This is a genomic window from Coprothermobacter proteolyticus DSM 5265 (genome assembly GCF_000020945.1).
GTDB classification, from domain to species: Bacteria; Coprothermobacterota; Coprothermobacteria; order Coprothermobacterales; family Coprothermobacteraceae; genus Coprothermobacter; species Coprothermobacter proteolyticus.
On record NC_011295.1, the window covers coordinates 852960 to 908758 of the forward strand.

Consider the following 55799-nt stretch of genomic DNA (forward strand, 5'->3'; position numbering starts at 1 on the left):
GTCAATAAAATAAAAACCTTTTGACACAACAATTTTGGAAATCCGCTCTTCAAGATCGGCTCTATCCTTTGGCGACAGCATTCAATAATCACTCCTTACGGTCCTTATAAAGAAGAAGTGGGACTCAAGGCCCCACCTCTCCTTTATACATTATATACTCTTAAACGAAGCTTTTCAAAACTTACTGCAATTCGATTACCGCTCCGGCTTCCTCGAGCTTTTTCTTCAATTCTTCTGCCTCTTCCTTGGTAACTCCTTCTTTAATTGGCTTCGGTGCACTTTCCACTAAATCCTTTGCTTCCTTCAGACCAAGGCCCGTAATCTCGCGAACGACCTTTATAACCTCAAGCTTCTTGGCACCAGCTTCCTTTAGAATAACGTCAAAGGATGTCTTTTCCTCTTCAGCTGGAGCAGCAGCTGCCGGTCCAGCTACTGGTGCTGCTACTGCCACGGGCATGGACGCGGACACACCAAACTTCTCCTCAAGTGCCTTAACCAATTCTGCCAGCTGGGAAACTGACATGTTCTCAATTTCGCTAATGATTTCCTCAATTGTCATCTGTAAGTAACCTCCTTTATGCAGCTTTTTCTTTCTTCTCTTTTATTGCTTGCAATACATAAACCAAGTTTCTGTAGGGACCGGACAACACTGTTACCAATCCCCTCATTGGTGAAGAAACTACTCCTACCAACTGTGCATAGAGCTCTTGTCTGCCCGGAAGCTTCGCAATAGCATCCACTTCTTTAGCAGAGATCCAACGCCCTTCTAATATGCCCCCTTTGGCTTGCAGCACTCCATATTTCTTCACCTGCTCAACAAAGAGCTTGAAGGGGGCTAATTCATCCTCATTGGAAAACAAAAGGGCAGTGGTTCCTCTAAACAAAGACTCATCGACGTTCAAACCAACTTCCTTTACTGCAAGTTCCAGCAGTGTGTTTTTTACCACCTTTACTGTGAGGCCGTTTCTCTTCATGTCGGCTCTCATGGCTTGCATGTCCTTGCTGGTCAATCCCTCGAAAGAGAAAAAGACCATTCCTTTGCTTTGGTCAATCCATTCACGTAACTGCTCAACAACAGCTTGCTTTTCGGGTCGAACCCTGGTCACATATGCCAATGTATCACCTCCTTACGCAAAAGGCCACCGACGGTAGGTCGGTGGCCTCAACCCAATATCCACCCAAATAACCTCCGCCGGTTGCCCAATTTAGGCATTAGTACCGACTTCTTCGGTCTAATTTTCATTCCAATTATACTGGAATTTTAACACACCTTAGTAAATGTTACTTAAAACTGCTTCTTAAGTGATTCTTCGATAGCCAAACGTGTGTCCACCTTAACTGCTGGACCCATGGTACTGCACAGTGATATGGTCTTCACATAAGTACCCTTAGCAGTTGCGGGTTTAGCATGAATTATGGCAGCTGTAACAGCATAGAAGTTATCAAGTAGTTTTTCGTTATCAAAGCTGGCTTTCCCGATGGGCACATGCAGATTTCCAGTCTTGTCGTTGCGAACTTCAACTTTACCCGCCTTGAACTCTTTCACTGTCTTTTCAATATCCATGGTCACAGTGCCAGCTTTGGGGTTGGGCATTAGGCCTCTGGGGCCAAGAATCTTACCTAAACGTCCCACGGCTCCCATCATGTCAGGAGTAGCAATGACCACGTCAAAGTCCAACCACCCCTGTTGTATTTTCTCAACAAGATCGTCAGCACCTACATAGTCAGCACCAGCATTGGCAGCTTCAGTAGCTTTCTCACCTTTCGCCAGTACCAAAACTCTGACAGGCTTACCAGTGCCGTGAGGCAGAATTACAGTGAACCTGACGTTCTGATCAGGATACTTTGGGTTAATGCCCAAGCGGTAGTGTGCCTCCACTGTTTCGTCAAACTTTGCAGAAGCCATCTTCTTAACGAGTTCGATGGCCTCTGAAGGCGTATATACCTTCGTTAAATCAAATTGCTGAGTTAGCTGCGCATATCTCTTACTCATAGCATTCACCTCCTGTGGTTAACGAGCTAATTTGCTCTCCCACGACTTATGGTCTGAAACCTAAAACTAATCCACTACCTGAATACCCATGCTTCTCGCTGTGCCTTCGATAATCCGAACCGCCGCTTCTAAGTCTTCTGTATTCAAGTCCTTCATCTTTTGCTTGGCAATCTCTTCCACTTGAGCACGGGTAACCTTACCAACAGTAACCTTATTAGGCTCACCAGAGCCCTTCTCCACCTTCGCAGCCTTTTTTAGCAAGAATGAAGCAGGCGGAGTCCTCACCTCAAAGGTAAAGCTCTTGTCAGCGAAAACGGTAACATCCACAGGCACTAAAACATCGCCCATACTAGCCGTAGCCGCGTTAAACCTCTTTATGAATTCCATTATATTTACGCCACGCTGTCCCAATGCTGGTCCAACTGGTGGCGCAGGAGTAGCTTTACCTGCAGGTAACAACAACCTGAACTGAGCTGCAATCTTTTTAGCCAATGCCTATCACCTCTTAATTCAACTTTCTAACTTTTCTTTCTCACTTGTACGGCATCCAAATCTGAGATAACTTCTCGACCAAACATGCTTATCTTAACAAATACTTTCTGTTTTTCATGATCCACGTCAACGACCACACCCGTAAGACCTTTAAGAGCACCATCCCTTACTTCCACTTCATCACCAGTCTGGAGGTCAACCTTTACAGCTTCTTGCTCTCTGCTCTTTTGAAGCACCTTTTCCATTTCGTTGTCCTGCACGGGAATGGGTGTATGATCTGGCGTTGAAATGAACCCCCGTACACCAGGGGTATAGCGTATTAAAGACCACGTTTCTGGGTCAATAACACCTTTTTCAGGATCCACTTCAACTTCTACAAAAACATAACCGGGGTAAATGACCCTTTGAACCCTTTCAGGTCTGGGTTTTTTACCTCTGTATTCAAGACGCCATTCTTTGGGAACTAAGACATCACTTATAGCTGTGTTACCCGCGTTCTCAGCACGAAGCTTAATTGCTTCAGCCACTGCAGATTCCTTGCCATGAACTGTTGTAACTATGTACCACTTTTTCATATTCGTCTTCTTCCTTATACTACTTCACTAATAGTGGCAATAATCTTGCAAAACCTAGGTCCAACAAGGTTACTAGCACAGCCCATATACCTGAAAACACAAGTATGGCCAACACTGCATTTACAGTTTGCTCCCTTGATGGCCAGCTCACCCTGCCGAGTTCCACTTTAGCGCTTCTGAAGAAATTCTTTATCCTGTTTCCTAATGTCTGCTTTTCCGCCATTTGGCATCACCATTCGCTAAGAATATTGGCAGGGGCGGAGGGAGTTGAACCCCCAGCCTGCGGATTTGGAGTCCGCTGCTCTGCCAATTGAGCTACGCCCCTTCAACCCTACCTTGTCTCCTTATGTAGCGTGTGCTTCTTGCAGTTAGGGCAGTACTTCTTAAACTGTAACCTGTCAGTGGTCTTCGTCTTATTCTTTTCCGTGTGGTAGTTACGATGACCACATTCAGTACACTCTAATGTAACTAATACTCTCATCTGAAATCACCCATTATTCCAAGAGCTTGGTGATAACACCAGCTCCTACTGTCCTTCCGCCTTCTCTGATTGCAAATCTCATGCCCTCTTCTAATGCTACGGGGTAGATCAGTTCTACTTCGAACTCTGCATTGTCTCCTGGCATTACCATCTCTACTCCTGGGTCTAGCTTTATTGTCCCAGTTACGTCTGTTGTCCTTATGTAGAATTGTGGCCTGTATCCATTGAAGAATGGTGTGTGCCTTCCACCTTCCTCTTTCTTCAATACATACACTTGCGCCCTGAACTTCTTGTATGGCCTTATTGACCCTACCTTCGCTACTACTTCCCCTCGCTCTACTTCGTCTTTCCCTATGCCCCTTAACAATAGACCTACGTTGTCTCCTGCCATCGCTTCGTCTAACGTCTTACGGAACATCTCTATGCCTGTTACTACTGTCTTCCTTATACCTTCTCGTAATCCTACTATCTCTACTTCTTCCCCTACTTTTAACTTTCCTCGCTCTACCCTTCCTGTCACTACTGTCCCTCGCCCAGTTATGCTAAATACGTCCTCTATCGGCATAAGGAATGGCTTGTCTACTTCCCTTACTGGGTCCGGTATGTAGCTATCCATGGCGTCTATGAGCTCCCATATCCGGTCTACCCATTCGTTCTCCCCACGCTTCGTCTGCGGGTTCTTGCTTAGTACCTCTAGTGCCTCTAGCGCTGATCCCTTTATCACTGGTACTTCGTCTCCTGGAAATCCATATCGGTTCAGTAAGTCCCTTACTTCCATCTCTACTAGCTCCACTAGCTCAGGATCGTCTACCATGTCTGTCTTGTTAATGAATACCACCATCGCAGGTACGTTCACTTGCCTTGCTAGTAGTACGTGCTCCCTCGTCTGTGGCATTACTCCGTCTGTAGCCGCTACTACCAGAATTGCTCCGTCCATCTGCGCTGCCCCTGTGATCATGTTCTTGATGTAGTCTGCGTGCCCTGGACAGTCTATGTGCGCATAGTGCCTCTTCGGTGTCTCGTATTCTACGTGCGTTATGTTTATCGTTATGCCTCTCGCTTTCTCTTCCGGTGCTTTGTCTATGTCAAAGTATCCCTGCGGCTTCGCTAAACCTTCTGCTGCCAATGTCTGCGTTATCGCTGCCGTCAATGTCGTCTTACCATGGTCTATGTGCCCTATGGTCCCTACATTTACGTGCGGCTTCGTCCTCTCAAACTTCTCTTTCGCCATTACTCTTCACTCCTCCTTGACACTTGTTAGAACCAGTACTGGAGCCCAGGACCGGACTTGAACCGGTGGCCTTTTCCTTACCAAGGAAACGCTCTGCCGACTGAGCTACCTGGGCTCACTTGGAGCGGGAGACGGGACTCGAACCCGCGACCCTCAGCTTGGAAGGCTGATGCTCTACCAACTGAGCTACTCCCGCTCTTTTGGTGGGGAGGGGTGGATTCGAACCACCGAAGGCTTCCGCCGAGGGATTTACAGTCCCTTGCCTTTGGCCGCTCGGCAACCTCCCCAAACTTAGCACAGACCATATTATAACATATGGTCTTTAGTGCACTCTGCTGCCTTGCAAAGAAAAAACAAAGCAAACACAGTGTCACGTAAATAATATATCATTAGATGCACTTAACTTCAAGTGCATAGAAAATAATATGGGAAATCTCCTCAAAGCCATGAGCTTGTTAAAAGCTTGTTATGAACAAGCTTTCCCTTTCGACCAAGAACTACAAGCATATTGCAGAACTGCTTCAGACAACGCTTGGGGATTCGTTGACAAACCCCGTATATGCCGCTAAGCCTAATCTAACCACTTAGTTACATGAATCCATCCCCCGATTTACATCAAGGAAACTCTGGGTAACCTAAGCAGGGTAAGTGGTCATCTTATCACACGAGGGGAACAAAATGGAGCCGGCGTTGGGACTCGAACCCAAAACCTGCTGATTACAAATCAGCTGCTCTGCCGATTGAGCTACGCCGGCTGCTGCTGTTCTATTATAAAACATGGATTCCGTATTTGCAAGTACTCTACACAGCTTCGTCACCCCGCAAAATGCATACTTTTATGATCACCACATCAACACTATTGGGCAGCAAATTCTGATAACATATAAACACAACCAGGAGGTGCGAATGAATTATGCCAAAAATCCTTTTGAACTGGGTACCGACTCAAAGCGATTTTGAGCTTATGCGTAAGACTCTTCCCGATGCAGAATTCGAGGTTCCGCCATGGCAAAACTTGGAAGAAGCAGAAATACTCCTCTATTCTCCAAAAACTCCCGACCTTGACGCGCTCATACCAAACATGAAGAATCTAAGGTTTATCCAATCACTTATGGCAGGTGTTGATCATTTGCCATGGAGTCTGATACCGAATAACGTAATAGTTGCTAGCGGATCTGGTGCAAACTCAGAAGCAGTAGCGGATATGGCTTTAGCTTTAGCGCTCTCGGCTCTTAAGTTTATACCTTTCTACCAGAACGAAATGAAAATGGATCTATGGAAAAGACGCGTTAGCAAAGACCTGGATTCTCTCACAGCAGTCATATTGGGTACAGGGAGCATCGGCAAAGCTATCGCTAAAAGACTAAAAGCTTTTGGCATGCAGGTTGTTGGAGTTTCAAGAAGTGGCAACCAGGTGGAAGGCTTTGATAATGTAGCATCGTCTGCTGACTGGTCTAGCGAGCCCTATGGCGACCTAATTGTCATTGCACTGCCTTTGAACCGAGATTCGTATCACATGATCGATAAAGACGTTTTGTCTCGGTTAGGTGGTACGCGTGTCATCGTTAACATTGCAAGGGCAGCCATCGTAGAACCGCAAGCATTAAAGGTTTGGCTTCAGGAAAACCCTACTTCCGTGTACGCTTCCGATGTTTGGTGGAATGAAAAGTTGAGTCTGCAGCCAGTTGTTGTGGAACAGCCCATCTCCATTTCGTACCTGCCAAATGTAATTATGTCGCCGCACACTGCTGGACTTACAGAATACGCACAGGAAAGAATGCTCACTACATCTTGCGAGAACATTCGGCGTTTCCTAGAGGGTGGGCAGCCTTTAGGCATTGTGCGTAAAGAAGATTATTCCCAAACGCCATGGAATGAAAATTGATAGTTTTTATTTATCATACTTAGCGCGAGATCTCGAGAGCTCCTTTCGCGGTGCTCGTATAAATGCAGTTCTTTGTGAAGCTTACTTTTATCAACTAGATACTACTAAGGGACCGCTACTCATCTCTTTGCTGCAATCTTCACCCCTAATAGGCAAGACCTTTCTACCTACGGACAAGAAGGAAAGAAAGCTTAGCCAAATGATTGGAAATCTGTCCATTGATGCCATAAGAAGTGTGGAGGGAGACCGGATCATAGTTTTTCAACTGAGCGATCGGCTTAAGATCATAAACAGGCAGCTAGTCGTGGAACTCATTCCAAACTATGCAACCCTCCTCATCCTTGAAAATGACAATATCATCTTTTCCACAAGGTTAATTGGAGCAGGAAAGCGCTCATTTGTTTTGGGAAAAAGATATCTTTTCCCGCCTAAACCAGAAGGCGCAAAAAACCTCTACCACCCATTAAGAAAAGAAATCATTGAAAAAGTACCAGAGCATGCACGACATCTTTTAGAGAAGCACTTAAGTAGAAGAGACCTACCCCATATGGTGGTGGGGCGGGAACTCGCTTGGCCAACACCTTCTGCTACTACAACAGCTTTAGACCTGGCTTCTACAGAGGTAAGCAGACAAATCGAATCGTACTACGAAAACATTGAAAGGAAGAATGCACGTAAAGAGACCCAGTGGGAACAGCGTGGACCCGTTGATAAACAGGAAATCGAAGAACGGGTGGATAAACTTAAGCGTTGGGGACAAGTACTGCTTTCACTGCCACTGGATACAAAAGGCGAAGTGCTTATAAAAGACTGGGTCACGGGAGAAGAAACCAGTGTCAATCTTTCTCAGTTTCATACCCCAGTGGAAGCTGCTAAAAGTTTCTTTGAAAAAGCAAAGAAAACTGAAAAACAGCTTCTGAACGGTGAAACAAAAAAAGCGCGATTTGCTAGAAAGGAGACCTCGGCGAAGGCTCAGCGCTATCCCTATAGGAGAATATTGTATGACGATGTGCCCATTTACATTGGGCTATCTGCGTCTGGAAATGATTTTGTAACGTTTTCCTCAGCTCCTGAACACTGGTGGTTCCATGTGAAGGAGGGAACAGGGTCTCACGTGGTTGTAAGAACGAATTTTCTTACGGATGACATTGCTCAGGTAGCAGCCAAGCTCGCCGCTTTTCACAGTTCTAAGTCTGCTGAAAACAAGGTGGAAGTGGTTTACACACAAATAAAGAATGTTTGGCGTCATCCAAAAAACAAGAAAGGGCTTGTCCTGTACAAGAATTTTCAGACTATGGTAGTGGAACCAGCTTCTGAGGAAACCGTTTTAGGTACTACTTAAAGACTTCCAGCGATGCTTCCAAAAGCTTCGCGTCATCAGTAGCAGTAACTTGCACGTCGGGAGCCAACCCAACCTTGTTAAGAGCAGTCTTGTTAGGCGTCAAGTATTCGGCAACTGTCACCTTCACAGCACCTTCACTAAGTGGTTCAATGGTCTGAATTTCTCCCTTTCCGAAGGTTTTTTCACCCACCAACTTAGCACCAATGAGATCTCGTAAAGCTCCCGCTACAATCTCAGAAGCAGAAGCAGAACCACCATTCACCCAAACTACAACATTGCCCTCAAACAATTTCGCCCCACCGGGTGCCTTCAACGGTTTTGTTTCCTGCTTATCTTTCTCATATACCACAACCTGTGCAGGGGCGAAGTAACCTACAATTTTGCGAGCTTCCTCGAGCATACCTCCTGGATTATCTCTTAAGTCAATTATTAAAGAGGTCATACCTTCCTTTTTTAATTGAACAAGAGCACTTTTTAACTCAGAAGAAGCTTTGTTGTCATAGAACTGCATTAGCCTTATATAACCCACTGTTGGGGTAACCATCTTGCTCTCTGTAACAGCAGGTATGGATACCTCTTCTCGCTTCAAATCAAATGAAAGTGTCTGCCCATCACGCAGAATTTCCAGTGTGACAGAAGTACCCGCACTCCCTCTAACCATGGAAGAAACAACGTCCACTGAAACTTGCTCCACACTTTTTCCATCCACGGCCATGATAATATCCCCTGCCTTCAAACCAGCCTTAGCAGCAGGCGTATTAGGAAAAACTGTTTGAATGACAATCTGGTCGCCTGTCTTGCTAATTACTACTCCAATGCCCGTGTAAGTGCCTTCCAAATCGCTTTGCAGCACTGAAATCTCTTCCGGTGTTAAATACTCCGTCCAGGGATCACCCAAAGCCGCAGTCAAGCCCTTAGCAGAACCATAGAGTAGCTCTTTATCTGAGGGTAAATCAGTGTAGTACCGCTCTTGAAGTACCGCTTTCAGCTCATCAAGAAGACGATAATCACCTGCCTGCAGAACAATGGGGCGACCGCTGGTAAGAAAACCAAGGACATAACCAGCTGTAATGCCCAGCACGAGAATTAGTACAACTACTCCAGCGCCTACACTTCTTTTATTCATGGATCACCTCAGAATTGCACAAATTTAGCAGGATTGGTTGGCTCACCCTGTATTCTTATCTCAAAATGCAGATGCGGGCCTGTTGCCCAACCTGTAGAACCTTCGTATCCAACTACAGTGCCAGCAGAGACCTTTTGTCCCGACTTTACAGCTATGCGAGACATATGAGCGTAAACAGTACCATAGCCATCTTGATGGTCGATAATAACACACAGCCCGTAACCCGTTTTCCAACCTGCCCAAATGACCACACCAGTCCTACTGGCCTTTATTGGTGTTCCATATTGGTTGGCAACGTCGATACCTGTATGAAAATCTTTACCTCTACCTGTTAGTGGATTTATACGCCACCCGAACGGACTTGTCACCATTCCAGACATTGGCTTAATAAAACCACTAGAATTCGCATTACTACTGAGCTTTGTTGATGAGAGCATTCGTTGTATCTCAGCACTCACTTCTCGCTGCTGCTGCTCTATCATGGCTAACTGTGAAGCATATTTGTTTTGTTCCTTCTTAAGTTGAGCATACAAAGATTCTCTTTCATCGTACTTACTCTGCAAGGTTGCTAGCTGTGTTTGGAGCGATTCGATTGTCTGCGCAACTTCATTCTTTGCTTCTGCAATTTCCTTTCGCTTGGCATGAAGTTTGGCCACATTGTCTTCATATGATTCCAACTTATCATTCTGGTTTGTGAGCACTTTCTCCAAGGCATAGGTTGCCAGTTCCGGATTTACTGAAGAAGTAACCACTAAAACCAGTGCAGAAGGGGCCACTTTTTGCCACTTATACATGGTCACTAGTGTCTGCTCCAGGTTTGCTCTTTCTTCTTCAATTGTCTTCTCCAGATCTTTTATCTGACTATCCAATGTGGCAATTTGCTCCTCAAGTAACTGGCGTCTTTGAACTAATGAAGAAGACTGCTGCTCCAGCTTCTCTATTTGGCTTTGCAGCTCAACTAGTGCCTGGAAAGCGTCCTGAGTCTTACTTTTGACTTCGCTCAGCTGCTGCTGAGTTGCTTTTTTCTGTTGTTCTAGCTGTTCATTTTTCTTCTGCAGATCAGAGTATGTTGCCGCCTCACCCGGCAAAGGAATAGCCAAAGCGGCAATTATAACAAAAACAATTATCACAGAAACCCACTTTGAAAACACCCTACATCTCCAACTCACTACTAGCCACCTCCCTAATGCTTCTGTGTATGGCCAAGTATGTCCCTCCGAACACAAATACAACTGACAAAACTGCACTCAAAAGTACATAGGGCTCCCAACTCGATAGCGGTACAGTTAATCCAAACAAGAGGCTGTTAACAACATTTACCAAATCAATCACAAGCGGCGCTGCATATATGCCTAATATCACCGATACAATGACCCCTATGGCAGCAAAACTTACAATGTACAACAAGAACGGCATAAGTAAGAACCTTGGGCTAGCTCCCAGTAAGGAGTACAGTGCCAACGATTCGCGTTGTTTTAACACCTCAGATTCCACGAGTAGCATGGCTAGAATAGCCAATACAGCTACCATAACTATAAGTATAGCGAATATTGCTTTGTACATGCCAGATATAAATGTTGAAACACTCTGAGCCTGTTCATATGGCGCCAGCAAGTCAGTTATATAGGTAGCAGTCCTCATCTCATCAATGAACTGTTTCATGCTTTCCAGACTGGTAAACCTGATTTCAAAGGAAGGCGGTATGGGATTTTCGGAAATATTTTCGAACAGCCAACTGTACTGGGAAAGGGAAAGCCTTAGCTCTGCTAACGCTTGTTCCGAACTTACGAAGGTTACTTCAGCCACACCTGGCCTACGGACGAAATCAGCTCTTATGGATTGTATTTCCTCTTGTGGTAAAGATTTATCTATGAACACCACTGTTTGAAGCTGACTCAGAGCTGTACTCTGGATTTTTTGAAACCACACGCTGGTACTAAAGGCGAAACCTCCCAGCAACGTCGCAATAATGATAAGTCCAGCCAATACAGCTCCCTGAGCTATATTAGATCGAATTAGCCTCCACGCCCACACTAATTCACGGAGCAACCGATTAAGCCAAAGATTTGAGTTTTTTTGCATCGAAAACAATTCTTCCCCTTTCCAACCTGATTACCCTAGTTCCCATTTCTGCAACCAATTCCACGTTATGCGTAGCCAACAAAACGGTGGTATTCATATTCGCAGTAAGGTTCTGTATGGTTTTGATAAGGTCTCTTGCCGTATTCATGTCCAAGTTCGCTGTGGGTTCATCAGCAATAAGTAGTTCTGGTTCATGTAAAATAGCTCTGGCAAAAGCGACTAGTTGCTTCTGCCCACCAGATAATTCCTCAGGCATGAAGCTCTTCTTATCCAAGAGGCCAAGTTTGTACAGCAACGCTTCTGCACGTCGTTTCACTTCTGGCACGGGGTAATCTCTGACCTCTAAACTCATGATGACATTCTCGTAAACTGTCCTATCATTAAGGAGATAAGAACCCTGAAAGATGATACCTGTCCGAAGCCTCAAGTCACGTAGGTCCCTTTCACCACCAGCAGGATCAATTCGGTGCCCAAGAATATCAGCGTAACCCGACGTAGGCTTTCTAAGCCCCATTAGGATATGGAGAAGTGTTGTTTTACCTGCACCAGTTGGACCAATAAGGTAAACAAACTCACCTCGATGCAAATCAAAACTAACGTTGTCCAAAGCCGGTTCATAACCCTTCCCATATACTTTTGTTAAACCGTGTACACTGATTACTGTGTCTTGAAGATCCATGTTATTCATCTGATGACTCCACTTTTACACCCTGCAAGAACTTTACCATAAAATCCGTTATATCGCCGTCCATAACGTTATCTATGTCACCTCTGGAATATCCGGTGCGATGATCTTTAACCATGTTGTATGGATGAAAGACATAAGAGCGTATCTGGTTTCCCCATGAAGCAGATTTTACATCTCCCCTGATTTCTTCTAAAGACTTCTTTCGTTCCTCTTCATGATATTGGTGAACACGTGCCCTCAAAATGCGCATTGCTCTTTCCCTGTTTTGAAGCTGCGAACGTTCCTCAGTGACTGTAACAGTGATACCAGTTGGCTTATGTATTAATCTGACGCCAGATTCGGTTTTGTTCTGGTGTTGTCCGCCCGCACCACCACTTCTAAACGTTTCAACTTCAATATCATCAGGATTTATCTCCACTTCAACATCTTCTACATCGGGCACTACATCAACCAAAGCAAAAGAGGTATGTCTTCTGTGATCGGCGTCAAAAGGCGACAACCTAACCAAGCGGTGAACACCTTTCTCTGCACGTAGGTAGCCATATGCGTAGGAACCGCGCACGAAAACTGTACACGACTTCACACCGGCTTCTTCTCCTCTGGAGATGTCCACAATTTCTGTTTCGAAACCCATCCGCTCAGCCCAACGTAAGTACATTCGCATGAGCATTTGTGTCCAATCCATAGCATCCACACCGCCAGCTCCAGCATGTAGCATCAATATGGCGTCGTTCGTATCATAGGGTTCTGTAAAGAGCGTCACCAGCCTAAAAAGCTCAATACGTTGCTGAAGTTCCTTCAACGTAGCGAGTGCATGCTCAAACAGCTCTTCATCATACCCTTCCTGGAGAAGCTCCAAAGCAGCATCAAGGTCTTTTAACAGGTTTTCAATCTGCTCAACGCGTTCAATTTCTTCTTCCAGCCGCTGTACTTTTCTTGCTACAGCCACGGCTTTATCTGGATCAGACCAAATGTCAGGCTTCTCGTACACTTTACGTACGTCGCTAAGCTCAGCCTTCTTATCGTCCAGCTTTATGTTCTCAACTATTTCTTGAAATTCCGATGCAGTATTGTCTCGTGCTTGTATGATTTCTTCCAGTGTCAACGATTCCGTCCCTTCCTTTGAGTGTCTCTTTGGACTAATCTAATGTTCAAGAAGTACGTGAAGAAATCTTTTCTGACGTTGCTAAGCATTTCTGCAAACATCATGGCAGCTTGGTACTGATATTCAACTAGAGGATCCTTTTGTCCTAAAGCTTGCCATCCTATGCCTTGTTGCAAGTACTCCATGTTCTGTAAATGATTGATAAAATTCCAGTCCATTACTCGAAGCAAAACTTTCTTGTCCAGCTCCGGATCAACATTACTAAGTTCATTTTTCTTTGCTTCATAGTTGGACATTATCACAGAGAATACAACATCCTTTACCTCATCTTGGCTAGCATTTTCTAGGCCTTCAACTGTTATGCCCACAGCCAATAGCTGATCTGAAACACTTTCAGGATTGCGCGCTAAGTCTTCAGCGTAATGCTCCGCTAAACGTTCCGCCAAGGGAGTAACATCTTCCATCTCCAAGATTTGTCTTCTTTCCTTGTAGATGTACTCCCTTTGTTGACCCAAAACATTATCGTAATCCAAAAGCCTTTTTCTTATTTCATAATGGTAGTTTTCAACTCTTTTTTGAGCTGTTTCAATGGCACGAGTCAAAAGTGGGTGTTCGATGCGGTCGTCCTCTTCCACATGCAGTTTATCAAAAATGCCTTTGAGCGTATCACCGCCATAAAGTTTCAAGAGCTCATCTTCTAAAGACAAGTAAAACTGCGAGCTACCAGGATCGCCTTGCCTTCCGCTTCGTCCTCGAAGCTGGTCATCTATTCTTCGAGCCTCATGCCGTTCACTACCAATGACATGCAGTCCGCCCAGCTCTGCAACACCTTCACCAAGAACAATGTCAACGCCTCGTCCTGCCATGTTTGTGGCCACTGTGACAGCACCACGTTGGCCAGCTTTTGCAATGATTTCTGCTTCTTTTTCGTGGTACTTAGCATTTAAAACTTCGTGCGGAATGCCTTCTTTCTTCAACATTCTTGAAAGTTTTTCAGATTTCTCCACAGACCTGGTGCCTATAAGTACAGGTTGTCCCTTAGCATGCCTTTCTTTAATATCTGCCACAATGGCACGAAACTTTCCTTCTTCACTACTGTAAATCACGTCAGGCAGGTCCACTCTGATCATGGGTTTGTTAGTAGGAACCACTACAACGTCCATATTGTAAATACCACTAAATTCATTCGCTGCTGACGCTGCAGTTCCTGTCATGCCAGCAATCTTGTTGTACAGCTTAAAGAAGTTCTGATATGAAATCAGAGCCAACACCTGTGATTCGCCTTTAACTTGGACGCCTTCTTTGGCTTCAATTGCTTGATGAAGTCCATCACTGTATCTACGCCCATACATGAGCCGACCAGTGAACTCGTCTATGATAATTACTTCACCATCTTTTACTATGTAATCCACTTCTGACTTATAAAGATATTCAGCGCGCAATGCTTGAAGAACTTTTCTAAGAAGGTCAGCGTTTTCAGGTGCATACAGATTATCAGTTTTTACGAACCGTTCTACCTTATGTGCTCCAGACTCATGCAAAATGACATTTCGTTCCTTTTCTTCAATGTCAAAGTCCACACCTGGAACCATTCTTCGAGCCAGTTTGGCCAGCTCGTAGTAGATGCGAGTGTCTTCCTGACCGGGTCCGCTAATGATAAGAGGCGTTCTGGCTTCATCGATAAGTACAGAATCTGCTTCGTCTACTATTGCATAATCCAGTCCCTGCTGAACAATGTCCTCTAGGCTTAAAGCCATGTTATCCCGTAAGTAATCAAAACCAAATTCATAGTTTGTCCCGTAAACTACATCAGCCGCATAAGCCGCCTTTTTTTCTTCGGTAGTTTGGTTGCTGTGAATGTAGGCAACTGTCAAACCAAGTGCTTCATAAACAGGCTTCATCCAATTAGCGTCACGTTTTGCCAAATATTCGTTAACAGTCACAACATGCACTTTGTGACCAGAGACAGCCATGGCGTAAACGGGCAACGTGGCAACCAGTGTCTTGCCTTCCCCGGTCTTCATTTCCGCTACTTTACCTTCAAACAGCACCTTACCACCTATAAGCTGTACATCAAAATGTCGCATGTTGAGCTGCCGTCGAGCTACTTCTCTGACCACTGCAAACATCTCAGGGAGTAGTTCATCCACCGACTGACCTTTATCAAGTTGATTCTGAAAATACGTTTTTTTGTTGTGAAGGTCCTCATCGGATAACTGCATCATTGCAGGCTCAAAAGCATTTACTTTATATGCGAAATCAAAATACTTTTTCAAATGTCGATCCGATGAGGATCGCCCGAACCACTTGAACATTACTCAGTCAATACCTCTATAACACCGTAACCACGTTTCTTTCTCTTATACACGATTTTAGGGTTGCCTGTATCAGGATCCATGAACACGAAGAATGTATGACCCAATGACTCCATTTGCAGTACGGCCTCTTCCTCGCTCATGGGTAGCACAACAAATCTCTTGCGCCGCTCAATAAGTGGTTCCTCAACCTTCTCTTCTCCGAGGAGAGAACCTACGTTCAAAGTCGTTGTTTTCTCTACCTTTCCACCCTGACGTGAATCAAATAGCTTTTCTTTGAAACGCTTTATGTTGGATTCCAACTTATCAGCAGCTTTATCAATGGCAGCATAAAGATCGGGGTCTTCCACTTCTGCACGAATAAGCCTTCCGTTAGCGTCAAGCGTCACTTCAACATCAAAAACAGGTTCACGAGCTTGACGTTCTTTTTCAACCACTACTTTTACGCCGAGAATGGGATCAAAATAGCGGTAAACACGCCCGATTTTTTCTTCGATGTACTGTTTTATGGCTGCAGTCAGTTCTATGTTCTTTCCAACCATGTCAATTTTCACGTTTTCGTCTTTCACCATTCATCCCCTCCTTAATATGCTTATACCCAAGATGGTGACCTAAAACCCTCTCCTACTACTCTTACACCTTCAACAACGATGTAAAAACTCTTTGGATCAACACGCCTAATGATCCTCTCCATTTCATCTGTTTCTGATTGCGAAACACAAACTACGAGAGCCTTCCTTTCAGTCCCGGCATAGGAGCCCCAACTTTGAAGCAGCGTTGCACCTCTACCTAGATTCTCATCTACTTCCTTCAACATTTGCTCGTAATTGTCGCTTATTATGAAGAACACACGCTCTCTGATGAATCCCTTCTGCATCATGTCCACTGCAGCGCTACCAATAAATATGCTCACGATTGCCAGCAACGCCACATCAGTACTCCTAAAGACCAGCGCCATGAGAGTCACTACCGTTGCATCAGCAATGAAAATAGATTGTCCCACTGAGATACCAGTGTATTTGTTGATTATAAAACCTACTATATCCGTTCCCCCCGTGGTTGCTCTGCCCTTGAAAACGAGTCCCAACCCAATACCAGATAAAGCTCCTCCATAGAGAACGCTCAAAATGAGGTCATTGGTAAGTGGTTGAGCATAGTACTTGCTTAGCAGATCCACAAAAAAACTAAGGAAAAATGTCCCAATGAGTGTTCCCGTACCAATATGAGAACCCAAGAGCCAAAAAGCCAGTGCGAACAATACCAGGTTCAATATGAGCATCCATGTTCCAATACTTAGAAAGGGAACAAAGTGGTTAATAGTGAGAGCTAATCCTCCTACACCACCAGGCGCCAAATTATGGGGAAACAAGAAGGCTACTAAACCAAAAGCAGTTACTAAACACCCCAACACAATTAATAGAACATCTTTAAAACGGGGAATAGATTTTCTAAAAGAGTCAATCATGTGACTAGCACCCTACTTCCTACTCTGCAAAAGCTGTCATGTACTTATCTTTGAGTTTGATGTAGTCCAATGCATTTTCTTTTATGCCCTGAATTTCTTCCTCACTCAGCGTCCTCACAATCTTGTAAGGATTCCCCACGACCAGAGAACCTGATGGAATACGCTTGCGAGGAGGAATAAGCGTCCCAGCTGCTACCAGTACATTGTCTTCTATTTGTGCTCCATCAAGTACAATAGCACCCATACCAATGAGCACATTGTTTCCCACACTGCAGCCATGAAGAATAGCCCCATGTCCCACGGTAACATAATCACCGATTTTCGTTGGCAAAGTATCAGTCACATGGACCACAGCATTATCCTGTATATTGCTGCCTTCTCCTATGTAAATGGCATTCATGTCACCTCTTATGGAGGCGAAAGGCAGAATAAACACATCTTTCCCTATGTAAACCTCGCCAGAAACAAAAGCCATATCATGAATAAACGCTGTCTCGTCTACGGTAGGGATTTTTCCATCATATTCTAATACCATTGTTATCCCTCCTAACAAAGGTGGTGGAGACGACGGGATTCGAACCCGTGGCCTCTGCCATGCCAAGGCAGCGCGCTCCCACTGCGCCACGTCCCCACTGCGGTATTTATCTTACCACAGCTTTACTCCAAGTGTCAAGCGAAGCCCCCTTTTACGCCTTTTCTACAGACGTAGACAAGCACAGCGCTCATATTGTCAGTAGCACCAGCCTTCATATACTTTTCAAAGAGGCAACCTAGCCTGCTTTCTTTACTGTGAAATAAGCAAGCACTTATCTCCTCATCATTAAGAGCATCAGTAAGACCATCACTGCAAATGAGAAAGGCATCATATTCATCTAAAGAAAACTGTTTTATGACGGTTTGAACAGTTCCTCCCTCAAGACCACCCCCAAGGCATTGTAGAAGCACTCCTCTTAAAGGATGTTGGCGCGCCTGCTCCATAGTTATTGTCCCTTCATCAATCAAAGCCTGCACTAAGGACTGGTCCTTACTAATTTGCTTCAGCTCATCTTCATGAACACCATACACACGACTGTCGCCGACGTTGAAAACCCAAACTGTGGACCCACGAATGAGTACTCCAGCAAGCGTGGTTCCCATGTTTGACATGCTAGGATCCTTCAGTGCTTCTTTAACGATTTGAAGATTCATCTCCTGGATGCAGCGGTCGATCGAGTCAGCGGTTTCTATGCTCAACCAGTTCAAGGCTAGGTAATCCAGAGCCAATCGACTAGCTACTTCTCCAGCTTTATGGCCACCCATGCCATCTGCGACGGCGAATACAAAAGAGTTTCCTTCAAAGACTATCCTTTGAGGATCAGCCATTTCTTCTTTTTGAATGACATCACTCATTATGAGTAGAGCATCTTCATTATTTGACCTAACTTTTCCTCGATGGGTCATGTATTCGACTTCCACATGCAAGCTCATGGTATATACGGCACCCCCCCCATTAGGTCTTATTCTCTATTTTCTATTGGCACTTGCTCTATACAGTTCCATTTTACTTAACTTTGCACAGCACTTGTGTTTCACATAAAGAGTTATTGCATGGAACAGGAACAAACATGTTATAATTTGTTAACCTTCTTATCCAGAGCGGTGGAGGGAAAGGCCCGAAGAAGCCCGGCAACCAGCGAGGGAGAAAACCGAGCATGGTGCCAACTCCTTCTGCACCAAGTCTGGTGCAGGAAGATAAGAAGGTTTGTACACGAATCCCTCCATCGGAGGGATTTTTTTTGTCAAAAATTTGCATTTTGGAGGTGCTAAATTGATGAAAATGAGGTCCTACAGATTCACTTCTGAATCTGTTACTGAAGGCCACCCTGATAAAGTGGCAGACCAAATATCTGACGCCATATTGGATGCTCATCTGAGAACTGATCCACGGGCAAGGGTGGCAGTAGAAACAACTGTGAAAACCAACCTTGTGGTTTTGGTAGGTGAAGTTACATCGACCAGTTACGTTGATTACGTCGGTGTGGCCAAACAAGTTCTTGAACGTATAGGATACACTGACCCCGCTTTAGGTTTTAGTGTGCAGGAAAACATGTATGTGGTAAACATACAGCGCCAGTCACCTGACATTGCCTTAGGTGTAGACGAATCACTGGAAAGCAAGGCAGGTGAAATGGAACACGAACTCGGAGCTGGCGACCAGGGTATGATGTTCGGTTACGCTGTGGATGAAACGGAAAACTTCATGCCCCTGTCCATCGAATTGGCGCATGCGCTTACAAAAAGACTTGCCGATGTACGCAAACAGAACATAGTTGATTTCCTGCGCCCTGACGGGAAAGCACAAGTCACTGTGACTTATGACGGCCTAACCCCTGTTGCCATAGATCATGTGGTGGTTTCTGCACAGCATAGTCCAGAAGTTCATGAAAAGACCCTCAGAGAATTCATCATGGAAGAAGTCATCAAAAAGGTTATTCCGAAAGACTTATTAACAGAACAGACACGATTCCACATAAACCCCACTGGCCGCTTTGTAGTGGGAGGTCCCAACGGCGACTCCGGAGTAACAGGCAGAAAGATCATTGTGGACACCTATGGATCCAGAGCGCCCCACGGGGGTGGTTCTTTTAGTGGTAAGGACCCCACAAAGGTAGATCGTTCAGCTGCTTATGCTGCTAGGTATTTGGCAAAGAACATTGTAGCTGCAGGCTTAGCAAGGGAAGTTCTCATTCAGCTTGCATACGTGATTGGCGAAGCAAAACCTGTGTCCATTTATGTGGACACGTTTGGAACGGGCAAAGTAGACGAAGGTATTCTTGAGCAGTTCCTCATTGAGCAAGATTTCATACAGCTCACACCCAGAGGTATTATTGAGAAATTTGGTCTACAACATCCTGAAGGATGGAGCTATGTTGACACGGCTGCCTATGGTCACTTTGGCAAGTCCATTTACCCTTGGGAACAACTTGACATGGTTCCTGTTCTTAAGGACTATTTCTCCTTGCATGCATGCACAGGTGGTTAGTTGCCCTTAATAATAGACAGTTAGGAGATGCCTCCCTCACTACAGCAGAAGGGGAGGCATCTCCGGGTGATTTAGTCAGAGTCACTCTCCACGGAAGGAAGCTAAAGGGCATCGTTTTAAAAGAAACAGATACAAGAACCTCACACACCTTTGAAATTCTTGAATCAAATTATGCTCCCGGTTGGCTCATTTGGCAATGCCTGCAGGTGCTCGAGGAGTATCCAATAAACTGTTTCGAACTCTTGGAGCTCGGTAAGAACTGGAAGGAACGACCTCGTACATTCATTCAGCTTAAAGCTTTCAACTACGTACCTGTAGGTACTAAAGAAAAAGAACTTGTAAGACTCCTAAGAGATAAACCATTGGAGTTAACAAATGCCGTTATGCGGAAGTTTAAAGTACAAATTGAGAGCTTCCTTTCCTTGGGTATTGTTGAAAAAGTGGTTGTGCCTCCTACTAGCTACGCGTTAACATACGCACGGCTGGAGAAACCCTCGTTGTTTGTACCTAACCATTTGTACGAAAAATTCGCTCATCGACCATTGCCACTGGTTTTCTGGAAGAAACTCCTTGGACATTGGACGGTAGAAAAACTTAAAGAGGAAGAAGCTTTGGTTTTAGAACTGCATGTGCTTAGCAGTATGAAGCTCCCTGTGGATAGGAACATGCCCAGACAGGAGAAACCACCAACAACCTTGGAGGAGCTGCCACCCTACTTAAGAAACTTATTGGAAAAAGGCGAAAAAACCCTACTCGTCTTTCCGTCACTCCAGATGGCTCGAGGATTTGCAAGAGAAATACTCAAACACAAACTGCCAGCTATTCTGGATTCGGGTGGATACACAAAATTCCTACAAGAGACTTGTTCCTCCAAAGGCGGTGGACTAATCATAGGCACTCCCAGGTCTGTCTTAAGACCTTGGAATAATTTAATGCACATAATAACAGTCTTCGAAAAACCTGAGGATTTAGCAATAAGAACAGCAAGTCAAAGACTGCCACTTAGCAAGTTTATACCTAAAGACACTCAAGTTCATACTGTTTATCCACAACCAACCACAAAAGTGCAATTGGTGAGCATGGCAGGCAGAAAAGACGTGGAAGTGCTAGCCTACATAAAAGGTGTTCATGACCCCACAAAGAGGCAACTGTTTCTAGTTAACAGGTTGGGGTTTTCAACATCAGTGCAGTGTAAAAACTGCGGGTACATACTAACCTGTCCTGAGTGTGGTACTCCTCTTCGTTACCACCGAAGGAGTAAGCGGTTAGAATGTCATCGCTGCGGGTATATTGCCAGTATCCCTGACAAATGCCCCCGATGTGAAAGCTTGAGTTTGGAACCCAGCGGCCTTGGCATAGAACGATTGGAGCTTCAACTTGGAAAGAAAGCCTTAAGGTCGGTGAAAGACCTTGATCATAACACAGTGATCAGTACTACCAAAGTTTTTCGGTATTTGCCTAAAGGAATCTTTGATGAATCCTACTACATTTCAGCCGACGCAGATTTGTCCTCACCTGTGCTTATTCCTGAGAAAAAGTTTTTGAGGAACATCAATTACTTGAAAGTGTGGACAAAAACAGAAGGCTACGTCTTTGTTCTATCCCGAGACATTGAGCGTTTGAAGTCCCTGATAAACGAAGGTGAGAGCATTATCACAGAAAACGTAAAACAGATGGGACTTCCGCCTTTTGGCCATTACATCGAGCTCGAAAGCAGTGAGCAACAGCTTTCTTTCATTGATGCTGTAGTATGGGGACCAGTCTACTATCCCAGGAAGAAAACGTACAAGTACTTCCTAATTTCTGCTAACCCACCAAAAGCTGTATTAAAGGAAGCACTAACTAAAATCTCGTTCGTTAGCTTTGACACTTTCTAAGAAGGGATCTGGCTCTAGCCACACCTTGACCAGATGCAAACCCTGGGCGGGTGCAGAGTAGTTAGCCACCGCATTGCCACTTAACACCTCATCAATGAAGTTTACATCTTGTTTACCCCACCCAATCTGCAATAAAGTTCCTACCATGAGCCTGACCATGCCATACAAAAAGCCATTTCCCACAAAAGAAAAGTACATACGCGAATGGGTAAACATGACGCTCACCTCATACAACTTGCGTCGCGTACTCTTAACAGAGGACCCTTTTTTTGAAAACCCTTTAAAGTCGTGCTCTCCCACGAGTTTCCTTGCGGCGCTTATTACGGCAGAGGTTTCAATTGATAAATTTGGTAAGTAGGCAAAAAAATCGTCCCACAAGGGACCTAATCTTTCCTGTGTGGCGCAGTACAAATACTGCTTTGCCACAGCGCTTAGCTGTGGGTCGAACTCAGGTGACGTTCTAACTACGGAAATAACACGCATATCCTTAGGTAGCATGCGGTTCAATATGAACATCCATTTATCTGCTGAAAGATCTTCCCTTCCCCAAAAGACGAAAGGCATTCCCCAAGCGTGGACTCCTGCGTCTGTTCTGCCTGAGTAGCGTACTACGGTTGCTCTATTATTAATTTGACTCAACGTTGATTCCAACACATTTTGAATTGCTGTTCCATTCTTCTGTCTTTGAAAACCAGCGTAGTTTGTCCCCTTAAACTGAAGTAAACCAGCGTACTTTACCATACAAGAACCCATTTGCTCCTAAGTAGGTAACTTGCCACAAACACTGCCGCAGTAAAAACAAATACAACTACGTCCACACCTCCAAGTTTGGTAACCTTGTATTTTGTCCTCTTAACACCAGGCAGATACCCCCTTACTTCCATAGCTACTGCCAAATCCTCTGCTTTCATGAATGCACTCACAAATAACGGAATAACAATGGGAACCAATTTTTCAATTCTTCTCAATACATTGCCACTCAAGTTAAGACCCCTAGCTTTTTGAGCCTTAAGTATGCGGTCAGCTTCGTCAGCCAAAACAGGAATAAACCGCAAAGCAATAGTCATGATTAAAGAGAATTCCTCCACGGGTACTTTTATGACTTCCAAAGGCCTTAGCAAAGTGTTCAAACCATCAGCAAGATCCACAGGAGACGTGGTTGCAGTAAGAACTGTGGATACAAATATGAGAAAGAACAATCTTAAACCAAAGAATATCCCAACTATGACACCTTCGGTCTTGAAAGCAATAGGTCCTAATCGGAAGAGAACCTCCTGCCCTGTCAGAAGCGCATTGAATACAAAAGTGAACAAAGCAAGAATGAAAACGGTCTTTGCACTTCTCGCATAGAACCGCAGAGGTACATTGGAAAGTATTATGAGCAAAGCCAGAGCACCGAACAGCACAGCTAAAACTGCAAAAGACTGAGAAATAAAAGCTCCAATGATGAAGAAAAGTGTCATTACAATCTTCGTTTCAGCCATCGCTCTATGAAGCACACTATTGGTGGGAATATACTGACCAATCACTACAACGTCTTTAAAAGCCATCAAAAATCACCATCCAAAGCCCTAATAAGTTCATCAACAGTTAAAGCCATTGGGAAACTAACTCTCTTGCGAAGCTCATATGAGAGCTCAGCCGATATGGGAGGTTCTAAGCCAACACGTCTTAACGTGTTTACATGCGAGAACACCTCACGCGGAACATCAGCAAAAAGCAATGCTCCGTTGGAGAGCACCAATACCCTTTCAGCAGCCACAGCTTCTTCCAACGAATGGGTAATAAAGATAACCGTTCTTTGGCTATTGCTGTAACTCCGCAACCAATCCCAAAAGGCTTTCTTGGATGCCCCATCCAGACCAGCAGAAGGTTCATCAAGGATGAGTACTTCTGGGTCGCAAACAATGACTGAAGCCAAGGCTACTTTTCTCTTTTCGCCACCTGAAAGGGTAAATGGGGAGCGGTCTTTGAACTCGTCAAAACTCAAACCTGCTATGTCCAATGACTTTTTAACTCTTTCCTCAATACTGTCTAGTTCAAAATTCTTTGCAGCAAAAGCCACCTCGTCATATACGGTCTCTGCAAAGAACTGGTGCTCAGGAAATTGAAATAAAAAACCAATGCGTCGCCTCACATCGATGGATAAATCCTTTGGGTAGTTCCAAGGTTTTCCAAAATGCTTCACCGTCCCCTTGGTAGGGGCGGTGAGCCCTGCCATAAGTTGAGCCAACGAACTTTTGCCAGATCCAGTGTGCCCAACTAAGGCAATCCACTCGCCCTTAGCAATCCTTAAAGAAAGTGGCTTGACGGCGTCCACCTGCCAAGGCGTACCGTAATCGTAACTTAACGAAACATCTTCAAGTTCAATGACGTAATCGCTTTGAGCAGGTTCTCTTTGTTTAATGGCCACTCCACATGTGCTCCTCTCTTAGAAAGCATTTCAGCCAAAACCACTTCTTCAGGTATGGTTGCATTAGCCAATTCCATGGCCTCAGGGTCACGTAGAAACTCCTGAACAGATCCTTGAAAAACGACTCTGCCTTGACAGAGTGCGTAGAGCGCGTCCGCTTGCAAAGCTTCACGTAAATCGTGTGTTATCCACAGTACACCTACAGAGTTTGCTAAGCTAAGTGCTGTCTCCAACACTTCCCTTCTCCCAACTGGATCCAAAAGAGCCGTAGCCTCGTCAAACAGTATGTAGGAAGGCCTCAAAGCCAATATGCCTGCAATAGCTAAACGCTGTTTTTGACCTCCACTTAAAGCGTGAACAGGCCTGTGTCTTAAATCCCAGAGTCCCACTGTTTTTAAACTGCTTTCTACTCTTTCTTTTATTTCTCTGGGGCTCAGACCCAAGTTTTCCGGCCCAAAAGCTACATCTTCTTCAACTACGGATGCCACAATCTGGTTCTCGGGATTCTGGAAAACAATACCTACCTTGATTTGATAATCTCTGCCAGCGGTGCTAATCTCCATACCATCAATAAGCACTTTCCCAGAAGTGGGCAAAAGCAATCCTTTAATGACTCTGGCTAACGTGGTTTTGCCGGCACCGTTGCCGCCCATTAGAACGGTAAACTGACCGGGGTAAATATTCATGGAAACGGACTGGAGAATTGATCTACCCTCCAGTCCGTAAGAGACTTCCTGAACTTCTATCATTTGCTCCAGCGCACTATGGCTGTAGGAGCACCGTCACCTTTTCTAAAACCTGTCTTGAGAACTGTGGTGTAACCACCATTAACTTCTGCAAAACGTGGAGCAATTTCGTCAGTAAGCTTCTTAACTAGCTCACGGTCGCCCAAGTGTTTCTCCACTAAACGTATGTCATGCAGTTCTTTACTTTTCGCATGAGTTACCAGTTTATCTGCGAATCTTTTTAGCTCTTTGGCTTTTGGAAGTGTCGTCTCAACCTCTCCATGTATTACAAGCTGTTTTGAAAGAGTTCGCAATAAGGCTATTCTGGCTTCAGTTTTTCGTCCTAATTTGCGGCCATCAACTCTGTGTTTCATCTTCAGTACCTCCTTCCAAATATGCAGCCAATTTGTTCCTGATTTCCTCCAGCCTTACGGCACCAATACCAGGAATTGACTCGTTGTGCTCCAGCACATCCACCAAATCCCTTATTGTATTGATGTTCGCTTTCTCTAAATGAGTCAACACAGCCCTTGATAGATTCAACATTTCTACACTTGCATCAAGTTTCTCATCGGAAATTGCTTGCTCTTCTACTACTACTTCGCCAGCCGCCGCTTCTTTGGCTTCAGCTACCTTCCTGAACTCCTCACTTAGAAAATTCGCTGCTTGTCTTATCACTTCCACTGGATCAACGGCCAAATTAGTGTACACAATAAGTTCTAAGCTCTCAAAGGTACCTGGCTCGTCCACAATAGCCGGCGTCACATGGTATTCGGCACGCCTCACAGGAGAAAAAGAAGTGTCCAGGTAAATAGTTCTAAAGGGAAATTGGTAGAGCTTTTTGTTGTCCTCCACTGTGCGGTAGCCGACACCATTAGTTAAGTAAATCTCCATATAGATTTCGCGATCAGTAGAAACTGTAAGTATGGTCTGGTCAAGGTTGAAAACCTCAACATCGGCATCAGGTACAATGTCAGCAGCCTTAATTTCAGCAGGACCTTTCGCCTTAATGTAAAGGACTTTTACTCCATCACCATAGTACTTAAACAGGACTTTCTTCAGGTTAAGGCCAATCGTCAAGCCATCTTCTACTACGCCTTCAGGAACCATGAATTCGTGATCAAGGCCTTCAAGCCTGAATCCCAAAACTCCCGTGCCGCCAATTTGACCCAGCAGAACACGTCTTAAAGCATTACCTAAGGTGATTCCCTCACCCTCAGGCAGATTCAGTACCGACAGTTTTGCCGCGCGTTGAAGTTCGCCACTCTCCCTGTCAACACTTCTGCCTAAATCTGCAACCTCAAAAACCTTTTCCATTATGACTTCACCAAGCCTTATCTCGAATAGTATTCAACGATGAGTTGTTCATTAACGGCAACTGGTATTTCCTCGCGGCTAGGCACCCTCAAGTATGTCCCTTCAAGATTCTCTACGTCCACATTCAGCCATTCCAAGTTTGGACGACCTTCGTTCATTGCTATACTCTTCTGTACATCAGGGTTATCCTTCAGATCTTTGTCCAAGGTTATTCTGTCACCAGGTTTTACTAGGTAAGATGGGATGTCCACCCTCTTACCATTCACCATGACGTGACCATGCCTAACCCAATTTCGTGCCATTTTAATGCTGCTGGCAAATCCCATGCGCTGAACTACTGCATCTAAACGACGTTCCAGAAGTTGCAATAGAGCTGTGCCAGTTGCTACGCCTTTCTGAGACATAGCTGTCGAGAAGTACCTGCGCAGTTGCGTTTCCGTAATCATGTATGAATGTCTCAGTTTTTGCTTCTCCTTTAGACGCAAACCATACTCGGTATCTCTCTTACCTCTGCGGGTAGGTCCATGCTGTCCAGGTGGGAAAGCCCTTCTTTCCATGGGGCATTTTGGACTTAAGCACTTTTCGCCCTTCAGGAAAAGCTTAACGCCGGATCTACGGCATATCCTACAACTTGGTCCAGTATATTTCATATCCTTTTCTACCTCCTCGTTCCTATACCCTGCGGGCCTTAGGAGGCCTGCACCCGTTATGCGGTATGGGAGTTACATCCTTTATGGATTTAACATCCAAACCAACTGCCTGCAAGGCTCTTATGGCTGTCTCTCGCCCTGGGCCAGGTCCCTTTACGAAAACATCTATTTCCTTCATCCCGTAAGTCTGTTGAACTTTCTTTGCAACACTCTCCGATGCCAATTGAGCAGCATAAGGCGTGCCTTTCCTTGTTCCCTTGAAGAAAAACCCTCCAGAGGCCCAAGCAAGTACGGCACCGTTGGGATCAGTAATAGTTATGATGGTATTGTTAAAGGTTGAATGAATGTGCGCAACCCCATAGGGTACATATCTGCGTTCTTTCCTTTTTTTCTGAGCCACTTTTAAAACACCTCCACGATTAGTTTAAGACTATCTCTTTCCTTTTTTCGCACCCACAGTTTTACGTGGACCTTTTCTGGTTCTGGCATTGTGCCTTGTGCGTTGGCCTCTTACGGGAAGCCCTCTTTGATGCCTAATCCCACGGTAACACTTTATGTCCATGAGCCTTTTAATGTTCATGGCAACTTCACGTCTTAGATCGCCTTCCACTTTATAGTGAGCAGTGATATAGTCCTGAAGAGTGTTAATCTGCTCAGGTGTTAATTCACCAAGTTTCTGCATAGGATCAATACCCAAAGCTTCACAGATGTCCTCTGCTGTAGACTTACCGATTCCATAGATCCTTGGTAGTGCGAATACAATCCTCTTGTTATCTGGCAACTCAACTCCAACAATACGTGCCACCTAACTGCACCTCCTAACCTTGTCTCTGCTTGTGCTTCGGATTCTCGCAAATGACATACACACGGCCTTTCCTTCGCACAATTTGGCATTTGTCACAAATCTTTTTTACTGACGGACGAACTTTCACCTCAAGATCACTCCTTCTAAAGTCTGTAGACTATTCTTCCACGATCAGGATCGTAAGTAGAAATCTCCACCTTAACCTTGTCACCCGGTAAAATGCGTATAAAATTCATTCGCATTTTACCAGAAGTGTAAGCCGTAATGACTTTACCGCCAGGAAGCTGCACCTTAAAAGTTGCATTGGGCAGCTTCTCTAAAACGATCCCTTCAACTTCTATGACATCTTTCTTTTCAGACGACATTAATCATTCCCTCCGCGTGATAAATCACGCAAAAAACGCCTTATTTCTTCATCAGAAATACGTTCCACTTTTAACCCTACACCTTCCACGTGTTTTCTATTCTTTTTTTTGGACTTCCCAATAGGCCAATTTTCGCCGTCGCTCAAAAAAACGTACCTATCATTCTCAGCAACTACCACAAAAAACCGCCCTTTGGTGCGTCCGCTGACAGATTTTACCACATCACCCACAGAAATGTTACGTGTAATGCTATCAGTGTTACTCCTACACATGCGGCGTCAAAACCTCCGCGCCATCATCAGTGACTGCCACAGTAAACTCAAAGTGAGCCGCATTAGTGTGATCACAAGTTCTTACTGTCCAACCATCGGATTCGATGACCACACAACCACTACCTTCTGTGAACATGGGTTCTACAGCCAGGAACATATAAGGCTTTAGTACAGGACCAGTATGGGGACGCCCAAAATTCGGTATGGGAGGATCCTCGTGCAAATGTCGGCCAATACCATGGCCAGTAAAATCCCTTACAATGCCTACTCCAGCTTCTTGAGCCACTTTCTGTATTTGTGCCGAGATATCCCCGAGACGAATCCCGGGCTTTATTTTAGACACGCCACTTCGCAGAGCCTTCAGCGTAACATCTGAGAGCTTTTTCTTACCCTCTTGCACAGGCGGCAGAATGACTGTGAAAGCTGCATCGCTGTTCCACCCATCATAGATCAGACCCAAGTCAATACTAACTAATTGTCCAGGCAGCAGCGGTCTCTTGGAAGGTATGCCATGAATAACGACATCGTCCACTGATATACACACGGATGCCGGGAAACCACCATAGCCTTTAAATGAAGGTATGGAATTCAAAGACAAAATCAACTTCTCGGCTATGGCGTCTAGCTCCTCTCCTGTGATACCAGCGACTACTTCTTCTCTGAGTTTGTAGATAACCTCCGTAAGTCGCAGACCAGCTTCACGCATGTGCTTCAAAGCACTCTTGTCATAGACCATTCTTGAGCATCACTCTTTCCAGAAACTTGCTTATTTCAGGAGGTGTCTTTGTAGCATCAACGGCTACATATTTACCTCTCCTGCGGTAGTGCGACCTGAGTTCCGATGCGTAGGAGTCGTAGTCGGAAAGACGCTTCCTTATTACATCCTCGCTATCATCGGAGCGTTTTACCAAAATGCTACCATCATTAGGACACTTGCCTGGTTGATTGCCCACATATCCACAGGTGGGGCAGTAATAGCGATTTAATAACCTTCTCAGTGCCTCTTCATCCGGCAAGGAAAACTCTACAGCAGCCAGTAATTGAGCCCCTGTATTTTCAGACCAATCATCCAACATTTTTGCCTGATTCTCATTTCTAGGAAAACCGTCAAATATGATTCTTGAATCAGCTCCTGCTTTGTCTAAGAAGTCTTTTACCAGACTAAACGTTACATCATCAGGTACTAGATCGCCTTTTTCAACAAATTCTTCCACTTTGGAGCCAAGAACTGTCTTCTCCTTCAAGTGTTTTCTGAACAATTCGCCGGTGGAAAGTTGAATCCACCCATAATATCTTGAAAAATACTGGGCCTGAGTACCTTTACCAGACCCAGGTTTTCCAAGAAAAACAACGTACTTGACCATATCTAGAGCTCCAGGAAGCCTTTGTAATGCCTAAGCTGGACATATGCCTCAAGCTGGCGGAAGATTTCTAAAGCCACACCGATGACGATAAGCAAGGACGTGCCGCCGAATAGGAAAAGCCTTCCCATACCGAATAATTGCATGAACAAGTCAGGAAGCACCGCAACCAGGCCCAAGAATATGGACGCAGGCAATGTCAGACGGTAAATGACGCCTGCGATATAGTCAGCTGTTGGCTTACCTGGACGTATTCCAGGTATGAAGCCACCTTGTTTTTGGATATTCTTTGCGATTTCGTCAGGATCATACGCAATGGTGTTGTAGAAGTAGGCAAAGAATATAACCAAAATGAAATATGCTAAGTTGTACCAAATTGTCATGTGGTTAAAATATGTACCCCACCATTTGGTGAAGCCGGATTGTGGAAACCACCCTGAAATAACCGTAGGTGCGTTAATAAACGCAGACGCAAAGATGATGGGCATAACGCCAGCTTGTAGAAGTCTTATGGGAATAGTGGTTGCTTGCCCACCATAAACCTTTGTACCTCTGATACGGCTTGCGTACTGCACCGGAATTTTACGTTCTGCTAAGTATGCCGCAGTGGTAATAAACACTAACGCCAGACCGAAGATGATGGCAATGACTACCGAGATTATGCTGGAGCTGGCACTCTTAGATGTTTGGAAGAACTGTATCAAGGATGGCACAACGCGAGCAAGAATACCAGAGAAGATAATGAGCGAAACACCATTTCCCAAACCTTTCATGGTAAATACTTCACCAAGCCAAACCAAGAACATGGATCCAGCTGCCAGGATTAAAGTGGTCACCACTGCTGATTGGAAACTTGGTGTGATAAGCGAAGAACCTCCCACAGCTAAACCATAGGAGAAATAAAGGTAGGCGGCATAGGACATGATAACAGATAGTGCAGCTCCAAGCCACCTAACGTACATTTGCAGTTTCTTTCTACCCTCTTCGCCTTCTTTACGGAGGTTTTCCAACGCCGGGAATATGACTCCTAACAGCTGCATGATGATGGACGCGTTAATGTAAGGCAATACGCCCAGGGTGAATATGGATATGGTGTAGTAAGATGATCCTCCCGTGAAGAAGTTAAGAATGCCCAAAAAACCTGCTTGTTCTTGAAGAACGTTGATAGCTTCAGGATTTACGCCTGGTATGGGCAAGAATGTGCCTGCACGGAAGATAACCAGAAACAGAACCGTGTACAATATGCGGACACGTGTTTCCTTAAACTCCCACGATGCTTTCAGCACTTGCCACATTCAGTCCACCACCTCAACGGAGCCACCTGCAGCTTCTATTTTTTCTTTGGCTGATTTACTAATAGCGTGGACCTTTACTTGAAGAGCTTTTGTTATTTCACCTTGACCAAGAATTTTCACCTTTGCTGACAATGAACTTACTAGTCCCGTATCTACCAGTGTCCCTATATCCACCACCGTTCCACTGTCAAAACGATTAAGTTTTTCCACATTCACTACTTCATATTCAATCTTAAACGGGTAGTTCTTGAATCTCATTATTTTAGGTAACTTCTTGTAAAGGGGTGTTTGTCCTCCTTCGAAACCGCGTTTTCCGACACGACCAGACCGGGCTTTCTGCCCCTTGTGGCCGAAGCCGGATGTCTTTCCGTGTCCAGAAGACGTGCCCCTACCAACTCTTTTCCTAGTGCTCTTAGCTCCAGGTGCAGGTTGTAGCGTATGCAATCTCATTTCCGATCACCTCATTACCTTTTAAGTATTTGCTCTATGGAAACGCCTCTTAATTCTGCAACTTCTCTGGGCCTTTTCAGAGACTTCAAAGCTTCCATGGTGGCATAAGCCAGATTCACAGGGTTAGTCGAACCCATGGATTTTGTGATTACATCCTTAATGCCAGCCATCTCCAAAATGGCTCTCACAGTCTGCCCTGCCAAAACTCCAGTTCCCTTTACAGCAGGCTTTATGAGTACAGTGGCAGTTTCGGCCTTAGCCGTGACCGTGTGCGGCACCGTAGTACCCGCCAACGGAACCTCAATCATGTTCTTACGAGCGCGAGTTACAGCTTTTGCAACAGCATCAGGCACTTCTCCAGCCTTGCCAATGCCAACACCCACGTGTCCTTCGCCATCGCCTACCACTACCAGTGCTCTAAAACGAAGCCTTTTACCGCCTTTTACCACACGAGCAACCCTGCGAATCTCGATGACCCTTTCCTGTAAATTAGTCATGTCCATTCAAGCACACCTCCTAGAACTCCAACCCAGCTTCACGAGACGCATCAGCTAACGCCTTTACTCGTCCGTGATACTTATAGCCACCACGATCAAAAACAACCGACTTTATACCTTTTTCCAGCGCCCTTTGTGCGATCAGCTTGCCAATAGCTGCTGCCTGCTCAGTCTTCCTTAAGCCCTTAATCTGATCGCGCAGTTCTTTCTCCAAGGTTGAAGCACAAACCAATGTGTGGCCATTTTCATCATCGATGATTTGCGCATAGATGTGCCTGGAAGACCTGAACACGCAAAGCCTGGGCCTCTCAGCGGTCCCAGTTATGTGCTTTCTTATTCTCTTATGCCTTATCCTTCTTAGTTCTGCTCTAGATGTTTCCACTATCAAACTCATGCACCTCCCACATTACTTACCCTTACCAACTGCTTTACCTGGTTTCAAAGGTCTTTGCTCGCCTTCGTACCAAATACCTTTGCCCTTGTAAGCATCGGGGATTCTATATCTTCTAATATTTGCAGCAACCTGCGTTACCAACTGTTTGTCAATGCCACTAACAACCACTGTGTCAGCAGAAGGCACTTGAAACTGTATACCTTCAATGCTCTGGATAACCACGGGATGCGAGAAACCCAGTGACATCTGCAAATCCTTGCCTTTTAACTCGGCACGGTAACCCACACCACGAATCTTCAAGGTTACTGAAAACCCTTCACTTACTCCCGTAACCATGTTCTGTATTAGCGCACGGGTAGTGCCGTGAAGCGCTCTTACCTCTTTTTCTTCAGAGGTTCTCTCCACAATGATCTGGTCCTCAATAAGTGAGATTTTAATGCGGGGATCAAAGGTGCGAGTCAAAGTGCCCTTAGGTCCTTTCACCGTAACCGTACTACCGTCAATGGTGACGGTCACACCTTTTGGGACAACGACTGGTTTCTTACCTATTCTCGACATTTATGACCACCTCACCAAACGTAGCAGATTATTTGACCGCCGACACCTTTTTGACGTGCTTCAGCATCAGACAGTACACCAGCCGACGTAGTTAGAATGGCAATGCCTAGACCATTCATTACCTTTGGAATGTCATTCTTCTTAGCGTAAATTCTGCGTGACGGCACGCTTATGAGCCTGACTTCGTTAAGCACAGGTTGCTTTCCAGGGCCAAACTTGAGCTGCACACTGAGGTATTTCTTACCTTCCTTTTCTTCGATCTCGTAGCCCTTAATGTAGCCCTCGCGTACCAAAACTTTCAGTATTTCTTCTTGGTACTTGCCGTAAGGGATACCTTCCACCCTCTCTAACCGAGCATGGCTAGCATTCTTTAATCTTATGAACAAATCAGATATTGTATCTTGAACCATATCCATTTCACCTCACCAAGAAGCTTTCTTTAGACCTGGAATGGAACCCTTGTGAGCAAGTTCACGCAGACACAAACGACAAATCCCAAAGTCTCTGTAAACAGCCCTGGACCTGCCGCATATTTTGCATCTGGTGTACTTTCGAGTAGAAAACTTTGGTTCCTTCTCAGCTTTTATTTTCAGTGCTTTTCTGGCCATACTAACCTCCTTATTGTCCTCTATCGTTCCATGAATGGGAAACCCAGTGCCTTTAAAAGCTCAAAGGCTTCTTCGTCAGTTTTTGCCGTAGTGGTTATTGAAATACCCAATCCTCGAGTCTTATCGATCATGTCGTAAGAAATTTCTGGAAAAACCAAGTCTTCCAAAAGACCAAAATTGTAGTTACCTCTGCCATCAAAAGAACGTGGATTAAGCCCCCTAAAGTCACGTACCCTGGGAAGAACATCATTGATGAGGTGTTCCATGAAATTCCACATCTTATCCTTCCTCAAGGTAACACTGACCCCGATTGGAGCGCCCTTTCTCAGCTTAAATGCTGCTATGTTCTTCTTCGATCTCCTAACCAGTGGCTTTTGACCCGTTATGATCTCAAATTCTTTCGTAGTAACCTCAATAGCTCTTGGGTTTTGCAAAGCCTCTCCTAAGCCTCGGTTAAGTGTGACCTTTACCACCTTCGGCACCTGCATCGCATTCTTGTAACCAAACTTTTTCATCATGTATGGTCTAACTTCGGTTTCGTACTTTTCTTTCAAACTCATCGCTCAACCCTCCCAAAGCTTAATCCAGAACTTCGCCGCAGCGGACGCAAACGCGCACTTTCTTACCATCTTCTAAGAACTTATGGCCAATTCTGGTTGGTTTATCACATTTAGGACAAACTACCATGACCTTATTCGCCAGAATAGGTGCTTCAAACTTTTTCAGTCCGCCTTGTGGGTCCTTCTGTGTGGGCCTCGTTGCCTTCGTAACAATATTCACTCCTTGGACTACAACTTTATTCTCCTTTGGGAAAGCCTTAGTTACTTTGCCGCGTTTACCTTTTTCTTTGCCGCTTATAACTTCTACTAGGTCGCCCGTTTTTATGTTTAACTTCATGCTATTCGACCTCCACCACTACAACACTTCAGGGGCAAGTGAGATGATCTTCAAATACCCCTTCTCTCTGAGCTCACGAGCCACAGGCCCGAATACACGGGTTCCACTAGGCTCGCCAAGCTGGTCAATGATGACCGCCGCGTTGTCATCAAATTTGACGCACGTCCCATCGGGCCTCTTGATTTCCTTAGCCAAACGGACCACCACTGCTTTAACCACATCACCCTTCTTGAAATCGCTGTTCGGCAAAACTTCTCGGACATTAGCTACTACTATGTCACCGATGGTTCCGTAGGCCACCCTGGGACCTCTCAGTACTCGGATTACTTGAATGGTCTTCACTCCGGTATTATCTGCAACCTTAAGCTTCGTGTAAGGTCTGATCATCTTCTTCTACCTCCTCCTCCAGCTGCTTCCTACCAAGAACTTTTACTAAATTGAAGCGTTTTAGACGCGACATAGGCCTATACTCCTCAATAAGAACTATGTCTCCCTCTTTGGAGGCATTATTCTCGTCATGCACGTAGAATTTCGTAGTTCTACGCATCTCCTTCTTGTAAAGAGGATGTCTCTCCATGCGCTCTGTTATGACAACGCGGGTCTTGTCCATTTTATCCGACACAACAACGCCAACAAATCGACGCCTCATAGCTTTATTCCCCTCTCTCTTAGCACCGTAAGCACTCGTGCAATATCTCTTTTAGTCTTTGTAATTGCAGTATGATCTGTCAGCTTACCCACGGAAAGCTGAAATTTTAGATTCACCAATTTTGCCCTTAATTCTTTTAGCAGAGCTTCTAATTCTTCCGTTGTTTTTTCTCTTAATTCTGTCCCTTGCATGAGCTGCACCTTCCCTTACACACGACTAATTAACCTAACCTCGAAAGGTAGGCGGAATCCAATTAACCTAGCAATGTGCTTAGCTGTGTCTTCATCAACTCCGGTTAGCTCGAACATGATTCTTCCTGGCTTTACTGGGAAAATCCATTTCTCAGGATCTCCCTTTCCTCCACCCATTCTCACCTCGAGTGGTTTCTTAGTCCAAGCCACATCTGGGAATATTCTTATCCAGTACTTTCCAGTTTTTCCTATGTTCTTAGCCATGATGACACGGCAGGACTCAATCATGCGCGAATCAACATAGCCACGACCAACTGCCTGTATACCGTAGTCGCCGAAAGCCAGCTTCAGACCTCTGGTTTCTTTTCCCTTTATGTGCGGTAAATGGTTCTTTCTGTACTTAACACGTTTAGGCATTAGCATGTCTTTCTGGCCTCCTCTCTGCCCTTTCTAGGCCTCTCGGAGGTAGAAGTTCCTGTAAGTCCTCTACGTCTCCTTTGTAAATCCAACATTTAACACCAATGGTTCCGTATTTTGTTACGGCAATACTGTAGCCATAGTCCACATCGGATTTAAGCGTGGACAGAGGCAGTTTACCCTGAACGAACCATTCACGGCGAGCGATCTCAGCTCCACCAAGACGTCCGGAAACAGCAATCTTTATTCCCTGCGCACCTGAACGCATAGCTCTGCTTATTGCTTGTTTCATAGCCCTCTTGTAGCTAACACGCCGTTCTATTTGACGCGCTATGCTATCAGAAACAATTTGCGCATCTGTTTCTGGGTTCTTGACCTCGTAAATGGCTATCCTCACTTCGTAATCGTTCTTAAGTAGCTTTACGATTTCCTCTCTGAGCCTTTCAATTTCGGCACCCTGTTTTCCAATGATCATGCCAGGTCTTGCAGTCCAGATGATGACACGCATCTTGTTACCTAATCGCTCAATTTCCACAGAGGAAATCCCTGCATGACCGTAATGCTTGTTAATGAGCGTCCTGATCTTTTCGTCCTGGACGATGTATTCAGGGTACTTCTCGAAGGGTGCAACCCATCGGCTGCGCCAATTCTTTGTAACACCCAATCTAAAACCATAAGGATGTATTTTTTGACCCACTGTTCTTCTCCCCCTATCTTTCTTTAACGATGACGGTAATGTGACTCAAACGCCTTTTCATGATGTCCGCTCTACCAAAAGCCCGAGGATAATACCTCTTCAGCCTTGGCCCTTCGTCCACAAAAACACGATACACGTACAGGCGTTCCTCGTCCAACCCATTATTATTGACTGCATTCGCCACTGCAGAGTTCAGAACCTTGAGTGTGAACCTGGCAGCCTTGTTGGGAGAGTACTTTAAAATCGCCCTGGCTTCAGAAACGGACTTGTTTCTGATTTCGTCCACTACCAAGCGAGCCTTCCTAGGCGATATTCTGACGTATTTTGCTGTTGCCTTAGCCATCTGTTGTTCTTCCATGACCTTAACACCTCACTTCAGCGCGCTGGATCGCTCAACCGGTTCACCGTGGCCCCGGAAGTTACGAGTAATAGCAAATTCGCCCAGTTTATGGCCCACCATTTGCTGTGTTATGTACACCGGTATATGCACTTTCCCATTGTACACAGCAATGGTGAGTCCAACCATTTCTGGTGTAATGGTGCTTCTGCGACTCCAGGTTTTGATGATGCGCTTATCACCTGTACTCTGCATCTTTTGTACTTTCTTTAACAATTTAGGGTCTGTATATTTTCCTCTTGGATAAGGTTTATCCCACGCCATTTATCTATTCACCTCACTCACTTACTTACGCCGCTTTACAATGAACTTGTCAGAAGGCTTCTTACCACGACGGGTCTTCCACCCCAATGTCTTCCAACCCCAAGGGGAAAGTGGAGATGGGTGTCCAATAGGTGATTTTCCTTCTCCTCCACCATGTGGGTGGTCCACCGGGTTCATAGCAGTTCCTCTGACCTGAGGTCTTCTACCAAGCCATCTTGTTCTTCCAGCCTTACCAGAGGAAACATTTTCATGATCCAGGTTGCTAACGCGTCCAATGGTGGCTTTGCACTTCACATTAATGAGTCTGATTTCGCCGCTGGGCAGACGTACATGAGCATAATCGCCCTCTTTAGCCATTAGCTGTGCCCATGTACCTGCAGATCTGACTAGTTGCCCTCCCCGTCCTGGATACAGCTCAATGTTATGAATGGTTGTACCAGTGGGTATCTTAGACAGCGGCAGTGCATTTCCTACCCTGATTGGAGCTTCTTCACCTGAAATAATGACATCTCCAACCTCGATCTCGTCTGGTGCTAAGATGTAGCGCTTCTCACCGTCCGCATAAGTTACCAAAGCGATAAAAGCAGTTCTATTGGGATCATATTCTATGGACGTTATCTTACCAGGAATACCATCTTTGTCCCTCTTAAAATCTATAATTCTATATCTTCTCTTGTGACCGCCGCCACGGAATCTTACAGAAATTCGTCCTGCGTTGTTTCTGCCTCCGCTTTTCTTGAGCGGTGCAAGGAGTGACTTTTCTGGTTCAGTTTTCGTGATAACGCTCTTATAGTCAATGACCACTCTGTGTCTTGTGCTAGACGTAACTGGTTTGTATCTTCTTACAGGCATCTAATATCACACTCCCTCGATAAGTTCAATGTGCTGGCCAGGAGCAAGCTGAACGATGGCTTTTTTCTTGTCCGGAGTTCTGTACACGTTATAGCCTCTTCTTTTTTGCTTACCACGAACATATGAAGTATAGACTTTCGTTACCTTAACATTAAAAACCTGCTCCACAGCACGTTTAATGTCAATCTTGTTAGCATCCTTTCTTACATAGAACGTGTATTTGCCATCTCTGTGCAGCATCAACGCTTTTTCTGTTAGTACGGGTGCTATGAGTACATCCAAAGGCGATTTAGACATTTGCCCACACCTCCTGTGCCCTGACCCAGGCAGACTGAGTCATTATGACAGCATCTCCTTTAAGTAAATCATAGGCATTTACTTTTTCCACAGGTACATAGTATACATTTTCTAAGTTCTGACAAGCACGTCTAACACCTTGCTCACCAGCAAGCGACACCACTGTTACCCGTTTTTCATCCAACTGCTTACTTCTTAGAAAAGCCTTAAACTCGCGCGTTTTACCGTTAAAGCTGTTTGCATCAATGAGTAACAACTCGCCATTTTTCAGCCTGTATCCAAAACAGGAGGCCATGGCAAGTTTTACTTGCTTCTTGTTAACGTCCTTAGTCCAGTCACGTGGTTTTGGCCCAAAAGCCACGGCTCCCTTTCTCCATATAGGAGACCTCATATAGCCATGACGAGCTCTGCCTGTATGCTTCTGAGGCCAAGGCTTTCTTGTGCTTCCTGCTACTTCTCCCTGCTTCTTTGTAGATGCTGTGCCATGGCGCTTGCCAGATAGCACGCGCACCACATTGAGATGCAGCAACCTGCCGCGCACAGGCGTCGCTACCAAATTTTCATTAACGTCTTCATAGGCAACTTCGGCACCATTCACATCAAATACTGGAAGTTGCATCTCTATTCACTCCTTCCTTCAGGTCCAAGTCCATAGGCTTTTCTGATGCATACAAAACCATTTCTGGATCCAGGCACTGAGCCCTTAACAGCGATTATGTTTTGCTCAGGTATGACCTTAACAATTTTTAGGTTTCTTACAGTCACTTGACTATTACCATAATGTCCCGACATCTTCTTCCCTGGCTTTACCTCTCCAGGATATGTCCTGTTACCTATGGCACCTACTCTCCTGTGCCATCCACGCGTTCCGTGGGTTTTAGGCCCTCCAGCAAATCCCCAACGCTTCATTGCACCAGCAAATCCACGTCCCTTGCTCGTCCCAATCACATCTACAAGTTCTCCATCAGCAAACACGTCAGCCACGTTCACTTCCTGACCCACTTCAAACTTTTCGCTGATACCAGGATATCTGAATTCCCTGACAAACCTGACAGGTGGTACACCAGCTTTCTTTAATACTCCTAGCTGAGGCTTGTTCAATGCTTTCTCTTTCACCACTTCAAAACCCAAAGCAACCGATTCGCGGCCCTTGCTGTCCTTCTTAACGTTTACCACGTAGTTAGGGCCCGCCTTAATGAGGGTGACAGGAATAAACACGCCTTTTTCGTCAATGAAGCGGCTCATGCCAATTTTTTTACCGAGTAGTCCTATTCCTTTCACTTCTTTTCACCATCCCTAAAGCTTCAGATGTATATCGACCCCAGCGGGAAGCTCCAAGCTCATCAAGTTAGATACTGTTTCCTGAGTTGGATCGATGATGTCGATGAGACGCTTGTGCATCTTAATCTCAAAATGTTCCCTAGAATCCTTATCTATGTGTGGAGAACGGGTCACACAATACACTCTGCGATCTGTGGGTAACGGTATGGGCCCAGCCACTTTCGCACCCGTTCTCTTAGCTACTTCCACAATGCGCTTTGCTGACTGATCCAGCAACCTGTGATCATATGAGCGTAGTTTTATGCGTATTCGTTGTGCTGACATTATTTCTCACTCCTCTAAGTTATTCCAAGAGCTTGGTGATAACACCAGCTCCTACTGTCCTTCCGCCTTCTCTGATTGCAAATCTCATGCCCTCTTCTAATGCTACGGGGTAGATCAGTTCTACTTCGAACTCTGCATTGTCTCCTGGCATTACCATCTCTACTCCTGGGTCTAGCTTTATTGTCCCAGTTACGTCTGTTGTCCTTATGTAGAATTGTGGCCTGTATCCATTGAAGAATGGTGTGTGCCTTCCACCTTCCTCTTTCTTCAATACATACACTTGCGCCCTGAACTTCTTGTATGGCCTTATTGACCCTACCTTCGCTACTACTTCCCCTCGCTCTACTTCGTCTTTCCCTATGCCCCTTAACAATAACCCTACGTTGTCTCCTGCCATCGCTTCGTCTAACGTCTTACGGAACATCTCTATGCCTGTTACTACTGTCTTCCTTATACCTTCTCGTAATCCTACTATCTCTACTTCTTCCCCTACTTTTAGCCTTCCTCGCTCTACCCTTCCTGTAACTACTGTCCCACGCCCAGTTATGCTAAATACGTCCTCTATCGGCATAAGGAATGGCTTGTCTACTTCCCTTACTGGGTCCGGTATGTAGCTGTCCATTGCATCTATGAGCTCCCATATCCGGTCTACCCATTCGTTCTCCCCACGCTTCGTCTGCGGGTTCTTGCTTAGTACCTCTAGTGCCTCTAGCGCTGACCCCTTTATCACTGGTACTTCGTCTCCTGGAAATCCATATCGGTTCAGTAAGTCCCTTACTTCCATCTCTACTAGCTCCACTAGCTCAGGATCGTCTACCATGTCTGTCTTGTTAATGAATACCACCATCGCAGGTACGTTCACTTGCCTTGCTAGTAGTACGTGCTCCCTCGTCTGTGGCATTACTCCGTCTGTAGCCGCTACTACCAGAATCGCTCCGTCCATCTGCGCTGCCCCTGTGATCATGTTCTTGATGTAGTCTGCGTGCCCTGGACAGTCTATGTGCGCATAGTGCCTCTTCGGTGTCTCGTATTCTACGTGCGTTATGTTTATCGTTATGCCTCTCGCTTTCTCTTCCGGTGCTTTGTCTATGTCAAAGTATCCCTGCGGCTTCGCTAAACCTTCCGCTGCCAATGTCTGCGTTATCGCTGCCGTCAATGTCGTCTTACCATGGTCTATGTGCCCTATGGTCCCTACATTTACGTGCGGCTTCGTCCTCTCAAACTTCTCTTTCGCCATTACTCTTCACTCCTCCTCAGTTTTCCCCTAGATTCAATGATGGTTTCTGCAATCTTGGATGGAACTTCCTCATAGTGAGAAAACTCCATAACAAAGCTTCCACGACCCTGTGTAAGAGAGCGCAGTACCGTTGCATAACCAAACATCTCAGCAAGTGGCACTTCCGCTCTGATCTCCTGCAAGTGACCTTGCGCTTCAATCCCAATGATTCTTCCGCGTCTGGAACTTAAATCACCCATGACGTCTCCCATGTAATCCTCTGGAACCACGACTTCTACCTTCATTATGGGCTCCAAAAGAACTGGATCAGCCTGGGGTATACCCACTCGAACTGCCCTTGCAGCAGCTAAATGGAACGCAATTTCAGAAGAGTCCACCTCGTGATAAGAACCATCAACCAGAGTAGCTTTTACGTCCACAATGGGGTAGCCGGCAATAACACCGTTTTCAAACGCTTCTCTTATACCTTTTTCTACAGCCGGAATGTACTCTTTTGGAATTACACCACCGACAATCTTGTTCTCAAATATGATACCAGTTCCCCTGGGTAAAGGTTCAAACTCCACAACAACGTGACCATACTGACCTCTACCACCACTCTGCCTTATGTACTTGCCCTCAGTCCTGACAGCCTTCTTAATGGTTTCTCTGTAGGAAACCTGTGGCTTTCCAATGTTGGCATCAACTTTAAACTCTCTACGAAGCCTGTCCACGATTATATCCAGGTGCAACTCTCCCATACCGGAGATTATGGTTTCACCAGTTTCTTGATCCACTTTTACTCGGAACGTGGGGTCTTCTTCTGCCAAACGTTGCAACCCCATGGACAGCCTATCTTGGTCTTGTTGAGTTTTAGGCTCTATGGAAAGCGAAATAACAGGCTCTGGAATAAAAAGCGATTCAAGTATGATTGGTGCATTTTCATCGGCTAATGTATCACCTGTGGACACATTACGCATTCCGACGATGGCACCCAAGTCACCAGCGCCGATGGCTTCCACATCTTCTCTGTGGCTTGCGTGCATCCTTAGAAGCCTGGAGACTCTTTCTTTAGAGTCTTTTGTTACGTTATAGACATAGGAGCCTGCATGTAAAACGCCTGAATACACCCTAACCCATGCTAATTTTCCCACATAAGGGTCGGTTTGTATTTTAAATATGAAAGCTGCCAAGGGTTCGCTGTCCAATGGTGCTCTTTCTTCTTCTTCGTTCGTCTTTGGGTTTATTCCCTTTACTGGTGGTAAATCCAACGGGCTGGGCAAGTAATAAACTACTGCATCCAACAGCGGCTGAATGCCTTTATTCTTGTAGGCAGAACCGCCCAGTACTGGGACAATCTTTCTTTCTATAGTACCCTTCCTCAGACACATTCTTATCTCATCAGCAGTGACGTCTTCGCCTTCCAAGTACTTTTCCATGACCTCGTCGTCCATTTCCACTGCAGCTTCTACCAACTTCTCACGGTATTCCTCTACCAGATCCAGCATGTCTGAAGGAATGGGCCGCTCCTCGAAAGACGTACCCAGCACGTCAGTCCAGTAGTAAGCTTTCCTCTCGATAAGGTCTACAACACCTTGGAAGTTCTCTTCACTGCCTATCATGAGCTGCACCGGTACAGCATTGACGCCAAGTCTTTCTTTCATGGTGTTGATAGCTCTTAAAAAGTTTGCACCATTACGGTCCATCTTATTTACAAAAACAATACGCGGTACGCTGTATCGGTCAGCCTGACGCCACACGGTTTCGGTTTGTGGCTGCACTCCAGCAACTGCGTCTATGACCACCACAGCGCCATCAAGCACCCTAAGTGAACGTTCTACCTCAATTGTAAAGTCCACATGTCCGGGCGTATCAATGATGTTGATTCTATGATCCTTCCAAAAACATGTGGTAGCAGCAGCCATTATGGTTATGCCGCGTTCTTTCTCCTGTTCCATGAAGTCCATAGTAGCAGTCCCATCATGGACTTCACCCATTTTGTGACTCTTTCCAGTAAAGAATAGAATACGCTCCGTAGTTGTGGTTTTACCAGCATCTATGTGAGCTGCAATGCCAATGTTGCGTGTTTTCTCCAGCGTGTATTCTCTGTGATCCGCCATTAATTATCACCATCTCAAGTGAGCAAACGCCTTGTTAGCCTCTGCCATTCTATGGATCTCTTCCCGTCTCTTAGCGGCATAGCCCTGGCCCTTATAAGCGTCTACCAGCTCAGCAGCCAACTTCTTTTCCATTTCTCCAGCGCCTCTATCACGAGCACCGTTTACAATCCACCTTAGAGCCAAAGCCAAAGCACGCCTTTCGGGTACCTCCACAGGTATTTGATATACAGCGCCACCAATACGGCGCGATCTCGTTTCCACCAAAGGCTTTGTGTTCTCAATGGCCTTAGTAAGTACGGCAATGGGATCCTCATTGAGTTGCTCAGAAGCGATTCTGAGCGCCTCATACACGATTTTCTCAGCTTTTGACTTCTTACCACCAATCATTATCTTGTTTATTAGCTTTGCAACCAGCGTACTTCCATAAATGGGGTCAGCTGGTATGGTACGTGGTGTTGGACTTCCTCCTCTGGGCATGTCTTAGCTTCCTCCTTTTGGTCTCTTAGCGCCGTATTTGGAACGGCCCTGTCTTCTATCTTCCACTCCTGCAGCGTCATAAACACCTCGAACAATGTGATAACGCACACCTGGCAAGTCTTTGACACGTCCACCTCTGACAAGAACCACAGAGTGCTCCTGCAAGTTATGGCCAATACCAGGTATGTAAGCCAAAACCTCATACCCGTTAGACAAACGCACTCTGGCGATTTTCCTCAGAGCCGAGTTTGGCTTCTTCGGAGTCATGGTACGCACTACCAGGCAAACCCCCCTCTTCTGGGGGTTGCCCTCCAGTGCCTGCGACTTTGATTTAGTTTTTACTTTTTCGCGGCCATATTTGACCAACTGATTAAACGTCGGCAATACAAACACCTCCTGATTTGTCTCTAAGTAACATCACTTCAAAAGTGTACACCAATTTTCACTCTATGATAAAGTCTTCTTCCTTGTAGATACCTGTTCCAGCGGGTATCCTCCGAGCTATTATAACATTTTCTTTGAGACCTTTTAGCTTATCCACTTTACCAGCAATAGCTGCATCTACCAGTACTTGCGGTGTTTCCTGGAAGGAAGCCGCTGCAAGCCAGCTCTTAGAAGACTTTGACACCTTGGTCACACCCATGCAAAGCTGCCGACCTCTTGGAGCTTTCTTGCCTTGTAAAGTCCAGTACCTTACTTCCTGCTCGTAGTCAGTCCACTCCACTACATCACCGGGAAGCATTTCCACAGAATCTCCAGATTCATCAATGACCACTTTTGAGAACATTTGCCTGAGCACAATTTCAAAATGCTTGTCGTTGATCTCCACTTTTTGCGATGCATAAACACTCTTGATCTCACCTATGAGGTAGTCAGCTGCAGCGTTTTTACCGAATGCCCTAAGTAGAAGCGAAGCCTCAATGCTGTCAAACACAAGACGGTAACCAGGGAATAAGTACTTTGTACCCATGTCGTCAGGACGTATTCTAAGTTTTCTGGATTCGGCGTTGGTTACAAACGCCCCGAAGGAATCTCCCTGCTTCACCACGATTATGGTGAACAGCTCCTGTCCATGCTCAGTTACCGTGAAGGTTTCATGAACAACACCATCCATGGGTGCCATGGCGACCAATTTACCTTTCTTGGTAGGACGCTTAGCATCAATGTCAAACGCAAAATCCACATCCCCAACGTGTAAACTGTCCACGTAACTGGCATAGAAATTCTTAAGTTCTGCAGGGTCGTCACCCTTGATTCCAGCAGCCACAGCGATGTACCAAGGAACAATGGAGAGTTCAGTCCGTAATGTATTCTGCACGTTATCAAGTTTTTCACGGAAATGCCCACTAAGAGAACCAACGTGTTCTTCAAGCGAAGCGGCATGAAGCGCGTCCATGAAGATTCGTTCAAACTCTCCAGCCTTTCTCTCCAAAAGCTGATACAGCTCCTCCATCATTTCGTTTGCTCTGTTCAGGCTGGTTAGGTTAAGACCGTTCCAATCGTATCCCTGCATCAGCTCATGCCTCATCTGCAGCAATTTCTCATTGAGCAGATCAGACATGTCGGAGAACCAACTTCTTACAACCTTCTTCAGATTCTTTGCCGCATCTGGATCTTCTATTTCGTTAAGGTGTGCCTTCAATACATTATCCAGTTCACCGACAAAGGATTCCATGGCGTTAGACACGTACCGTTCAATCTTCTGTTCTGCGCCATCGAACACGGCGAAGAAATCCTGAAGTGGAAGCACGATGTCAGTCAATGCATTCTTCTTCCTTGCTTCGAAGAGCTCCTCTACTCTGGGCAAACCACCTGTGATGTCCTCTCCAGCAACACCACCTGTGTGGAACGTCCTAAGTGTTAGCTGAGTACCTGGCTCTCCAATAGACTGAGCAGCGACCACGCCCACACTTTCGCCTTTTTCCACCAATCTTCTTCTGGACAAGTCTCTACCGTAGCAAGTCACACATACGCCATCTTCACTGAGGCACGTGATGGGACTGTGAATTCTCACAGATTTGACATCTGCACGGTCAATTCTCTGTGCATCTTGAGCAGTAATTTCTTGACCTGCTCTGACTATGACTTCACCTGTATTGGGGTCAACAATGTCTTCAGCGGCGAAACGCCCCCAAATACGGCTGCCTAGCTCAGCAATAACGCTACCGTCAGTAGCTTCCAGATCCCTTACCAAGAGCCCTTCCTCGCGCTTAACAACCAAATCTTCTACACCCAGCTCTTTTAGCTTATATGCCAAAGAAGGTGTAACCTTTGTTCCTTTAGGCAGTATTTCGTCACCAATGCGCATCTCACCTGGAAGCACAAAGTTCGTGTGGTTCAAACCGTAAACAAAATTGTCCGGATCAAGTAGGTCAGAAACGCGCACCATTTCCAAATCTCGCCTGACCAGTATTTCAATGCCTGCCTCAGCTATGAGTTGTGCTTCCTCTACGCCGATGACCTGTCCTCTACGTACCACAGGTTCGTCAAAACCAGGTAGCGTTACATCTTCTTCTGCAAAACGGCCTACCAATGCAGCAGCCACATTTTCGAAAGTCTTTGGCCCCACACTTACTACGGAGTGGTCGTCCTCTGTAATGGTCACCGACTGCACAACGTCCACCAACCGCCTAGTTAAGTAACCAGCGTCAGCCGTTTTTAGAGCCGTATCAGCTTGTCCTTTACGAGCACCATGAGTGCTTACAAAGTACTCCTGAATAGTCAGCCCTTCCAGCAGAGAGTCAATAATGGGGTATTCAATGATTTTACCCGTGGGGTCTGCCATCAAACCTCTTAGCCCAACTAACTGCCGCACCTGATCTTTGTTTCCCCTAGCACCAGAGGTAAACATCATGTAAAGGTGATCGGTCTCTTTGAAATAATCGGTCAAACTATCGGTAACTCTTTCTACCACGTCACGCCAAATATTGACGATTTTCTCGTAACGTTCTTCCACGGTGAGTCGTCCAAAATTGTACTCTTGTTCTATTCTTTCAATCTTCTCTCGAGCTTCCTCAACAAGTTTGTCCTTAGATGGCACCACACTTAAATCCAAAGCGCTTATGGTCAAACCAGAGAACGTGGCGTATTTAAAGCCCAACTCTTTTATGGCATCCAGCACATAGATGGAGTCACTAAGCCCTAATCTGTCAATGGCATCGTTTATGTAGCTGTATAAGACTTTTTTAGTCATCGTGTCGTTAGCGAAAGGCAGCGCTTGCAGTCCGTTTTCGGCAAGCCGCTGATTTATGAAGTGGTTAAATATGACCCTACCTACCGTTGTATTTCCTTTCTTAGTTGTATCAATTCCCTGGCTTGTACCTTGGACAGAACCGTCTCCTTTCAAAAGTGGTACATACCAAATATGGGCATGCAGGTCCACTTTCTTATCCTCAAGAGCCATTTCCACTTCGTGAGCGCTATAGAAAATCGTACCGTCACCTTTAAAGTCGCCTTCAATATCAGCCGTTAAGAAGTAGGGCCCTATGACCAAGTCCTGCGTAGGAGCTGCCAAGGGCTCTCCGTGAGCCGGTGACAGAATGTTCAAATGCGATGACATGAGGAATCTGGCTTCTGCCAAAGCTTGGTTAGAAAGCGGAACATGAACTGCCATCTGGTCGCCATCGAAGTCCGCATTGAATGGAGGGCAGATCATGGGTGGAACAGAAATAGCTTTTGAATCCACCAAAACAGGTTCAAAAGCTTGTATGCTGGGCCTGTGAAGTGTTGGAGCTCTGTTCAAAAGTACGTAATAGCCCTTCACAATATCAGCCAGCACTGGCCAAATACGTGGGTCATAGCTTTCAATCATCTTCTTAGCCTGCTTGGCGGTGCTCGCTATTTCTCTTCTTTGGAGTTCACCAATGAGCATTGGCTTAAAGAGCTCTGCTGCCATGATCCTGGGTATACCAGTCTGATTCAGTTTCAGATCAGGCCCGATCACAATCACAGAACGACCGCTGTAGTCAACCCTCTTCCCAAGCAGGTTTTGTCTGAACCTACCTTGCTTTCCACTAAGTTTATCTGTGAGAGACTTAAGCTGCCTTCCTCTGGAGTCTTTAACAGGCTTATCTTTTCTGCTGTTGTCAATGAGTGCTTCTACGGCTTCTTGTAACAGTCTCATTTCATTCCTGATGATTAAATCAGGTGCTTTTTGCTCTCTAAGCCTTTTAAGCCTCAAGTTACGGTTAATGATTCGCCTGTAAAGTTCATTCAAATCAGAAGATTTAGCACGTTCATTCTTATCGAAAATAAGCGGTCGCAGATCAGGAGGCAACACTGGCAGCACTTCCAAAACCATCCAAGAAGGATTGGTCTTGCTTCTAAGAAAGCCATTTACTACCTGTAATCGTTTTGTGAGCTTCTGCTTCTTTTGCCCCGATGCCTCTTCAAGCTGCTCTACCAAATAATCTACCCAATCCTGAAGTTTATCTGGACTATAGTTTTTCTCCAGTAACTCTTTGATGGCTTCGCCACCTGTGAGAGTTTTAAGAAGTGGTTCTTCATTCCTTAGAATGTCCACGTCAATAAGAAGTCTGTATGCTTCGGCTTCGTCATCGCTAAGCAAATCCAGTGGGTTAACTCGAGGCGCCACAAATGAAGTGGAAACCACAAGCTCCTTACTAAGGTTTTCAAAAAGTTCCTCTCCGTCTTCAAAACCCAATCTTCTGAAAACTTCTGCCGCAAATACACTGTCCCTTACAAACGCTTCGCTGAGAAGCAATGTGATCATTTGCCAAACCTGATCTTGAGAAACGGGTCTCAAACCCCTAACCAATTTCAGATCATAACTTGTAACAGACAAGTCTAGTTCTTCGTCATCGGATAGCTCAGCTCCCAGTACGTGCTTAATAATCTGCAGTGCCCTTTCTTTGTCATCATCGATGAGAATTTCGTAGTCCTGAACGCGATCCAAAAGCCTAGTCACGTCTTTGAGCACCATGGAGCAAGCATTTCGAAGCACGTCTTCCATGCTCTGCCCCTCTCTGGGCATCACACTGAAATATCCGAAGTTATTCACTACTTCATATCCACCGTCTAGGATCTTATCAATGTCAATATCCTCAAGTCCTAAAGCCTTCAACACAAATCTGACATCTTTCTCAATAAGTGGACGTTGTTCTTCCCATGTCAAATTGCGTTGATCGAGTATTTCTCTAATTTGCTGAATATCTGCTACCAAATTCTGCAGCGCCAAAGCCAATCCTCTTGCCAGCACTTTGTACTTGTTGACGCCAGGAGATGGCACTGTTTCCACACGGTAATAGGGAACTACTGTGTATGCACCGGAAACAATTTTCGACAATGCAGACTCAAAATCACCGGTGCCCAGGGTTGTAGCAATCATCTTGCCCAAAAGATACTGTTTATCTTCACTGTCAGCGGCTGCCCCAGCCTTGCTAAGCAGTTCGCTTCGCTTTAAGTTGAAAGCTCCAAACACCTCTGACACCAAATGTATGATGAAACTGGAACTATTAATGGTTGCACCCCTGCTGTAAAGCTCAAGAGCTTCCTCAAAAGACAGCCACTTACCTTCTGTGAACACAGGAGCTTTTACGCATTCAACAAACTCATCCTTGGTAATGTGTCTGCCACCGGACACAGGATTCACAATGATCCTTCGCATGTCAGTGGGGAATTTCTCCAGCTGTTCCCCCACAAAATCAAGCAGTTCCTCCCTTGAAGCTACCAAGGCTGTGATGCCCTTTACTCCGGTGAGCACTTGTTCTTGCTCATTAGGTAAGAGCATCAAATACTGTTCAGATGTGATTACCTCAAAACTTCCATTAGTGCGCAGTATGTAAGCATTACTTTTCCAAATCTCTTTGACCATGTGAACTGGAACGTTGTAACTCTCCGATATTAGCTCGCTAAGGCGCTTAATCAAGTAATTGGCAGTTTTGTAAACAGAAAGCTGTCTATAGGTCTTAATGTTCTCCGAAAGCAAATCATAGATGTCTTTCAAAGCAGCTTCCAACAATAACAAACCAGAGCTAAAGTCAGGAGTACCGGCAAGCTCTAAGCGGTCTAAAGGTATACTCTGTACATCAGCGATGGAATGTAGCACCAGCTTTTGACCCAGGAACCAAAATGAGAAAGCCAGAGCCTTTTCGCTGGTCATCACAGTCAAACGAGGGAGTATGTCAGGACCTGTATCAGTAGCCAAATTGGAGGTGTAGTAAATCACTCGTTCCAAATCTTTTTGCTTCATGTCCACCATGAAGCCCAATCTGGATTGAGCATTTCTGAAGAACCACGGATGTACAATGGGAGTGCCAAGCTCAATGTGGCCCATGCGTTCACGACGAACGGAACTACGTGTTACCTCCACACCACAGCGTTCACACACTTGCCCTTCGTACTTTCTGCCTTTGTACTTACCACACGCACACTCGTAATCACGCGTGGGACCGAATATTCTTTCACAGAACAAACCATCAGGTTCTGGCCTGTTCGTCCTATAGTTAACGGTTTCACTCTTTTTAACTTCACCATGGGACATTGCCCTTATTTCATCAGGGGATGCCAATCTCACTCTTAGGGCATCAAAGTCCATACCTTGCCTCACTCCTCTTCAGTAGTGAACTTCGGGAGAGACACACCGGGTATCTCCAAAGTTTTTTCTTTCTTCTCTGTCTCAAGCTTCTCCACCATGAATCCGAGCGCCTTGAGTTCCAGTTCAAGCACCTTGAAGGATTCAGGAAGTTGCGGTGGCTCCAATGGTTGGTTGCGTGTCAGAGCAATATAGGCTTTCTTTCTTCCTTCCACGTCGTCTGACTTCACTGTTAGCATTTCTTGAAGCACATAGCTTGCTCCATAGGCTTCCAGCGCCCAAACTTCCATCTCTCCCAACCTTTGGCCGCCAAAGTGTGCTCTACCACCAAGTGGCTGCTGAGTAACCAATGCATAATCACCAGTTGAACGTGCATGCCACTTGTCTTCTACCATGTGAATAAGCTTCATCATGTACATGTAACCCACAGTTATATCGGATAGGAATTCTTCTCCTGTTCTTCCATCGCGCAGAACCACTTTGCCGTTTTCTGGCAGCCCAGCTTCTCTAAGCAATTCTTTTACGCCTTCTACACCGAAATTACTGAATATGGGTACTTCCACTTTAAAGCCCAGAACTTTCGCAGCCAACCCCAAGTGCAGCTCCAAAAGTTGACCTATGTTCATTCTGGAAGGAACACCCAGTGGGTTGAGCACGATGTCCACGGGTCTGCCATCTGGCAGGAAGGGCATATCCTCCTCGGGTAAAACTCTGGAAACCACTCCCTTGTTGCCGTGTCTACCAGACATCTTATCTCCAGGCTGGATTTTTCTCTTCTGTGCCACAAACACCTTCACAGCTTTTATCTTTCCTGTTTCGCTGTTTCGCAAAATCTGAGTATCAACAACGATTCCACCTTCAGCAGGTGGTACACGAAGAGATGTATCTTTAACTTTGTCCAGTTTTTCACCAAAAATGGCACTAAGCAGTTTCGTTTCAATGGATTTATCTTCTTCTTCTTTTGGGGTTACCTTACCAACCAAGATGTCACCAGGTTTGACCTCGGTACCCACCATAACAATACCGGTTTCAGGATCCAAGTATCTTTTCTCCTGCTCGGAGACGGAATCTGGTAAGTCGTAAGTGATCTCTTCAGATCTACCTCTGCTAAGCTCTGCCACTTCTACCATGTATTCGCGTATGTGCACTGAGGTAAACACATCATCCTTGACCAGACGCTTACTAATGAGTATGGCGTCTTCGTAGTTGTAACCTTCCCAAGGCATAAAAGCGACTAAAACGTTGCGGCCTAAAGCTAGTTCTCCATTATCAGAGGTTATGGCTTCAGCCAAAACATCGCCCTTCTTAACCTTCTGCCCTTGCTTTACCTTGGGTCGGAAATGAACCACCGTATCTTGGTTTGTTCTATCAAAAACTTTTAGTTGATAAGTCTTTTCATAGCCATCTTCTGCCTTAATCTTTACTTGTTTGCCATCCACATAAGAAACCGTGCCATCTTGATTCGCTTTTATGACATAATCCAAGGACTCCACCACATGCTTTTCCATACCTGTAGCCACAATGGGAGATTCAGCATTGATCAGTGGAACAGCTTGCCTCTGCATGTTGGAACCCATGAGCGCGCGTATGGCGTCGTCTGACTCCAAGAAAGGCACCAGTGAGGCGGAAATTGAGAATGGCTGAGTCACACTGACATCCATAAGTGTTATCTGATCCTTATCCACTGCAACCCATTGACTTCTGTGTCTGGCAAGTACTCTGTCCACGTTTATTTTTCTTCCATTTAACGGAGTGTCCGCTGGAACAATGTATTCCTTTTCCTCTTCCAAAGCGTCCATCCAAACGATTTCATCAGTTACTTCACCATTGACCACACGCCTATATGGTGTTATCAAGAACCCATGCTCGTTGAGCTTGGCATACGTCGCCAAAGATAGTATGAGTCCAATATTCTGTCCTTCTGGTGTCTCAATGGGGCACAGCCTACCATAGTGTGTATGATGAACGTCACGAACTTCAATACTGGCGTGCTCACGACTAAGTCCACCACGCCCCATGGCAGTCACACGACGCTTATGGGTTATTTCTGTTAACGGGTTCGTGTACTCCAAAAGCTGATGCACTTCAGATGGATTCACGAAACGCCAAACGTACTGAGTCAATATGTTCTGAGCCAAAACACGGTGTAGTTTGAGCTCAGGTTCTTTCTGCTGGTTAATCATCTCGTCTCTGGCTGTTTTAACCAAGCGCTCAAAGGCATTGGCAAATACCTCATAATAGAGCTCGCCAATAGCACGAACACGCCTGTTGCTAAGGTGGTCAATATCATCGGGCATGGTAGAGCCAATGCAGTAAGCCAGCAATATGCCGCCGAGTTCCGCGAGCATTTCATCGGTTAGAGAATCTTCCACTTTTATGCCATAACGGTGTTCAATGTGGTATGCACCCACACGACCAATTTGGTTTCTTTTTGGATCAAATAGTAATTGTCTGAATCGTCTTTCTGCTTCTCTTTCAGAAAGTGTTTCGCCTGTTCTTCTTTTTTCCAACTCAACAAAAGCGCTGCCTTGGAAGAACCTCTTTATAGGAACCTGCAAAGTCACAAAGTCACTTACTTTTCTTAAACTTTTGGCCAGTTCAGGATCTAATGCGCGTCCTTCAACGCTCTCCCCATCCACTTCCACATCATCGGCGATGACCCAACCTTCATAGGCTTTCATCTGACCGCGAACAGGAACTTTGACTTTAATGTCGTATTTACCTGATCTGACCATGGGAATCACATGCGACTTGAAGAATGTTTCTACATCTCTTGTGCTCATGGGTGAATTAGCGCGAACCACTACTGAGCCGTCTTTATCCAGAACATCCTCCAAAAGTTCAGTTTCTCTTAAAGCAGCAACAATTTGGTCCCACACAGTGGAAACCGTGAAAATGTTTATAGATGTATCCCCGTCAATGGTCTTATCAATTAACAGCTTGAGATTTTCGTCCACAATCGTTTTGAAAATGTTTAGTATCTCCAAACCACTATACTGAGAAGCATAGGATTCTGCGATTTCATCTAGGACGCTTTCTACATTGTATTCTTCCAATCTTTCCAAGAGTTGATCATCCACATCCAAGTTTTCAAGTACATTCCTAAACTCTGAAACGGTCTGTGCTGTAGAAGAATAATAACTGCGCAAGTAATTAAAGTAAGAAACAAGATTTTGTGACACAAACAGCTTCTTGTTGTCAAAACCAGCATCGTTTAGGAAAAACTCTATCCACTTTAAAGCACTGTCTTTAAGTCTTGTTCTAATCTCATCATCTGACATATAACCCAAAGCTCTAAGATACGTCGCCAAATTAAGCTTTTTGGAGCGCCTATCCAAAACAATGCTTAGTGGATTCTTACCATCATACTCAATATCGATCCAAGTTCCTCTTTGGGGTATGAGAGAAATTCTCCTAAGTGAACCATCTGCTTCCAAGTAAATTCCAGGTGACCTCACTAGCTGGTTCAGAGTTACCCTCCTAGAACCATTCACTATGAAATCCCCTGAATCTGTCATCCAAGGTATTCTTTTACCCAAAACGTGCTCTTTCTCTACTATTTCCCCTGTCTCGCTGTTGTGCACACGCACCTTTACAATGAGCCTTTTGGCATAAGTGGCGTGTTCCCTTATAGCGTCCTCTGGGGTATTGATGGGGTTGCCGGTTTCGTCAGCCACATCATTCTCAAAATAATAATCTAATATATCTATGCGCCAACGTCCCTTAGCATCCTCGATGGGAAAATACGTATTAAATAACTCTCGCAGACCTTCGGTGACAAACCAATTCCAGGAATTCTTCTTGGCTTCCAGGAAATCGGGATATGGAACCTCACTCAATGTTGGCTTACTGACCTTGCCGCTGACTTCCCATATTTTCTTTCTGGCAGTCAAAATGCATCACCCTCCAATAGAAGTGCCAATTGAAAATTATACCACGCACTACTCCCCCGGGCAACTTTTCGTTGAAACCAATGTTAAGAAACTAAAAATGGTGGCCCCAGGGGGATTCGAACCCCCGCCTCCACCTTGAAAGGGTGATGTCCTAGGCCTCTAGACGATGGGGCCAACTTGTGGTGGGGCCGCCAGGACTCGAACCTGGAACCTTCCGGTTATGAGCCGGTGGCTCTGCCAGTTGAGCTACGGCCCCACACACACTGGTAGCCTCGGCGGGAATCGAACCCGCACCTCCGGGTTGAGAGCCCGGTATACTAACCACTATACGACGAGGCCACTTCTTACTATTACTACTGGCTGGGGGAGGTGGATTCGAACCACCACTACAGGATCCAGAGTCCCGTGTCCTGCCCGTTAGACGATCCCCCAACGAGCATTGTTATTATAGCATAGCCAAATTACCACTGTAAAGCATGCCAACCACAGTGATAATAAAGCTTAACCCTGACAACACTGCTCGCATCTCATTCTTGCTCTTGCATTAGCATTCTGTCCACTTCCTCAAAGGACGGTATCCCTTCGAATACTTTACGCCCATTGTAAATCCAAGTGGCTTTACCACCTTTTATGTGGTGCTTAGCAACATACCAAAAATAGAAGAAGTTTCTCGGGTCAATGAGTTCCACTTCCACCTCTGGATACTTCTCGTGAATGTACCGCAATACGGCAGCGAGCTGGTCAGGGTCGTCGCTGTATGCGTGAACCGAGACATCACCCATGTCACGCAAGTCAATAGTTGCACAGCTCGTAGTATTTCCCGGCCGTTCAAAGAAAACAAGGAGGCGCCGTTTGGCGCCTCCAAAATCCTTCCCTGTGAAGCTGCCTTTCTCAGGCATTCTTCTTCACCAAAGCATTGTAAGCTTCGACTACAAGCCAAACAGCTAAAATGATGAGCACAATGGCAACGATTGCCAAGGGCAACGTAGCAGTCTTAGTTATGTTAGAACGCACAAGCAAGAACAAAGCGGCAATTGTGGTAATGATCATGAAGACCATGGGGACAGCAGTGAACCAAGCGGATTTGTGCAGTCCCTTCATTATCCAAGCTGTTACAGCAAGAAGTGCCAAACCTGCCAGCAGCTGGTTTGCAGAACCAAACACAGGCCAAATTACTGCCCATACTGGCTGATCTCCAGTCTTCATAAACACCAGCAGTGCCATGGCAATTAAGGTCACTATGGTAGCAGTGTAGCGGTCCAACCTGTTTCCTGTTAATTCCTGAAGTTGGAACCGTCCAAGCCTCGTAGCTGTATCCAAGGTAGTTAAAATGAACGTGTTAATAGTGAACATACCAAATGAAATACCTACATTAGCTGGCAGACCAAAAATTGACCAGAACTTCGAGAAACCCACACCGAAGGTGTACTGCGGGTTTGGAGCTGCACCTTCAACTGGGGCAAGAATTTTACCAGCATTCATAACCGTGATCAAAGCAATGACAGCTACCAAACCTTCAAGAAGCATGCCACCGTAGCCAATGAGCTTGGAGTCTTTTTCATTCCTAAGCTGTTTTGCCGTTGTACCACTACCCACCAAGGAGTGGAAACCACTTATGGCTCCGCAAGCAATGGTAATGAACAGCATGGGCCATAAGTAGTTGTTACCGCCTGCATACCACCCCTTGTAAACTGGAAGGTTCACATCCAAAACGTGTCCGCCAAATAGGATACCGATAGTTGCAATGATGATGGCAAAATACAGGAACCAAGAAGAAAGATAATCACGAGGCTGAAGCAGAATCCATACGGGAAGAACTGAAGCCAAGAAAATGTAAAAGATGAGAATCCATCGCCATGTAGATGCACTCATCACAAACGTTGAC

The 55799-nt window shown here is 45.4% G+C and carries 66 protein-coding genes, 10 tRNA genes and 1 riboswitch (2 of these 77 cut by a window edge); of the genes, 4 read left to right on the forward strand and 72 right to left on the reverse strand.

From position 1 onward, the window contains the following. From COPRO5265_RS04490 to COPRO5265_RS04555, 14 genes are all read right to left on the reverse strand, one after another. Positions 1 to 81 carry the beginning of a ribosome maturation factor RimP gene (locus tag COPRO5265_RS04490; RefSeq protein WP_012543579.1) on the reverse strand. Its footprint begins 429 nt before the window's first position, so 81 of the gene's 510 nt are visible here — the first part of the coding sequence; it begins with the start codon at positions 79 to 81; its stop codon lies off the left edge, out of view. A 100-nt stretch (positions 82 to 181) separates the two neighbouring features. Then, positions 182 to 559, reverse strand: coding sequence for a 50S ribosomal protein L7/L12 (gene rplL, locus COPRO5265_RS04495; protein ID WP_012544250.1), 378 nt, complete (start codon positions 557 to 559; stop codon positions 182 to 184). 16 nt (positions 560 to 575) lie between these two features. After that, positions 576 to 1106, reverse strand: coding sequence for a 50S ribosomal protein L10 (gene rplJ / locus COPRO5265_RS04500; protein ID WP_012543766.1), 531 nt, complete (start codon positions 1104 to 1106; stop codon positions 576 to 578). A gap of 179 nt (positions 1107 to 1285) precedes the next feature. After that, positions 1286 to 1993 (reverse strand): 50S ribosomal protein L1, encoded by a 708-nt coding sequence (rplA, locus tag COPRO5265_RS04505; RefSeq protein ID WP_012543962.1) that lies wholly within the window; start codon positions 1991 to 1993, stop codon positions 1286 to 1288. 66 nt (positions 1994 to 2059) lie between these two features. Then, positions 2060 to 2485, reverse strand: a complete 426-nt coding sequence (gene rplK, locus COPRO5265_RS04510; protein ID WP_012544316.1) for a 50S ribosomal protein L11 — start codon at positions 2483 to 2485, stop codon at positions 2060 to 2062. A 26-nt stretch (positions 2486 to 2511) separates the two neighbouring features. Then, a complete protein-coding gene (gene nusG / locus COPRO5265_RS04515) occupies positions 2512 to 3060 on the reverse strand; it encodes a transcription termination/antitermination protein NusG (RefSeq protein ID WP_012543511.1) in 549 nt (182 codons plus the stop codon). Between the two features lie 19 nt (positions 3061 to 3079). Continuing rightward, complete coding sequence (gene secE, locus COPRO5265_RS04520; RefSeq protein WP_012544379.1) at positions 3080 to 3283, reverse strand: preprotein translocase subunit SecE; 204 nt, start codon at positions 3281 to 3283, stop codon at positions 3080 to 3082. A gap of 26 nt (positions 3284 to 3309) precedes the next feature. Then, positions 3310 to 3385: transfer RNA gene (locus COPRO5265_RS04525), tRNA-Trp, on the reverse strand. A 6-nt stretch (positions 3386 to 3391) separates the two neighbouring features. Next, entirely contained in the window at positions 3392 to 3541 is a 150-nt protein-coding gene (gene rpmG / locus COPRO5265_RS07475) for a 50S ribosomal protein L33 (RefSeq protein WP_012543916.1), read from the reverse strand. 13 nt (positions 3542 to 3554) lie between these two features. Next, positions 3555 to 4772, reverse strand: coding sequence for an elongation factor Tu (tuf, locus tag COPRO5265_RS04535; RefSeq protein WP_012544048.1), 1218 nt, complete (start codon positions 4770 to 4772; stop codon positions 3555 to 3557). Between the two features lie 39 nt (positions 4773 to 4811). Further along, positions 4812 to 4887 (reverse strand) — tRNA-Thr (locus COPRO5265_RS04540). Positions 4888 to 4892: 5 nt separating this feature from the next. Beyond that, positions 4893 to 4968 (reverse strand) — tRNA-Gly (locus COPRO5265_RS04545). Positions 4969 to 4973: 5 nt separating this feature from the next. After that, positions 4974 to 5059 (reverse strand) — tRNA-Tyr (locus tag COPRO5265_RS04550). Between the two features lie 392 nt (positions 5060 to 5451). After that, positions 5452 to 5527 (reverse strand) — tRNA-Thr (locus COPRO5265_RS04555). A gap of 158 nt (positions 5528 to 5685) precedes the next feature. On the opposite strand from COPRO5265_RS04555, the gene COPRO5265_RS04560 reads away from it, so the two are divergent. After that, positions 5686 to 6657: a 2-hydroxyacid dehydrogenase gene (locus tag COPRO5265_RS04560; protein ID WP_012544182.1), complete on the forward strand. Its 972-nt coding sequence runs from the start codon at positions 5686 to 5688 to the stop codon at positions 6655 to 6657. Beyond that, positions 6611 to 7999, forward strand: coding sequence for an NFACT RNA binding domain-containing protein (locus tag COPRO5265_RS04565; protein WP_012543609.1), 1389 nt, complete (start codon positions 6611 to 6613; stop codon positions 7997 to 7999). Before COPRO5265_RS04560 ends, COPRO5265_RS04565 begins: the two co-directional genes overlap by 47 nt. On the opposite strand, the gene COPRO5265_RS04570 is transcribed toward COPRO5265_RS04565, so the two are convergent. The 11 genes from COPRO5265_RS04570 to COPRO5265_RS07390 form a co-directional block, all read right to left on the reverse strand. Continuing rightward, positions 7992 to 9125: a S41 family peptidase gene (locus COPRO5265_RS04570; RefSeq protein WP_012543534.1), complete on the reverse strand. Its 1134-nt coding sequence runs from the start codon at positions 9123 to 9125 to the stop codon at positions 7992 to 7994. The two genes, COPRO5265_RS04565 and COPRO5265_RS04570, sit on opposite strands and share 8 nt — an antisense overlap. A gap of 8 nt (positions 9126 to 9133) precedes the next feature. Further along, positions 9134 to 10294: a murein hydrolase activator EnvC family protein gene (locus tag COPRO5265_RS04575; RefSeq protein WP_012544429.1), complete on the reverse strand. Its 1161-nt coding sequence runs from the start codon at positions 10292 to 10294 to the stop codon at positions 9134 to 9136. After that, complete coding sequence (locus COPRO5265_RS04580) at positions 10278 to 11111, reverse strand: cell division protein FtsX (protein WP_234397959.1); 834 nt, start codon at positions 11109 to 11111, stop codon at positions 10278 to 10280. The genes COPRO5265_RS04575 and COPRO5265_RS04580 overlap by 17 nt, the downstream gene beginning before the upstream one ends. Positions 11112 to 11178: 67 nt before the next feature. After that, complete coding sequence (locus COPRO5265_RS04585) at positions 11179 to 11895, reverse strand: cell division ATP-binding protein FtsE (protein ID WP_012544608.1); 717 nt, start codon at positions 11893 to 11895, stop codon at positions 11179 to 11181. Further along, the gene (gene prfB, locus COPRO5265_RS04590) at positions 11888 to 13000 is read right to left on the reverse strand and encodes a peptide chain release factor 2 (protein ID WP_012543910.1); all 1113 of its coding nucleotides are present in this window, start codon (positions 12998 to 13000) and stop codon (positions 11888 to 11890) included. The genes COPRO5265_RS04585 and prfB overlap by 8 nt, the downstream gene beginning before the upstream one ends. Continuing rightward, positions 12997 to 15315, reverse strand: coding sequence for a preprotein translocase subunit SecA (gene secA, locus COPRO5265_RS04595; protein ID WP_012544735.1), 2319 nt, complete (start codon positions 15313 to 15315; stop codon positions 12997 to 12999). Before secA ends, prfB begins: the two co-directional genes overlap by 4 nt. Further along, the gene (hpf, locus tag COPRO5265_RS04600; protein ID WP_012544248.1) at positions 15315 to 15887 is read right to left on the reverse strand and encodes a ribosome hibernation-promoting factor, HPF/YfiA family; all 573 of its coding nucleotides are present in this window, start codon (positions 15885 to 15887) and stop codon (positions 15315 to 15317) included. Before hpf ends, secA begins: the two co-directional genes overlap by 1 nt. A gap of 20 nt (positions 15888 to 15907) precedes the next feature. After that, positions 15908 to 16780, reverse strand: a complete 873-nt coding sequence (locus COPRO5265_RS04605; protein ID WP_012544249.1) for a YitT family protein — start codon at positions 16778 to 16780, stop codon at positions 15908 to 15910. A 19-nt stretch (positions 16781 to 16799) separates the two neighbouring features. Further along, positions 16800 to 17315 (reverse strand): gamma carbonic anhydrase family protein, encoded by a 516-nt coding sequence (locus COPRO5265_RS04610; protein WP_012543665.1) that lies wholly within the window; start codon positions 17313 to 17315, stop codon positions 16800 to 16802. Between the two features lie 21 nt (positions 17316 to 17336). Further along, a tRNA-Ala gene (locus COPRO5265_RS04615) sits at positions 17337 to 17411 on the reverse strand. Between the two features lie 38 nt (positions 17412 to 17449). Further along, positions 17450 to 18247, reverse strand: a complete 798-nt coding sequence (locus COPRO5265_RS07390; RefSeq protein ID WP_012544544.1) for a PP2C family protein-serine/threonine phosphatase — start codon at positions 18245 to 18247, stop codon at positions 17450 to 17452. Between the two features lie 156 nt (positions 18248 to 18403). Then, positions 18404 to 18518, forward strand: a riboswitch (SAM riboswitch). A 72-nt stretch (positions 18519 to 18590) separates the two neighbouring features. Between COPRO5265_RS07390 and metK the strand changes: the two genes are divergently transcribed. Next, the gene (gene metK, locus COPRO5265_RS04625; RefSeq protein WP_012543890.1) at positions 18591 to 19802 is read left to right on the forward strand and encodes a methionine adenosyltransferase; all 1212 of its coding nucleotides are present in this window, start codon (positions 18591 to 18593) and stop codon (positions 19800 to 19802) included. Then, positions 19787 to 21679 (forward strand): hypothetical protein, encoded by a 1893-nt coding sequence (locus COPRO5265_RS04630; RefSeq protein WP_012544146.1) that lies wholly within the window; start codon positions 19787 to 19789, stop codon positions 21677 to 21679. The genes metK and COPRO5265_RS04630 overlap by 16 nt, the downstream gene beginning before the upstream one ends. Here COPRO5265_RS04630 and truA read toward each other — a convergent pair. From truA to COPRO5265_RS04860, 47 genes are all read right to left on the reverse strand, one after another. Further along, positions 21641 to 22420, reverse strand: a complete 780-nt coding sequence (truA, locus tag COPRO5265_RS04635) for a tRNA pseudouridine(38-40) synthase TruA (protein ID WP_012544209.1) — start codon at positions 22418 to 22420, stop codon at positions 21641 to 21643. The two genes, COPRO5265_RS04630 and truA, sit on opposite strands and share 39 nt — an antisense overlap. Then, complete coding sequence (locus COPRO5265_RS04640) at positions 22414 to 23229, reverse strand: energy-coupling factor transporter transmembrane component T family protein (protein WP_012544754.1); 816 nt, start codon at positions 23227 to 23229, stop codon at positions 22414 to 22416. The genes truA and COPRO5265_RS04640 overlap by 7 nt, the downstream gene beginning before the upstream one ends. Continuing rightward, positions 23229 to 24092 (reverse strand): ATP-binding cassette domain-containing protein, encoded by an 864-nt coding sequence (locus COPRO5265_RS04645; protein WP_012543664.1) that lies wholly within the window; start codon positions 24090 to 24092, stop codon positions 23229 to 23231. The genes COPRO5265_RS04640 and COPRO5265_RS04645 overlap by 1 nt, the downstream gene beginning before the upstream one ends. Then, on the reverse strand, positions 24026 to 24841 hold the full coding sequence (locus COPRO5265_RS04650; protein ID WP_012543557.1) for an ATP-binding cassette domain-containing protein: 816 nt from the start codon (positions 24839 to 24841) through the stop codon (positions 24026 to 24028). Before COPRO5265_RS04650 ends, COPRO5265_RS04645 begins: the two co-directional genes overlap by 67 nt. Beyond that, a complete protein-coding gene (rplQ, locus tag COPRO5265_RS04655; RefSeq protein WP_012544176.1) occupies positions 24838 to 25191 on the reverse strand; it encodes a 50S ribosomal protein L17 in 354 nt (117 codons plus the stop codon). Before rplQ ends, COPRO5265_RS04650 begins: the two co-directional genes overlap by 4 nt. Then, on the reverse strand, positions 25175 to 26134 hold the full coding sequence (locus COPRO5265_RS04660) for a DNA-directed RNA polymerase subunit alpha (protein ID WP_012544852.1): 960 nt from the start codon (positions 26132 to 26134) through the stop codon (positions 25175 to 25177). The genes rplQ and COPRO5265_RS04660 overlap by 17 nt, the downstream gene beginning before the upstream one ends. 17 nt (positions 26135 to 26151) lie before the next feature. Beyond that, positions 26152 to 26784 carry a 30S ribosomal protein S4 gene (gene rpsD, locus COPRO5265_RS04665; protein WP_012544015.1) on the reverse strand — a complete coding sequence of 211 codons (633 nt, stop codon included), beginning with the start codon at positions 26782 to 26784 and terminating at the stop codon, positions 26152 to 26154. Between the two features lie 22 nt (positions 26785 to 26806). Beyond that, the gene (gene rpsK / locus COPRO5265_RS04670) at positions 26807 to 27184 is read right to left on the reverse strand and encodes a 30S ribosomal protein S11 (protein ID WP_012544226.1); all 378 of its coding nucleotides are present in this window, start codon (positions 27182 to 27184) and stop codon (positions 26807 to 26809) included. 30 nt (positions 27185 to 27214) lie between these two features. Next, positions 27215 to 27589 carry a 30S ribosomal protein S13 gene (gene rpsM, locus COPRO5265_RS04675; protein WP_012543588.1) on the reverse strand — a complete coding sequence of 125 codons (375 nt, stop codon included), beginning with the start codon at positions 27587 to 27589 and terminating at the stop codon, positions 27215 to 27217. A 13-nt stretch (positions 27590 to 27602) separates the two neighbouring features. After that, positions 27603 to 27716 carry a 50S ribosomal protein L36 gene (rpmJ, locus tag COPRO5265_RS07480; protein ID WP_083760226.1) on the reverse strand — a complete coding sequence of 38 codons (114 nt, stop codon included), beginning with the start codon at positions 27714 to 27716 and terminating at the stop codon, positions 27603 to 27605. Between the two features lie 16 nt (positions 27717 to 27732). After that, positions 27733 to 27954 (reverse strand): translation initiation factor IF-1, encoded by a 222-nt coding sequence (gene infA, locus COPRO5265_RS04680; RefSeq protein ID WP_012544789.1) that lies wholly within the window; start codon positions 27952 to 27954, stop codon positions 27733 to 27735. Continuing rightward, complete coding sequence (locus tag COPRO5265_RS04685) at positions 27954 to 28226, reverse strand: KOW domain-containing RNA-binding protein (RefSeq protein ID WP_012543449.1); 273 nt, start codon at positions 28224 to 28226, stop codon at positions 27954 to 27956. Before COPRO5265_RS04685 ends, infA begins: the two co-directional genes overlap by 1 nt. Further along, positions 28219 to 28962 (reverse strand): type I methionyl aminopeptidase, encoded by a 744-nt coding sequence (map, locus tag COPRO5265_RS04690; RefSeq protein WP_012544631.1) that lies wholly within the window; start codon positions 28960 to 28962, stop codon positions 28219 to 28221. The genes COPRO5265_RS04685 and map overlap by 8 nt, the downstream gene beginning before the upstream one ends. Then, on the reverse strand, positions 28952 to 29590 hold the full coding sequence (locus COPRO5265_RS04695) for an adenylate kinase family protein (RefSeq protein ID WP_012544052.1): 639 nt from the start codon (positions 29588 to 29590) through the stop codon (positions 28952 to 28954). The genes map and COPRO5265_RS04695 overlap by 11 nt, the downstream gene beginning before the upstream one ends. A gap of 2 nt (positions 29591 to 29592) precedes the next feature. Next, complete coding sequence (gene secY, locus COPRO5265_RS04700) at positions 29593 to 30882, reverse strand: preprotein translocase subunit SecY (RefSeq protein ID WP_012544676.1); 1290 nt, start codon at positions 30880 to 30882, stop codon at positions 29593 to 29595. Next, positions 30883 to 31332, reverse strand: a complete 450-nt coding sequence (gene rplO / locus COPRO5265_RS04705) for a 50S ribosomal protein L15 (RefSeq protein ID WP_012543829.1) — start codon at positions 31330 to 31332, stop codon at positions 30883 to 30885. Positions 31333 to 31346: 14 nt separating this feature from the next. After that, positions 31347 to 31835, reverse strand: coding sequence for a 30S ribosomal protein S5 (gene rpsE / locus COPRO5265_RS04710; protein WP_012543719.1), 489 nt, complete (start codon positions 31833 to 31835; stop codon positions 31347 to 31349). Between the two features lie 13 nt (positions 31836 to 31848). Continuing rightward, positions 31849 to 32217, reverse strand: coding sequence for a 50S ribosomal protein L18 (gene rplR / locus COPRO5265_RS04715; protein WP_041735722.1), 369 nt, complete (start codon positions 32215 to 32217; stop codon positions 31849 to 31851). Positions 32218 to 32235: 18 nt separating this feature from the next. Continuing rightward, positions 32236 to 32781, reverse strand: a complete 546-nt coding sequence (gene rplF, locus COPRO5265_RS04720) for a 50S ribosomal protein L6 (RefSeq protein ID WP_012544036.1) — start codon at positions 32779 to 32781, stop codon at positions 32236 to 32238. Between the two features lie 11 nt (positions 32782 to 32792). Next, on the reverse strand, positions 32793 to 33191 hold the full coding sequence (rpsH, locus tag COPRO5265_RS04725; RefSeq protein ID WP_012543597.1) for a 30S ribosomal protein S8: 399 nt from the start codon (positions 33189 to 33191) through the stop codon (positions 32793 to 32795). 12 nt (positions 33192 to 33203) lie between these two features. Further along, positions 33204 to 33389 (reverse strand): type Z 30S ribosomal protein S14, encoded by a 186-nt coding sequence (locus COPRO5265_RS04730; protein ID WP_012544229.1) that lies wholly within the window; start codon positions 33387 to 33389, stop codon positions 33204 to 33206. A 20-nt stretch (positions 33390 to 33409) separates the two neighbouring features. Further along, the gene (rplE, locus tag COPRO5265_RS04735; RefSeq protein WP_012543513.1) at positions 33410 to 33949 is read right to left on the reverse strand and encodes a 50S ribosomal protein L5; all 540 of its coding nucleotides are present in this window, start codon (positions 33947 to 33949) and stop codon (positions 33410 to 33412) included. A gap of 19 nt (positions 33950 to 33968) precedes the next feature. Further along, positions 33969 to 34286 (reverse strand): 50S ribosomal protein L24, encoded by a 318-nt coding sequence (rplX, locus tag COPRO5265_RS04740; protein WP_012544308.1) that lies wholly within the window; start codon positions 34284 to 34286, stop codon positions 33969 to 33971. 18 nt (positions 34287 to 34304) lie between these two features. Beyond that, a complete protein-coding gene (rplN, locus tag COPRO5265_RS04745; protein WP_012543676.1) occupies positions 34305 to 34673 on the reverse strand; it encodes a 50S ribosomal protein L14 in 369 nt (122 codons plus the stop codon). Continuing rightward, the gene (gene rpsQ, locus COPRO5265_RS04750) at positions 34648 to 34935 is read right to left on the reverse strand and encodes a 30S ribosomal protein S17 (protein WP_012544502.1); all 288 of its coding nucleotides are present in this window, start codon (positions 34933 to 34935) and stop codon (positions 34648 to 34650) included. The genes rplN and rpsQ overlap by 26 nt, the downstream gene beginning before the upstream one ends. Continuing rightward, positions 34932 to 35126 carry a 50S ribosomal protein L29 gene (rpmC, locus tag COPRO5265_RS04755; RefSeq protein ID WP_012543809.1) on the reverse strand — a complete coding sequence of 65 codons (195 nt, stop codon included), beginning with the start codon at positions 35124 to 35126 and terminating at the stop codon, positions 34932 to 34934. The genes rpsQ and rpmC overlap by 4 nt, the downstream gene beginning before the upstream one ends. 15 nt (positions 35127 to 35141) lie before the next feature. After that, positions 35142 to 35549, reverse strand: coding sequence for a 50S ribosomal protein L16 (rplP, locus tag COPRO5265_RS04760; RefSeq protein ID WP_012544808.1), 408 nt, complete (start codon positions 35547 to 35549; stop codon positions 35142 to 35144). Continuing rightward, positions 35536 to 36240, reverse strand: coding sequence for a 30S ribosomal protein S3 (gene rpsC / locus COPRO5265_RS04765; RefSeq protein ID WP_012543884.1), 705 nt, complete (start codon positions 36238 to 36240; stop codon positions 35536 to 35538). The genes rplP and rpsC overlap by 14 nt, the downstream gene beginning before the upstream one ends. 13 nt (positions 36241 to 36253) lie before the next feature. Beyond that, entirely contained in the window at positions 36254 to 36598 is a 345-nt protein-coding gene (rplV, locus tag COPRO5265_RS04770; RefSeq protein WP_012544554.1) for a 50S ribosomal protein L22, read from the reverse strand. 12 nt (positions 36599 to 36610) lie between these two features. Further along, entirely contained in the window at positions 36611 to 36901 is a 291-nt protein-coding gene (rpsS, locus tag COPRO5265_RS04775) for a 30S ribosomal protein S19 (RefSeq protein ID WP_012543935.1), read from the reverse strand. Positions 36902 to 36922: 21 nt separating this feature from the next. Beyond that, on the reverse strand, positions 36923 to 37753 hold the full coding sequence (gene rplB / locus COPRO5265_RS04780; RefSeq protein ID WP_012544851.1) for a 50S ribosomal protein L2: 831 nt from the start codon (positions 37751 to 37753) through the stop codon (positions 36923 to 36925). A 6-nt stretch (positions 37754 to 37759) separates the two neighbouring features. Further along, on the reverse strand, positions 37760 to 38050 hold the full coding sequence (rplW, locus tag COPRO5265_RS04785; protein WP_041735725.1) for a 50S ribosomal protein L23: 291 nt from the start codon (positions 38048 to 38050) through the stop codon (positions 37760 to 37762). Then, positions 38043 to 38669 carry a 50S ribosomal protein L4 gene (gene rplD / locus COPRO5265_RS04790; RefSeq protein ID WP_012543997.1) on the reverse strand — a complete coding sequence of 209 codons (627 nt, stop codon included), beginning with the start codon at positions 38667 to 38669 and terminating at the stop codon, positions 38043 to 38045. The genes rplW and rplD overlap by 8 nt, the downstream gene beginning before the upstream one ends. 2 nt (positions 38670 to 38671) lie before the next feature. Next, positions 38672 to 39331, reverse strand: a complete 660-nt coding sequence (gene rplC / locus COPRO5265_RS04795) for a 50S ribosomal protein L3 (RefSeq protein WP_012544690.1) — start codon at positions 39329 to 39331, stop codon at positions 38672 to 38674. A 15-nt stretch (positions 39332 to 39346) separates the two neighbouring features. Continuing rightward, positions 39347 to 39655 carry a 30S ribosomal protein S10 gene (gene rpsJ, locus COPRO5265_RS04800; protein ID WP_012543849.1) on the reverse strand — a complete coding sequence of 103 codons (309 nt, stop codon included), beginning with the start codon at positions 39653 to 39655 and terminating at the stop codon, positions 39347 to 39349. A gap of 19 nt (positions 39656 to 39674) precedes the next feature. Further along, on the reverse strand, positions 39675 to 40892 hold the full coding sequence (tuf, locus tag COPRO5265_RS04805) for an elongation factor Tu (RefSeq protein ID WP_012544210.1): 1218 nt from the start codon (positions 40890 to 40892) through the stop codon (positions 39675 to 39677). Beyond that, positions 40892 to 42991 (reverse strand): elongation factor G, encoded by a 2100-nt coding sequence (gene fusA / locus COPRO5265_RS04810; protein WP_012543752.1) that lies wholly within the window; start codon positions 42989 to 42991, stop codon positions 40892 to 40894. The genes tuf (COPRO5265_RS04805) and fusA overlap by 1 nt, the downstream gene beginning before the upstream one ends. A 6-nt stretch (positions 42992 to 42997) precedes the next feature. Further along, positions 42998 to 43468, reverse strand: coding sequence for a 30S ribosomal protein S7 (gene rpsG / locus COPRO5265_RS04815; protein WP_012544068.1), 471 nt, complete (start codon positions 43466 to 43468; stop codon positions 42998 to 43000). Between the two features lie 3 nt (positions 43469 to 43471). After that, positions 43472 to 43852, reverse strand: coding sequence for a 30S ribosomal protein S12 (rpsL, locus tag COPRO5265_RS04820; protein ID WP_041735728.1), 381 nt, complete (start codon positions 43850 to 43852; stop codon positions 43472 to 43474). A 58-nt stretch (positions 43853 to 43910) separates the two neighbouring features. Further along, the gene (locus tag COPRO5265_RS04825) at positions 43911 to 50024 is read right to left on the reverse strand and encodes a DNA-directed RNA polymerase subunit beta' (protein ID WP_012543941.1); all 6114 of its coding nucleotides are present in this window, start codon (positions 50022 to 50024) and stop codon (positions 43911 to 43913) included. 8 nt (positions 50025 to 50032) lie between these two features. Continuing rightward, positions 50033 to 53914, reverse strand: a complete 3882-nt coding sequence (rpoB, locus tag COPRO5265_RS04830; protein ID WP_012544609.1) for a DNA-directed RNA polymerase subunit beta — start codon at positions 53912 to 53914, stop codon at positions 50033 to 50035. A gap of 98 nt (positions 53915 to 54012) precedes the next feature. Beyond that, positions 54013 to 54088 (reverse strand) — tRNA-Glu (locus COPRO5265_RS04835). Positions 54089 to 54094: 6 nt separating this feature from the next. After that, positions 54095 to 54170 (reverse strand) — tRNA-Ile (locus COPRO5265_RS04840). Between the two features lie 8 nt (positions 54171 to 54178). Beyond that, positions 54179 to 54253: transfer RNA gene (locus COPRO5265_RS04845), tRNA-Glu, on the reverse strand. A gap of 18 nt (positions 54254 to 54271) precedes the next feature. Then, positions 54272 to 54346, reverse strand: a tRNA-Gln gene (locus COPRO5265_RS04850). A gap of 95 nt (positions 54347 to 54441) precedes the next feature. Next, positions 54442 to 54813 (reverse strand): hypothetical protein, encoded by a 372-nt coding sequence (locus COPRO5265_RS04855; RefSeq protein ID WP_012543925.1) that lies wholly within the window; start codon positions 54811 to 54813, stop codon positions 54442 to 54444. Continuing rightward, a protein-coding gene (locus tag COPRO5265_RS04860) for a carbon starvation CstA family protein (protein WP_012544560.1) crosses the window boundary here: on the reverse strand, positions 54806 to 55799 show its 3' portion. The gene runs 629 nt beyond the window's last position; only the last 994 of its 1623 coding nucleotides appear in the window; the start codon falls outside the window, past its right edge; its stop codon occupies positions 54806 to 54808. The genes COPRO5265_RS04855 and COPRO5265_RS04860 overlap by 8 nt, the downstream gene beginning before the upstream one ends.

Coding starts and splice junctions, on each gene's coding strand:
- rpsD (WP_012544015.1), bottom strand. CDS start 26,784: ATGAAATATACTGGACCAAGTTGTAGGATATGCCGTAGATCCGGCGTT.
- COPRO5265_RS04825 (WP_012543941.1), bottom strand. CDS start 50,024: ATGGACTTTGATGCCCTAAGAGTGAGATTGGCATCCCCTGATGAAATA.
- rplE (WP_012543513.1), bottom strand. CDS start 33,949: ATGAGTTTGAAAGAAAAGTACGAAACCGAAGTTAGACCATACATGATG.
- rpsQ (WP_012544502.1), bottom strand. CDS start 34,935: ATGAGGCGTCGATTTGTTGGCGTTGTTGTGTCGGATAAAATGGACAAG.
- map (WP_012544631.1), bottom strand. CDS start 28,962: ATGGTCTATGACAAGAGTGCTTTGAAGCACATGCGTGAAGCTGGTCTG.
- COPRO5265_RS04695 (WP_012544052.1), bottom strand. CDS start 29,590: ATGGTCAAGTACGTTGTTTTTCTTGGAAAACCTGGGTCTGGTAAAGGT.
- fusA (WP_012543752.1), bottom strand. CDS start 42,991: ATGGCGGATCACAGAGAATACACGCTGGAGAAAACACGCAACATTGGC.
- COPRO5265_RS04640 (WP_012544754.1), bottom strand. CDS start 23,229: ATGGCTTTTAAAGACGTTGTAGTGATTGGTCAGTATATTCCCACCAAT.
- secE (WP_012544379.1), bottom strand. CDS start 3,283: ATGGCGGAAAAGCAGACATTAGGAAACAGGATAAAGAATTTCTTCAGA.
- rplP (WP_012544808.1), bottom strand. CDS start 35,549: ATGCTAATGCCTAAACGTGTTAAGTACAGAAAGAACCATTTACCGCAC.
- COPRO5265_RS04570 (WP_012543534.1), bottom strand. CDS start 9,125: ATGAATAAAAGAAGTGTAGGCGCTGGAGTAGTTGTACTAATTCTCGTG.
- rpmC (WP_012543809.1), bottom strand. CDS start 35,126: ATGCAAGGGACAGAATTAAGAGAAAAAACAACGGAAGAATTAGAAGCT.
- rplB (WP_012544851.1), bottom strand. CDS start 37,753: ATGCCTGTAAGAAGATACAAACCAGTTACGTCTAGCACAAGACACAGA.
- rplF (WP_012544036.1), bottom strand. CDS start 32,781: ATGTCGAGAATAGGTAAGAAACCAGTCGTTGTCCCAAAAGGTGTGACC.
- rplN (WP_012543676.1), bottom strand. CDS start 34,673: ATGATCAGACCTTACACGAAGCTTAAGGTTGCAGATAATACCGGAGTG.
- COPRO5265_RS04660 (WP_012544852.1), bottom strand. CDS start 26,134: ATGGAAAAGGTTTTTGAGGTTGCAGATTTAGGCAGAAGTGTTGACAGG.
- COPRO5265_RS04585 (WP_012544608.1), bottom strand. CDS start 11,895: ATGAATAACATGGATCTTCAAGACACAGTAATCAGTGTACACGGTTTA.
- COPRO5265_RS04650 (WP_012543557.1), bottom strand. CDS start 24,841: ATGATAGAAGTTCAGGAAGTCTCTTACGGACTGGAGGGTAGATCAATT.
- tuf (WP_012544210.1), bottom strand. CDS start 40,892: ATGGCGAAAGAGAAGTTTGAGAGGACGAAGCCGCACGTAAATGTAGGG.
- infA (WP_012544789.1), bottom strand. CDS start 27,954: ATGTCGTCTGAAAAGAAAGATGTCATAGAAGTTGAAGGGATCGTTTTA.
- truA (WP_012544209.1), bottom strand. CDS start 22,420: ATGGTAAAGTACGCTGGTTTACTTCAGTTTAAGGGGACAAACTACGCT.
- COPRO5265_RS04605 (WP_012544249.1), bottom strand. CDS start 16,780: ATGATTGACTCTTTTAGAAAATCTATTCCCCGTTTTAAAGATGTTCTA.
- rplA (WP_012543962.1), bottom strand. CDS start 1,993: ATGAGTAAGAGATATGCGCAGCTAACTCAGCAATTTGATTTAACGAAG.
- nusG (WP_012543511.1), bottom strand. CDS start 3,060: ATGAAAAAGTGGTACATAGTTACAACAGTTCATGGCAAGGAATCTGCA.
- COPRO5265_RS04730 (WP_012544229.1), bottom strand. CDS start 33,389: ATGGCCAGAAAAGCACTGAAAATAAAAGCTGAGAAGGAACCAAAGTTT.
- rpsJ (WP_012543849.1), bottom strand. CDS start 39,655: ATGTCAGCACAACGAATACGCATAAAACTACGCTCATATGATCACAGG.
- COPRO5265_RS04610 (WP_012543665.1), bottom strand. CDS start 17,315: ATGGTATTAGAATATGATGGAAAAATCCCTACCGTAGACGAGACAGCG.
- COPRO5265_RS04685 (WP_012543449.1), bottom strand. CDS start 28,226: ATGTGTAGGAGTAACACTGATAGCATTACACGTAACATTTCTGTGGGT.
- rplL (WP_012544250.1), bottom strand. CDS start 559: ATGACAATTGAGGAAATCATTAGCGAAATTGAGAACATGTCAGTTTCC.
- COPRO5265_RS04630 (WP_012544146.1), top strand. CDS start 19,787: ATGCACAGGTGGTTAGTTGCCCTTAATAATAGACAGTTAGGAGATGCC.
- rplD (WP_012543997.1), bottom strand. CDS start 38,669: ATGCAACTTCCAGTATTTGATGTGAATGGTGCCGAAGTTGCCTATGAA.
- tuf (WP_012544048.1), bottom strand. CDS start 4,772: ATGGCGAAAGAGAAGTTTGAGAGGACGAAGCCGCACGTAAATGTAGGG.
- hpf (WP_012544248.1), bottom strand. CDS start 15,887: ATGGTGAAAGACGAAAACGTGAAAATTGACATGGTTGGAAAGAACATA.
- rplV (WP_012544554.1), bottom strand. CDS start 36,598: ATGGAAGAACAACAGATGGCTAAGGCAACAGCAAAATACGTCAGAATA.
- rpsH (WP_012543597.1), bottom strand. CDS start 33,191: ATGGTTCAAGATACAATATCTGATTTGTTCATAAGATTAAAGAATGCT.
- rplO (WP_012543829.1), bottom strand. CDS start 31,332: ATGAGATTGCATACGCTACAACCTGCACCTGGAGCTAAGAGCACTAGG.
- rplQ (WP_012544176.1), bottom strand. CDS start 25,191: ATGAAACACAGAGTTGATGGCCGCAAATTAGGACGAAAAACTGAAGCC.
- COPRO5265_RS04855 (WP_012543925.1), bottom strand. CDS start 54,813: ATGCCTGAGAAAGGCAGCTTCACAGGGAAGGATTTTGGAGGCGCCAAA.
- secY (WP_012544676.1), bottom strand. CDS start 30,882: ATGTGGCAAGTGCTGAAAGCATCGTGGGAGTTTAAGGAAACACGTGTC.
- rpmG (WP_012543916.1), bottom strand. CDS start 3,541: ATGAGAGTATTAGTTACATTAGAGTGTACTGAATGTGGTCATCGTAAC.
- rpsG (WP_012544068.1), bottom strand. CDS start 43,468: ATGCCCAGAGGAGGAAGTCCAACACCACGTACCATACCAGCTGACCCC.
- COPRO5265_RS04560 (WP_012544182.1), top strand. CDS start 5,686: ATGCCAAAAATCCTTTTGAACTGGGTACCGACTCAAAGCGATTTTGAG.
- rpsS (WP_012543935.1), bottom strand. CDS start 36,901: ATGGCGTGGGATAAACCTTATCCAAGAGGAAAATATACAGACCCTAAA.
- rplW (WP_041735725.1), bottom strand. CDS start 38,050: ATGTCTAAATCGCCTTTGGATGTACTCATAGCACCCGTACTAACAGAA.
- secA (WP_012544735.1), bottom strand. CDS start 15,315: ATGTTCAAGTGGTTCGGGCGATCCTCATCGGATCGACATTTGAAAAAG.
- metK (WP_012543890.1), top strand. CDS start 18,591: ATGAAAATGAGGTCCTACAGATTCACTTCTGAATCTGTTACTGAAGGC.
- COPRO5265_RS07390 (WP_012544544.1), bottom strand. CDS start 18,247: ATGAGCTTGCATGTGGAAGTCGAATACATGACCCATCGAGGAAAAGTT.
- rpsE (WP_012543719.1), bottom strand. CDS start 31,835: ATGGACATGACTAATTTACAGGAAAGGGTCATCGAGATTCGCAGGGTT.
- rplX (WP_012544308.1), bottom strand. CDS start 34,286: ATGAAGTTAAACATAAAAACGGGCGACCTAGTAGAAGTTATAAGCGGC.